The sequence below is a fragment of the Dactylosporangium sucinum genome (assembly GCF_014647515.1).
In the GTDB taxonomy this organism is placed as follows: domain Bacteria; phylum Actinomycetota; class Actinomycetes; order Mycobacteriales; family Micromonosporaceae; genus Dactylosporangium; species Dactylosporangium sucinum.
This window is the reverse complement of record NZ_BMPI01000009.1, coordinates 169,707-226,989: the sequence shown is the minus strand read 5'-3', so window position 1 is coordinate 226,989 and position 57,283 is coordinate 169,707. Positions and strand designations below refer to the sequence as shown.

Sequence of the window (57,283 nt, the reverse complement as noted above, 5' to 3'; positions counted from 1 at the left end):
TACGACACCTCGCCGAACGACGTGAACATCGGCTCGCCGAGCGCGCGGATCGGGGCGAGCGCCTCCTCCGCCTCCTTCGGCGGCCCGACGTACATGCCGTACACCGCGACCACCGGCTCGCCCTCCGGGTAGGGCTCGGTGGTGAGCAGCAGGCACAGCGCGAGCCGGTCGTCCTCGCGGTCCTGGTAGAGGTCGCGGTACGCGCGGAAGACGTCGAGCGCCCGGTCGAGCGGCCAGGCGGCGATCCCGCCCACGACGGTCTTCGGCAGCGGGTTGAGCCGGTAGGTCAGGGAGGTGACGACGCCGAACCCGGCCCCGCCGGCGCCGCGCAGCGCCCAGAACAGGTCGGGGTGCTCGGTCTCCGAGGCGCGCAGCAGCCGCCCGTCGGCGTCCACCATCGACACCTCGAGGAGGTGGTCGCAGCCGAGGCCGTAGGTGCGCCCGAGCGGGCCGTAGCCGCCGCCCAGGCTGTAGCCGGCGTTGCTCACCGTGGGGCACTCGCCGCCGGGGCCGGCCAGCCCGTACTCCAGGCCGTCGGGCCCGGTGAACGTGTGCTCGACGTACGTGACGCGATCGACGTCCCGCCAGCCCGCGCCGGGGCCGACCGTGACCGTGCGCGCGGCCGGGTCGAAGTCGATCGACCGCATCCCGCCGACGTCGACCACCACGCCCTGCTCCACAAGGGACAGCCCGCTCGCGTGGTGCCCGCCGCCGCGCACCGCCAACGGCAGCCCGTGCTCGCGCGCGTAGCGGATCGCCGCCGCCACGTCGTCGGCGTCGGCGCACCGGGCCAGCAGGGCCGGGCGGGTCCGCACCCGGGTGTTGAACAGCACCCGCGCGCCCTCGTAGCCGGGGTCGTAGGGGGTGGTCAGCGTGCCGCGGAAGGAGGCGAGGCCGGAGAGATCGAGACGCACCCGCGAATCTTGTCACCGAGGCTGGGGGACGGCAAGCGCCGCCTCACCGCGGTTGCGGGACCGCAAGCTCCATGAACTCGCCGACCAGCCGGCGCAGGCGGGCCACCACCGGCCGGTCGCCGAGCCGCGCGGCGAGCAGGCCGAGCACCTCGCGGTAGTTCCACAGCAGCTCGTCGGCGGTGCGGGTGCTCGTCGCGAACAGCACCGGCCCGAACCGGTGCAGGTCGTCCACAAGGGACTGCAGGCTGCACACCTTGTCGGCCGCGATCACCAGCAGCGACTCGTCGGACGCCCCGCCCATCCGCCCCAGGTGCGCCCGCTTGCGCTCCCACCAGGTCAGCCGCGTCCGCTCGTCGGCGTCGGCGTCGGTGCAGTCGTGGACGATGCGGTACACGTCGTCGCCGAACGCGTCCCGCAGCTCCTCCCGCGACGTCGGCTGGTCCTCCAGCACGTCGTGCAGGAGCGCCCCGATCGCGGCGGTCTCGTCGCCGCCCTCCTCCAGGACGATCGCGCAGGTCGCGAGCAGGTGGGAGACGTACGGCGTGCCCGTGTTGTGGCGGACCTGCCCGGTGTGCCGGCGGGTGGCGAAGGCCAGGGCCTGCTCGAACCGGGCGGACAGCATCAGCCCACCATGGCCGCCACGTCGGCGAGCTGCCGGAGCACCTCGCCGCGCTCCAGCCGCCGCCCGAACTGCAGCCCGCCGCGCGGCGGCGGCTCCCCGGGCCGGTAGTACACCTGGGAGCGCACCTTCTCCCGGGGCCCGCGCAGCACGAGCGTCGCGCACGGCTCCTGCCGGTCGGTCACGGCCTGGTGGATCACGGTGGACGTGGTCCCGTAGGTCCCGGCGAGCGGCCGCCGCCGCACCACCCGCACCTCGACCAGCCGGGTGTCGCCGGTCCGGGCGACGAGCGCGACCCGCCCGCCGAGGTAGGGCCGGTAGGTGAACCGCGTCCACGCCTCGCCGCCGGCCGGGCACTCCTCCAGCTCGACGAAGTGCTGCCGCCCGCCGAGGAGCACGGACGTGAACGGGAAGCGGTGGTCGTGCGGCCGCGACACGTCGGGCGCCTCGCCCCGCGCGGCGGGCCAGTAGTGCAGCGTCAGCCGCGATCCGTCCGGATACCGCGCGGCGACGATCTTCGTGAACCCGTTCACGTGCCGGTACGGCGCGCCGTGCGGCCAGCTCCCCCCGCGCACGGTCGCGAGCAGCCGGTCGACCACCCCGGCCGCGTCGTGGCGCGAGGTCGTCAGAAGGAGAGGGTCAGCCATGGGAACCGCTCCGCATACCTGCAGCGTGTCACGCTCGTTCCCCGTATACATAGCAGGTCGCGGACGCGGAAGGTGTTACCACCGGATGAATCCCGCGGGCGGCTAGCGGCGGGTGAAGCGCTCGGCGGCGTCGACGACGCGCTTGACGGCCTCGCCGGTGGCCTCGCGGAGCAGCCGGGCGGGGGAGCGGCCGGCCACCCCGGCGGCGCCGACCTCGCGCAGCCAGCCGGCGGCGGCGCCGAGCCGGTTGGCCCGGGCGAACGTCTCGGCCACGTCGGCGGCGCCGCGGAGCCGCTCGTCGATCTCGCGGCGGTGCCGTCGGTCGGCCCGCCACCGCTGGAACTCGCTGACGCTCGCCGCGCCCGCGATGTATGCGGTCAGTTCCTCACCCAGCAGCGTCAGGCAGCGGTCGACCCCACCGCCGGCCCGTAACGCCTGCACCGTCATGCCAATCACGCTACCCGCCGCCCGCCCCCTTGGCACGCGGCGCGAGGCCGCCTCAGGCGGGCGGCAGGTAGAAGGCCGAGACGTCCGCCGCCAGCAGGTCGAGCACCGGCGCGCCCTTGTCCAGCGCCGCCGCGAACGCCACCCACGAGTCCAGGCGGTAGCCGCCCAGCTCCGGGAACTCGGTCCGGGTCAGGTAGCGCGGCAGCAGGAACGCGTTCTGGACCAGCCAGTGCACGTAGCCGCCCTCCTCGCCCCAGCCCGGCAGCTCCCGGGTCGAGCCGAGATACTCCCGCAGCTCCGCCGGGCTCGACCAGCGCACCATCCGCGACTCGTTCGTGAGGTGGCGGATGTACGGGTTGTACAGCAATGTGCCGCCCAGCCCGAAATGTTCCCGGAACTGCTCCCACAGCAGCCGCTCGTCGCTGCCCGCATACGCCATCACCTCGGCCGCCGGCTCCGTCTCCAGCAGGTGGTGCAGGTAGGCCCAGGTGGTCAGGGGCGTCAGCAGGCGGTTCGCGTCCTTGCTCAGCAGCGTCTGCACGATCGCCGCCGCGTTCTGCTCCAGGTCGTGCAGGGCCAGGTGGGGGACCACCTTGATCGCGGCCAGGACGCTGTAGAGCGACGGGTTGCGCTCGCCGTAGAAGATGCGGGCCACCGACCACGGGTCAGTCGGGCGCAGCAGGCTCGGCTCGCGGCGCGCGTCCTCGATGTAGTCGTGCAGCGACACCACCGCCGGGTCGGCCCGCGGGTCGACGCGGCGCATCCAGCGGCGCAGGTCGGCCGCGAAGGCGGCGCCCAGCCCGGCCCGGTCCGGCACGCCGAAGTCGTCGAGGCAGACCACGACCCGCACGCCCCGGGCGCTCAGGGCGGCGGCGGTGAGGGCCTGCACGGCGTTGATGAGCGACGCCCGGGCCCGCAGCCGGACCGGCCAGAACAGCAGGCGGGGCGGCTGGGGGTCGCCGGCCCAGTCGACGCCCCAGCCGTACCGGCGCTCCAGCTGGCGCAGCAGCGGCAGCACGCCGTCGGGGGCGATGTTGCCCGGCTGGGAGAACAGCTCGCGCTCCCAGTCGAGGTGCCGGACCCGCCGCCGCGGGTCGGGGCGCGGGACCGTCGCGGGCACCTGCAGCCGGTCGGCGAGGCCGGTGAACAGCTCGTCGGCGTCGACGCCGGGAAAGAACGTGACCAGGTCGCCGAGGCGCGCGGCCAGGTCCGGCGGCGCCGAGGGCTCCTGCAGGGCCCACAGCACCCGGACCGGCCGGACCGCGCGGACGGCCCGCAGCGCGCCGGTGACGACGTCGTCCCAGCCGCTGTAGCCGACCACGACCACCCGGTCGCCGGTGATCAGCTCGGCGATCGCGCGGGACGCCTCCGAGATCGAGGAGGACACGACGGTCGGCACCGGGTCGTGCAGCAGCGGCGAGCGGTCGGTCTCGTTCACCGGCCGCCAGAACCCGTGCAGGTGGAAGACCTGGACGGTGCCGTCGCCCTCGGGGCGCCGGTCGGGGCGGCCGGCCGCGTCGACCGGGACGCTCACCGCCTGCCGGCCGGTGAGCCGGACGGCGACCTCGACGAGCGGGTCGAAGTTCGTGGTGAGCACGACCCCGTTGCCGAACTCGTCGGGGCGCCAGGCCAGCAGCCGGCCGATGGCCCGCACGCCCGGCGGCAGCTCCCACCAGTCGAGACTGTTCTCGACCCGTTCGCCGAGGCGCAGGTCGACCCGCTGCCAGATGCCGTGCGTGGCCAGCGGCGTGGCGGCCAGGTCCGGCGCCCGGTAGCCGGCCAGCACCGCCTGCTGGGCGACCACGTCGAACTCGCCGGGGGAGCGGCGGGCGGTGAAGACCCGCCGGTACGCGAGGTACACCTCGATCGGCGCGGCCTGCGGGCCCAGCTCCTCGCGTGCCTGGTGCAGCGCCTGGGTCAGCTCGCCGTCGTCGCCGAGCCCGGCCGCATACCGGTCGGCGAGCTCGACGATCCCGGTCAGGCCGGGCACCGCGGGCTGGGTCAGGCCGGCGCCCAGGACCAGCGTGATCTGCGCGCCGCGGCCGATCGCCCCGGCGATCTCGTCGAGCAGCGTCATCCGGCGTCCCCTCGTGCGCGTGCGTGCAGGGTGGTCCACAGCTCCCGGGGCCGGCTCGACAGCACCTCCCGCACGTCGGCGTCGCTGAGCAGCAGCAGCCCGCCGTCGATGTCGGCCTCGAGCTGCTCGGGGCCCCAGCCGAGGTAGCCGGAGAACAGCCGCAGCCCGGCGATCACCGGGGTCAGCGGCTCCGGCTCGGCCGACAGCGCGACGACCCCGAGCCGTTCCCGCACCGGCCGATACCCCAGGGGCGGCTCGACGTCCGGCCGCAGCCGGCCGACCGCGATGAACCCCTCGGCGCGGCTGAGCGGCCCGGCGTCGAAGACCACCGCCGGCGGGGTGAGCAGCCGCCGCCACCCGCTCGGGATCTCGGCCGGCAGCGGGGCGCTGGACGGGGCGTTGATCCGCACGCCGACCGCGCCCCGGGCCCGGTCGTGGCGCAGGATGAGCACGACCGCCTGGCGCAGGTCGCGGTCGTCGACGGCGGCGGTCGCCACCACGATCCGGCCGACCAGGTCGCGGTGGTGACGGGCCGCGTTGCGCACCAGCACCAGCTCGTCGCCGGCGTTGCCGGCCCGCAGCTCGGGCAGCTCGAAGCCGCGCTCGCGCAGCCGCGCCGTCACCTCCCGCCAGACGGTGCGCACGTCGAGCAGGGCCGGCCGGTCGGGCAGGCCGCCGCGCAGCACCCGCAGCAGCTCGCCGGTGAACGCCGTGTAGGGCTCGCCGGGCGGCGCCTGGGCGGTGCGGTTGCGCGGCGCGGAGACGAGCAGGCAGGTCTCGTCGGTGCCGGCCTGGTCGGCGACGACCTGGGTGCCGGACTCGCCGGCGGCCATGTGGCCGGCCGCCCGGCCGGCGTAGCAGCAGTCGAGGATCACCAGGCGCCGCCGGGCCCGGCTGCCGGCCACCGCGCGCCGCAGGTGTTCGAACGGGAGGCCGGCCTCGTGCGGTACCGCCGGATCCGTGTCCCGCAGGGCCAGCACCAGGCTGCCGTCGATCGGGTCGACCAGGCCGTGGCCGGCGTAGTACACGACGAGCATGCCCTCCGGCTGCGCCTCGTCCGCCGCCCGGCGCAGCTCCCGGCCGACCAGCCGCGGATCGTCGTGGTCGGCGAGCACCGTGCAGTGCTCGGACGCCAGGCCCCACAGGTCGGCGTCGGCGAGCACCCCGCTCAGCCCGGCGAGGTTGCGCGTCACGGCCGGCACCTCGGGCAGCGACCCGTAGCGGCCGCCGCCGATCAGCACGGCCCGCGAGGCCCGCGGATCAGCCAGATCCGACATCAGCCGTCGAGCGCCCGGGCCGCGGCCGCGACCGCCTCGGGGTCGGAGGACTCGATGCGCACCGAGACGCCGTCGGGGTCGGTGCGGGTCAGCACGACGGCCGGCGCCTTGGGGCGGGCGCGGCGCCAGTTCGAGACCGCGAGCAGCAGCTGCCCGACCGAGAGGCCGGTGCCCAGCACCAGGCTGATGATCTCCACCGCGGCGCCGAGGTCGCCCGGCCGCCCGCCGGTCGTCAGCCCGATCTCGGACTGGACGATCCCGGGCTCGCCGACCAGCCACTGCTGCAGCGAGAGGAGTGTGTCGATGTCCGGCTCGGCGCTGCCGCCGGATGCTTCGAGGTGGAGCTGCAGCTGCACTGGGTCAACCCGTTGTCGTGAGGGGGCGGGAACTTCGAACAGTATCGAACCCATGCACGACTTGTCATGTGCGCGGCGGGTCGGCCACCCGCAGGTCCACATAGGATGATCGGGCGACCGCCGGAGAATCTCAGTACAGCTTCCGGGCCGCCTTCGCCGCCCGGCGGCGGGCCTTCGGCAGGTCGTTCAGCGCGAGCAGGCCGTGCTCGTGCTGCCGGGCGTGCAGCAGCCCGTACGTGAACGCGTTCTCGCCGGCGGCGTACGCCTGCAGGGCCAGCTCGCGCAGCAGGTCGCCGGTCACGATCGAGTCCTGGTGGGCGCCGAGCACGTCCTGCAGGTCGGTGAGCCGGTCGGCGAGCTTCGTGGCCCTGCCGCCGGCGATGGGCGCGACGAGCTCGGCCGCATACCGGGCCCGCTTGTACGCCTTCCGCGACTCGTGCAAGCGCTCGTCGCGGCGCTCGTGGCCGAGGTGCGTGGGGGCCTCCTCCGGGGTGTGCTCGGCCGCGGCCAGCCGGCGGTCGGCGCGGCGCAGCGCCTGGCCGGCCCGGCGCATGAGCTCCTTGCGGGAGGTGCGCGGCCCCGCGGCGGTGGCGTCGACGAAGGCGTCGAGCTCGACGAGCAGGTCGGTGTACCGCCGGCTGTCCAGCCCGGCGACGAGCCGCTCGCGGGCCGCCGCGACCCGGCCGGCGAGCAGCTGCTGGATCCGCGCCGCGACCGGTCCGAGCACCAGCTCCGGCGGCTCGGCCGCGACCGCGCCGGCCAGCCGCTCGCCCATGACGTCGCCGTCGCGGACCTCGCCGAGGATGCCGGTCAGCCACTTGATCTCGTCGTGCAGCCGGTTGAGGTCGGTGCCCGCCGGCAGCAGCGGCGCGAACGACCGGATCGTCGAGCGCAGCCGCCGGGTGGCGACGCGCATCTTGTGCACCGACTCGGCGTCGCCGTCGCGCACGCCGGGGTCGTGCTCGACGATCGCGTCGCGCTGGTCGCGCAGGTACGCGGCGAGGGCCGAGACCTTCCCCGGGCCCGGCGGCGCGGCGGGGTAGTCGTCGCCGAGGGCCTGGGCCAGCTTCGACGGGCTCTGCGCCGGCCGGGCCCCGGCGGCGCGCAGCGCGGCGTCGAGGTCGTCGAGGGCCGACCGGGACCCGTCGACCAGCTCGATCTCCAGCTCGCGCCACTGCCGCTCGGGCCGGCTGCCGTGCAGCGACTCGGTGTTCACGCTGTCGTCGGCGACCAGCGCGACGGTGCTGCCGTCGGCGGCGCGCAGCGCCCGCTCCACCCGGTGCGTGCGGATCCGGGCGACCGGCTGCAGCGCCTCGCCGCGCGACAGCGCGCGGACCTGGGCGGTGACGGCGGTCGGGGGCTTGGTCTGCCGGCCGGACGCGGGCACCTGCAGCTCGCTGCGGTCGCCGCCGGAGGGTCGCTTGAGGTGCCATCCGGCGTCGTTGCCACCGGTGCGCCGGCGCAGCGTCACCCGACCCCGGGCCAGCCGCAGCGTCGGAGTGTCGTAGTAGGTGGCGTCCAGGCGCTGGTCGTCGGCGTCGCCGACGGACGCGACCCCGCCGATGCCCGTGAGGGGCGGCAGCGCGAAGTCGACGGGCACCTCGTACTTGCGTTCCACTTCGAGTTTTCCGGCCATGTAGTCCAGTTTCGCAGTGAACGCGGCCTGGCGAAACCGTGAACGGGAGATAAACACATGGCTACCGTGGAGCGGGGAAAGGAGGCTTCCATGGCGAAGAAGTCCAAGAAGGGCAAGAAGAAGAACAAGAAGAAGTAGCAGTCGATGTCCGCCCTCGCGCACGCGGCGCGGGGGCGGTCTCCATCCTCTCCCGCGATCCTCTCCCGCGATCCAGGCCCGCGCCCCACCGCCGTCCCGTTCAGCCCGGAGGCCGCACCATGCACCACGACATCATCCTGCTGCTCGACACGCACCTCGCCGAGATGCACACCCTCCGGATGCGGCTCGCCGCGCCCCGGCCGGTCCGGCCCGGAGAGCGCTGGGCGGCCGCGGTCGAGACCGCCCGCTCCGCCGAGCGGTACGCGGCGGCCGTCGACGACCTGCTGGGCCTCGCGGCCGCCGTGCTGCCCCCGCCCGCGGAGCCCGCCGCCGCCCTGGACGCCGAGCTCAGCGCCGTCTGATCACCCCGTTCGTGCGACCCGGGTCACCCTCGCCGGTTATCAGGTGATCCGGCCCGATGGACGTAATGTTGGGCGGTGAGCCCCACGGTGAGCCCCAAGCTGCTGCGCGCCCTGGCGGCCACCGTCGTGGTGCGGCGCATCCGCTTCGGGGTGCGCCTGCTGCGTGACTGGCGGCTCACCGTCGCCTGGGGGAAGTCCCTCCTGCGCAGCGGCGTCACCAGCTTCGCCGTCCTCGCCGTCACCTTCTGGCTGCTGCCCGGCGTCCGGGCCAGCGGCGGCCCCGCGGCGCTCCTCGAGCTCACCGTCCTGCTCGCCGTCATCGGCACGCTCATGCGGCTGGTGCTGCTCGGGGTGGCGGTGGTCGTCGGGGGGCTGGGGGTGCTGCTGCTCGGCGTGGTCATCCAGGCCGTCGTGATGTTCACCGCCCTGCAGATCACCGAGGGGGTGAGCGTCGGCAGCTTCGTCGACGCCTGGGTCGCCAGCTGGCTCGCCGCCGTCCTCACCGCGCTCGTCAACTGGCTCGCCGACGCGGGGAGCGAGGACGTCTTCCTCGGCCAGGCGCTGCGCCAGATGGCCCGCCGCCACGACGGGCGCCCGCCGACCGCGCCGGGCGTGCTGTTCGTGCAGGTCGACGGGTTGTCGGCGCCGCTGCTGAGCTGGGCGGTCAAGGCCGGCAACCTGCCCAACCTCGGCAAGTGGCTGCGCACCGGCACGCACTCGCTCGTGCCCTGGCACACCGGGATGCCGGCGACCACGCCCGCCAGCCAGGCCGGGATCCTCCATGGGTCGGAGGGGCAGATCCCGGCCTTCCGGTGGTACGAGAAGGACCAGGCACGGCTGGTCGTCACCAACCGCCCCCGGGACGCCGCCGACGTGGAGGCCCGCATCTCGACCGGCCGGGGCCTGCTCGCCGACGGCGGGGCCAGCATCAGCAACGTGTTCAGCGGCGATGCGCCCACCAGCCTCCTCACGTTCAGCAACGCCGCGCTGCCCGGCCGGTCGGCGCGCGGCTACCTGGCCTTCGTCGCCAGCCCGTACGGCTTCGCCCGCGCGCTCGTGCTGTCCGTCGGCGAGATGCTCAAGGAGATCCAGCAGGCGCGCCGGCAGCGGTTCCGCAACGTGTACCCCAGGGTGCCGCGCACGGCGGCCTACGTCGCCCTGCGCGCGGTCACCAACGTGCTGCTCCGCGACCTCAACGTGTCGCTGATCGCGGAGCAGATGAGCAAGGGCACGCCGGTGATCTTCTGCGACTTCGTCGACTACGACGAGGTCGCGCACCACGCCGGGCCGCTGCGCCCGGAGGCGATGCAGACGCTCGAAGGGCTCGACCGGGTGCTCGGGACGCTGCACCGGCTGGCGGAGGTGGCCGGGCGGCGGTACGAGATCGTCGTGCTCTCCGACCACGGGCAGAGCCAGGGGGCGACCTTCTCCCAGCGGTACGGCGTGACCCTCGAACGCCTCGTCGACGACCTCGCCGGCGGGGTCACCGCCACGGTCGAGGGCGGCACCAACGACGAGAACTGGGGGCGGGCCAACGCGCTGCTCGCCGGCGTGTCCAACCAGACCCGCTCGTGCGGCCCGGTGACCGCCGGCCCGCGCGGCGAGGTGGTGACCGTGGTGTCGGGGAACCTCGCGATGCTGTACCTCACCGGCGTCCCCGGCCGCGCCGACCTCGACCAGATCGAGGAGCGGCGGCCCGGGCTGGTCGACGGCCTGGCCAAGCACCCCGGCATCGGGCTGGTCGTCGCCCACTGCGCCACCGACGGGCCGGTCGCGATCGGCGCCGGCGGCCGGCACCGGCTGCGCGACGGCACGGTGGAGGGGATCGACCCGCTGCTGCCGTTCGGGCCGCACGCCGCCGCCGACCTGCTCGCCCACCAGCGCACCGCCCACGTCGGCGACCTGGTGCTGGTCAGCCGGGTCGACGGCGGCACCGAGGAGGTCGCCGCGTTCGAGGAGCTCGTCGGCTCGCACGGCGGGATCGGCGGCTGGCAGACCGAGGCCGTGCTCGTCCACCCGGCCGACTGGCCGGTCGACGACCGCGCGCCGGTCGGCCCGGCCGCGGTCCACCGGCAACTCGTGCGGTGGCTCGACGATCTCGGTCTGCGCGGCCCCGCCGAGCCGAGCCAACCGTCCCTTGTGGATCAACATTCGACGTGGTTGGATGCTTTCTCCACGTCGCGAAGGGATGGGCCGTCATGATCGCCGATCGCCCCTGGAACTGGGAGGATCCGCAGGAGCTTGCGGCCACCGTCGACCTCTTCACCGAGGACCTCGCGAAGGTGGAGAAGATCTCCGCGGTACTGTCGGAGCCCCGGCTCACCCGGGACCACCTGGCCGGCCTCGGGGTCACCGGCATCGAGTTCGCCGCCTTCAAGACCGCCCACCCGCAGGCCCTCGGCACCGACCTCGTGTCGCTCACCGACGCGAGCGGCAACCGCACCGAGCCCGGCCACGTGTACCGGGTCGACGACGCCGCGTACTTCGCCGAGATGGACATCGCCGGGCCGCTGCCGGTCGACGACGGCGCCGTCGACTGGGTGTTCGCCGAGCACCTGGTGGAGCACGTGTCGCTCGCGGTCGGCATCGCCTGGCTGACCGAGGTGCGGCGGATCCTCCGCCCGGGCGGCCTGCTGCGCCTCACCACGCCGGATCTCAAGGTGTACTGCGAGAGCTACGTGAACGGCGACGGCTTCTTCGGCAAGCACCGCCGCCGGATGAACCGCGCGCTCACCGGTGTCGCCCCCGCCATGCCGGCGCGCGGCGCGTTCATGTTCAACCAGCTGTTCTACGTCTACGGGCACCGCTGGCTCTACGACGAGGCGGAGCTGCGTCACGCCCTGACGGCGGCGGGCTTCGCCGACGAGTCGATCACCGTGCGCGCCTACCGCGAGGGCGCCCGCCAGGACGTCGCCGACCTCGACCAGGTGCTCCGCAACGACGAGTCGATCTACGTCGAGGCCCTCGCTTAGCCGGGTGGCGTCGCGGCGAGCCGGGCCTCGCGGCGGCTGCGGATCCAGCCCGCCACCTGCGTGACGACCAGCACGATCACGATCGCCGCCACCACGCCCTGCCACGGCTGCGGGAACACGCTGCGGCCGAGCAGCCCGATCGCCGCGTACGTCGCCGACCACAGGGCGCACGCGGCGACGTTGGAGACGACGAAGGTACGCCAGGACAGCCCGACGATCGCCGCCGTCAGCAGCACCGGGATCCGCCCGCCGGGGACGAGCCGCGACACGAGCAGCGCCGTCACCGGCCGGCGGTGCAGCCGCTCGCGGATCGACTCGGTGAGCCGCACCGGATGGCGCAGCATCCGCAGCCGGCGGGTCAGCGCCTCGCCGCCGGCCCGGCAGATGGCGAACGTGACGGCGTCGCCGCAGTACGCCCCGATCCCGCCGACCGCGACCACGGCGAGCAGCGCCAGCGGGCTACGGTGCGCGGCCACGACGGCGGTGGCGCTCACCGCCGCCCCGGTCGGCAGCACCGGCACGGTCGACCCGGCGGCTACGATCCCGAACAGCACGGCGAGCCCCGCGACCAGCCCCTCGAACGTGGTCACGCCAGGCTCATGCTTCCGCCGGGGGCGAGCACGTCGACGGCGGTCCGCGGCGCCGCGGTCGCGGTGAACGCGGCGAACTCGTCGCCGGGCCGCACGAACCGGTCCGGCCGCACCCGCCCGCACCCGACCGGCCAGAGCGTGCCCCAGTGGATCGGCACCGCCCGCGCCGGCCCGACGAGCCGCATCGCCTCGGCCGCCCCGGCGGGGTCGAGGTGCCCGGGCCCGAGCGTCCAGCCCCACCCCCACACCGGCACGAGCGCCAGGTCGACCGGCCCGATGTCCTTCATCTCGTCGAACAGTCCGGTGTCCCCGCCGAACCAGGCCGACCGGCTGCCGCTGATCACGTACCCGACCGCGATCGCCCGCACGCGCGACTTCGGCGTCCGCCCGCCGTCGTGGCTGGCCGGGACGGCCCGGACGGTGAGTTCCCCGACGCTGGTCTCGTCCCCGGGCGCGAGCTCGACGACCCGCCGGCCGCCACCGGTCCGCGCTCCGACGAACCCGCCGGCCCCCTTGGGCACGATCAGCGTGGTGGTCACGGGGAGCATGCGCAGCGAGGGAAGATCACAGTGGTCGCCGTGCAGGTGCGAGATGACCACGGCGTCCGGCGCCTCGGCGAGGACGGGCCGCGGCCCGCGCCGCCGATGCAGATGCGCGAGCCGGTTGCGCAGCACGGGATCGGTGAGAATGGTGGTCCCCCGGTCCCGGACGGCGCAGGTAGCGTGCCCCCACCACGTGACGTCCATGCAGCCATCTTGCCCGCTCCCGATCACCTGCTCCACGTGACTTGGTATTAGGGCCACATGGCCTCTAGTTTAGCGCCATGACATTGCTACCGGCTTGCATCCCATCTCGGTACCATGCAGGTATGACGACGCAGATCGCCGTTCGCCTTCCCGACGAGATCGTCGAGTATGTCGACGCCCTGGTTGCCGCGGGTGCGGCCCGGAGCCGGGCGGCCGTCGTTCTCCGTGCGTTGGAACGTGACCGCCAGGAGCACATGGCCGAGCGGGACGCACGCATCTACGCCGCGCTCCAGGGTGACGATCGGGACGACTTCGACGGCATGGCGTCTTGGTCCGTGCGGCAATCCATGGATATTGACTGATGCGGCCAATCCATCTCGTGCACATGGACAAGCTCAGGCCGGCGCTCGTGCTGACCCGACCGCAGATCCTGCCGCATCTGCGCCGGGTCACGGTAGCGCCGATCACGACGAGCATCCGGGGATTGTCGACCGAGGTCGTCCTCGGCGCTCGCAATGGCGTCGATCGCCCTTCCGTCGTGTCTTGCGACAACGTGGCGACCGTGCCGCAGGCGGATGTGGGGCGCCTGATCGGGTATCTCCATGCGGACCAGGAGCCCGACCTGGCCCGCGCGATCGTTGCCGCATACGGGCTGCGGCGCTGATTCAGGAGACCGGCTGGCTGGCCGCCTCCACGGTGAAGGTCTCCATCTCCTTCAGCAGGGCGTGCAGGCCCTCGATCGGGAGCGACCACGTGTCGATCTCCGTGGTGATCTGGACGGTGTCCGGGACGTCGTCGACGTTCAGCATCAGCTCCTCGTTGAAGAACGGGAGCGCCTGCTCGTCGATCACCCGGGACTCCTCCGGGTGCTCGTCGGAGGCGGCCGACCGCGGTACGTTGCCGCGGCGGTCGTTCCAGAGCACGCCCAGCGCGACCGGTTCGCCGCGCTCGCGGGACACCCGTTCGATGAGCTCCGCGCGCGGGCCGGGGGCGTAGTACGCGTACTTCGAGGCGCTCATCGACGCCTGCCGGGCCCGCTCGACCGCCTCGGCGGGGGTGGCGCCCGCGACGTCGATCACCACCAGGCCGTTCTGGGCCAGCGGGCTCACCAGGTCGGCCAGGCCCGAGCGGAAGCGGTTGCCGACGATCACCTGGGTGACGAACGGGTGCGAGCCCGTCACCCGGCCGAACGCCACCGCGTACGCCGCCAGCAGGACCGCGCCCGGGTCGGTGCCGAGCGCGGCGGCCAAGCGGTCGGCGGCCAGGTGCAGCGCGCGCGACTGCCACACCACCCGCCGGAAGCGCGGGCCCGGGCGCTCGCCGTGGGAGGTGAAGCGGCGGGTGGGGACGGTGCGCAGGTGGCCCTCCCAGTACCGCAGCGCGTTGTCCGACTGCCGCTGCGCGGCCCGCGACGCCTGCGTGGCGACCAGGTCGAGCGGCTGCATCGCGCTGTACGGGCGGGCGGGCTGCCCGGTCGCCGGGTCGCGCTCGCCCAGTTCGCGGATCATCGTCGCCAGGCCGGCGCCGTCGGTCGCCAGGTGGCACACGAGCACCACCACGTGCGTCACGGCGCCCGCGGCGCGGACGACGGCCATCCGGATCGGCCACTCGTTCGCGTAGTCGAAGAGGCGGGCCCGCCACTCGGCCAGCAGCGCGGCGGCGACCGCGGCCGGGTCCTCGGCGGGCGCGGCGTCGTGGACCTCCAGGGTCGCCTCGCCGGTGCCGAAGACCTCAAGGGTGACGTCCGCCGGACCGCCCGGGCCGAAGCGCAACAGCGAGCGCATCGCCCCGTACCGGCTCATGAAGAACCGCAGCTCCTCGGCGAAGTCGCCGGCCGTGCGCCCGTCCTGCACCGGCACCACGCCGCCCATGGCCATCGACGAGCCGAGCTCGATCATCGCCTGCCAGACCTGCTGCTGCCCCCACGCGAGGCCGCCGGTGCCGGCGCCGTCACCCTCGAACCGGACGCGTATCCGCTCCACCAACGCCGGCCTCCCGACCCTCGCGGCGTGCCCCGCGCACGCTCATCGACGTGGATCGTATCGATGATCACGCCACGCGCGCGGTGGCCGGGCGGACGAGGGCGGCTAGGTCGTCCGGCGGCGGCGGGCGCGAGTTGAGGTACCCCCGACCGAACACGTAGCCGAGGTGCCGCAGCATGTGGGCCCGGCTTGCGTCCGATAGCGTGGCCGCGTGGTGCACGTTCTGGTCGTCGACGACGACGAGCCGATCGCCGCGTCCGTCGGCCGGGCGCTGCGGTACGAGGGGTACCGCGTGACGCTCGCCCACGACGGCCCGGCCGCCCTCGACGCCGCGGCCGCCGGCGGCGTCGACCTGGTCGTCCTCGACCGCATGCTGCCCGGCCTCGACGGCCTGGCCGTCTGCCGCCGCCTCCGCGCGTCGGGCGGCGGCCCGCTGGTGCTCATGCTCACCGCGCGCGACGCCCCGGCCGACCGGGTGGCCGGCCTGGACACCGGCGCCGACGACTACCTCGTCAAGCCGTTCGACTACGACGAGCTGCTGGCCCGGGTGCGGGCCCTGCTGCGCCGCGCGCCCGCGTCCGACGTGCTCTCCTTCGCCGACCTGGTCCTCGACCGGGCCGCGCACGAGTGCCGCCGGGGCACCCGCCCGGTCGAGCTGACCGCCCAGGAGTTCGCGCTGCTGGAGCACTTCCTGTGCCACCCGCGCCGGGTCCTCGGCCGGTCCGTCCTGCTGGCCGCGGTGTGGGGCCTGCCGGCCCGCACGGCGAGCAACGTGGTCGACGTCTACGTCGGCTACCTGCGCGCGAAGCTGGAGTCGGGCGGCGAGCCGCGCCTGCTGCACACGGTCCGCGGCGTCGGATACGTCCTGCGGTGACCATCCGGCTGCGCGTCACGCTGTTCGGCCTGGCGATCGTGGGCCTGGTCCTGGGCGCGTTCTGCACGGCGGTGTTCCTGCTGCTGGCGGCGGGCACGACCGCGACGCAGGACAAGGCGCTGGCCGCGCGGGCCGAGTCCGCCGCGGCCACCTTCGCGCACGATACGCCCGCTCCGCTGCCGGCGCCGCCCGCTGCCGGCGCGCCCGGCCCGGCGGCGCTCGACCTGCGCACGGCGACCGACGTCGTCATCGCGGTCTACGACGCCGGCGGGCGCCCGCTGTACAGCACGGGCCACATCGACGGCAGCATCCCCCGGATCGCCCGGTCCGCCGACCGCACCACCGTCGCCGTCGCGTCCGGGGTGCCGGTGCGGGTGGCGGTGCGGCCCGTGGACGGCGGGTACGTCGCGGCCATGCAGACCACCCAGCGCGTCCGCGACGACCGCCGGGGGCTGTTCGTGCTCGTGTGCGTGGTCGCCGTGCTCGCCTTCCTCGCCGCCGCGGGCGCGACCTGGCTGGTCACCGGCCGCGCGCTGCGCCCGCTGGGGCAGCTCACGACCCTCGTCGCCGAGGTCGGCGCCGACCCGTCCCGGCGGCTGCCCCCGGCGCCGGCCCACGACGAGGTCGGCCGCCTGACGGGCGCCTTCAACGCGATGATGGACCGGCTGCAGGGGAGCCTGGCCGCGCAGCGCCGGTTCGTCGCGGACGCGTCGCACGAGCTGCGCACCCCGCTCACCACGGTCCGCAACAACGCCGGCTTCCTGCTGCGGCACCCGGACGCGGCCCCGGCCGACCGGGACGCGGCGCTGCGCGACATCGAGGGCGAGAGCGCCCGGATGAGCCGGCTGGTCGAGCAGCTGCTCACCCTGGCCCGCGCCGATGCCGGCCAGCAACCCGCGATGGCCGCCGTCGATCTCGGCGAGATCGTCGACGACGTGTGCCGGCAGGCGCGCACGCTCCACCCGGCGCGGCAGGTCCACTGCGCGCTCACCCCGGCCCCGCCGGTGCGCGGCGCCGCCGACGCCCTCGCGCAGCTGGTCTGGATTCTCGTCGACAACGCCGTGAAGTACTCCCCGGACGGCGGCAACGTCTGGGTCACCGTGACCCAGCGCGGCCCGTCGACCCAGCTCAACGTGGCCGACGACGGCCCCGGCATCCCGCCGGGCGCCGAGCGGCACATCTTCGAGCGCTTCCACCGCGCCGACGAGTCGCGCAGCGGCGCGGGCGCCGGCCTGGGGCTGGCCATCGCCCTGTCGATCGTGCGGGCCCACGGCGGCACCATCCTGGCGGCGAACAACGCCCGCGGCGGCGCGTCGTTCGTCGTCGACCTCCCCGCGGCCCCGCTCTCATCGTCCTCTTAACCCGGCCTCACGCTGGCCTCATCGGCGCCGTCCAGGCTGGTCCGCATGGCAGCCGTCCTGCGCGCCCTCCTGGTCCTGCAAGCGGCGTTCGCCCTCACCGCGACGCTCGGCATGGTCGCCCTGATGGCGTTCGACCCGGCGTACGCCGTGGTGCCGGCCCTGGCCGCCACGGCCCTGTTCGCCCTGGCCGCGCTCCTGCCCCGCCGCTGGGCCCTGTGGACCGTGCTCGGCCTGGAGGGGGTCGCCCTCTGCGGCGTCTGGCTCCAGCAGGTCGCGGCCCTGCTGCCCCAGCTCGGCTCGACGGTCAACCTGACCGCGCTGCTGACCACGATCGCCCTCCCGGCGGTGGTCCTGGCCCTGACGCTCCGCCTGCTGGCGGCCCGATGAGCGACTTCTGGCTCGGCATCGCCCCCGGGCACCGCGTGGCCCTGGCCGCGCTGCTGGTGGCGCCCGTGCTCACCGGCCAGGCCGCGCGCATCGTCGCCGGCCACGCGGGCCTGGGCCAGGCGTGGGCGCTGCGCCTGCGGGACGGCTGGCGATCGGCCGACCCCCTGACCCGCACGGCGGCGGCCCTGCTGGGCGCGGTCGCGACGCTCCACCTCTCGATGTCCCCGTGGTTCGCGGTCGCGGGGCTGGCGGAGGCGTGGCTGGCGCTGCGGGCCGTCCGCGGGCGCGCCTGGCGTCGGTGGCTGTGGAGCTCGACGCCGATCCTGCTCATCGTGTACCTCTGGTGGTCCGCTCGCGGACCCGTGGGCCCCGACCAGGTCGGCATGCTCGCCGCGATCCTGCAGCTGACCCTCCTCTCGCTGGCGGCCCGCCGGTTCGCCGCCCGGGCCGCGACCGTGCTCGTCGTCGTGCTCTTCGGCACGGCGATGTGGCTCGTCGGCTTCGCCCGGCACGACCACGACGGCGTCGACCGGCTCCAGGCCGGCGTCGTCCAGCGCGGCGCGGGCCCGCCGCCGACCGCCGCCCAGCTGGCCGCCGCCCGCGACCTGGCCGACCGGACCCGTGCGGCGACCGTGCGCTACCGCGAACCGGCCGCGGCGGTCGCCGCCGGGTACCGCCCGGCCGGCCCCGCCGAGGGCCTGCAGGTCCACTTCGACCACAAGGCGAACCAGGCCGACGGCCGCACGCTCGACCCCGAGGCGCCGGAGCAGCTTGTCTACGCCGTGCGCGGCGGCCGCACCCTGCTGCTGGGCGTGGTCTACCAGGTGCCGGTCGCGGGGGCGCGCGGCCCGGCGATCGGCGGCGCGACCACCCGCTGGCACGCGCACGACGTCTGCGTCGGCCTGCTGCCCCCGGGTTTCGGGGTGGTCTCGCCGTACGGCGGGTGCCCGCCCCTCACCATCTCCGTCACCGCCGCCGAGATGATGCACGTCTGGGTCGTCGACCCACCCGGCGGCCCGTACGCCGAGCACCTCGACGACGCCTGGGTCGAGGCGAAACTCGCCGGCGGCCGATAGCACGCCCCGGTCGGCCGGGCGCGGGTGGCGCTCACCGGGCCGCGGCCGGCTCCTGCGCGGGCTCGTCCGCCCGCACCGCGTGCGGGGCCGGTGCTGGGCGGCGGAGGAACAGCAGGACCAGCGCCGCCGCCGCGAGGGCGGTCAGGCCGGCCACCGTGACGGTCGTGTTCACCGCGTCCGCGGCCGCCGCCCTCGGGTCGGCCGCGCCCGTCAGGCGGTCGCTGAAGACGGCGCCGAAGACCGCCACGCCGAGGGCGAACCCGAGCTGGCGGAAGGTGTTCACCGCGCCGCCAGCCATGCCGCTACGCTCGTGCGGGACCGTGGACAGGGTCGCCGAGGCGAGCGTCGGCAGTACCCCCGCGACCCCCAGGCCCACGAGGACCAGGCCGGGGATGAGGGCCGTGCCGCCGCTCGCCGCGTCGAGGCGGGACTGCAGCAGGTCGCCGGCCGCGATGAGGAGCAGGCCGGCGCCGATGGTCCAGCGAGGGGCGACGCGCTGGAGGAAGCGGCCCGCGAACGCGCCCGCGACGAAGGACGCGGCGCTCATCGGCAGGGCGCCCAGCAGGCCGGCGTCGACCGGGCCGTTGCCGAGGAACTGCTGCAGCCACACCGTCGTGAAGGGCAGGTACGCGAAGGCGGCGGCCTGTGCCAGTACCGCTGCCACCATCAGGATCGCGAACGAGCGCTGCGTGAAGAGGCGCAGGTCCAGCATCGGGTGGTCGCTCGCGCGCTCGACGGCGACGAAGACCGCGAGGGCCACGGCGCTCACGGCGAACGCGGTCAGGGTCAGCGGCGCGGTCCAGCCGGCCTCGCCGCCGCGGATCAGGCCGAACGTCACCGCGCCCGCGGCCAGCGTGAACGCCAGCGTGCCCGGCAGGTCGAAGCGGGCGCCGGCGCGGCCGCGCGACTCGGTGACGCCGCGGACCGTGAACCAGACCGCGAGCAGGCTCACGGGAAGGTTGACGAGGAAGATCCAGTGCCAGCTCAGGTGCTCGGTGAGGAGGCCGCCGGCGATCGGCCCGGCCGCCGCGGCGGCGCCGTTGACCGCGCCCCACACGCCGAACGCGACGCCGCGGTCACGGCCGTGGTACGCGACGCTGAGGATCGCGACGGTCGTCGCGAACATGGCCGCACCGCCGACGCCCTGCACGAACCGCGCCGCGACCAGCAGCCCGGCGTTCGGGGCGAGCGCGCACAGCAGCGACGCGACGGCGAAGAGGCCGGTGCCGGCGAGGTACAACCGCCGGCGCCCGTGCCGGTCGGCGAGCGCCCCGGCCCCGAGCACGAGCGCGGCCAGCGCGAGGGCGTAGCCGTCGAGCACCCACTGCAGCCCCTGCGGGGTGGCCTTGAGGTCGGCGGCGAGCGCCGGCAGCGCGACCGTCACGATCGTGACGTCGACGAGCAGCATGAACGTTCCGATCGACACGGCGATCAGGGGAAACCATTTCCGCATGCCGTCGAAGCTGCCTGCTCCGGTGCTCTGGCCCTAGTCTTTTGGCTCCGCGCGGCGGATTCCGACATTGGCTAACGTGACCTGGTGGAACTCGACACGCTCGACCACCGCATCGCCGACGCCCTGCGCATCGACGGCCGCGTCCCGTTCAGCACGCTCGCCACCGTGCTCGGGGTCTCCGACCAGACGGTGGCGCGCCGGTATCGCCGCCTGCGCGCCGACGCCGGCCTGCGCGTGGCCGGCCTGCCGGACGGGGTGCGCCTCGGCTACGACATGTGGATGATCCGCCTGCAGGCGACGCCCGACAGCGCCGCCGCCATCGCGGACGCGCTGGCCCGCCGCCCGGACACGTCGTGGGTCACGCTCGCATCGGGCGGCACCGAGGTGACGTGCCACATCCAGAACCCCGACCCGGCCGACCGCGAGCAGCTCCTGCTCCAGAAGCTCCCCCGCACCCCACGCGTGGTCGCGGTGCGCGCCCACTGCCTGATCCACCACTTCGCCGGCGGCCCGGTGGGCGGCGAGGCCCGCGACTCGTCCCTGACACCGGAAGAGGCCGCCGCGCTGCGCACGGGCGGCACACCGGAGGGCCGCCCCGAACTCCTCCCGGCCGACCGCCCCCTGCTGGCGGCGCTGAACCGCGACGGCCGCCTGGGCTACCCGGAACTGGCAAGGGCAACGGGCTGGTCCGAGTCCACGGTCCGCCGCCGCCTGGACCAGCTGCGCCGGACGGGCGCCCTGTTCTTCGACGTGGAGCTGGAGCCGTCGCTGTTCGGCTACCCGGTCCGGGTGATGCTGTGGCTCACGGTGGCCCCGGCCCACCTGGCGACGGTGGGCCAGGCGCTGGCCGGCCACCCGGAGGTAGTGTTCGTGGTGGCCACGACGGGCGAGACGAACCTGTTCGCAACGGTGATCTGCCCCGACATGCAGGCGCTCTACGAATACCTGACGAGGCGAGTGGGCCCACTGCGGGGCGTGGAGCGCGTGGAGACCGCCCCAACCCTCCGCCACGTGAAGCAGGTAGGCGCCCTACAGCTACCGACTCCCCGCCCTTCATGATCACGGCACTCCGTGCGTCGGCACAGCGCCGAACCCAATCATGCCCACGCCGTCGTGCCGCGCGCGGACCGGGCGCTCTCATGATCGTGGGAACGATCTGGCTGCCATGGCAACCAAAACTCGCCATCGATCATGGCCCGGCGACCGCACCGCCCCACGCCGGCCAATCCCAGCGCCAACCTGGGCTAGGCCGGGCGATACCAAACCGGGCTAAACCGGAATAAATCTGGCAGGATCAAACCGAGCCGAGCCGGGCCGAGCCGGGTGGCGCCGAGCCGAGCCGGGCGGGCCGAGCCGGGCGGGGCCGGGCCGGGCCAGGCCGGGTGGGGACGGTGGCCGAGCCGGGCCGGGTTGGCGCGGCTGAGCGGAGCGTGTGCCGGCGCCCCCGGACAGCCTCGGCCGATCGCGTCAGCCTGTTCAGGCGCAGCGCCCGGGTGGAGGCAGGCCGGGCGCCGTTCGGAGCCGTGCTACCTGTTCGGGCGGAAGACCTCCACCGTGCTGGTGCCGTGGAGGTTTTGGGGGGTGTTGTAGCCGCCGATGGCGTACACCGCGCCGCCCGAGGTGGCCAGTGCGATGCCCGAGCGGGGCATCGCCAGCTTCGGTAGGAGCGGGGTCTTCGAGGGGTCCTGGCACCACCAGTCGAAGAACTCGGTGTTGCCGTTGTTGCCGCCCAGGACGCACAGGCCGATGCCCTGGATGTTCACGCCCGCCGGGCCCTCGCGGGGGTGGTCGAGCTTGAGGTCGGTGCCCTTGGGCTTGCGGTTGGAGAGCACCTCGACGTCGTTGTAGACGAGTTCCTGCTTCTTGTAGATGCCGCCGATGAACAGGACGTTGCCGGCGCCGTCGCTCACCGCGGCCAGCTTCTCCCGCGGATGCTGGAGGCTGCCGATGGAGTCCCAGCCGTCGCCGGTCTTGTTCAGGGCGAAGATCGTGTCGGTGGCGTTGCCGTCCTTCGAGGTGCCGCCGGCGTAGATGATGCCCGAGCCGTCGAACACGGCGGCGCCCGTCTGGCGCGGCTCCGGCAGCGGCGCCTTCTGGTCCCAGGAGAGGCCGTCGGAACTGAGCTGCATCACCTGGTTGGTGGCGCCGTCGTTGGCCCAGCCGCCGAGCACCCACAGCGTGTCGTTGCGGTCGACCACGACCCCCATGTGGCTGAGCGGCTTCGGCAGGTCCGGGCCCTGCTTCCACTCGCCCGCGTCGCCCTGACCCAGGTCGTAGACCCAGACCGAGTCGATCTGCTTGCGCGGGTCCTGCGCGGTGAAGCCGCCGATCACATACAGCTTGTTCTTCACGACCGCCGCGCCGGCGCCCTCGACGCCGGTCTTGTTGCCGTTGAGCGCGGTCGGCACGTCGGGGAGCTTCGACCAGGCGCCGATCGGGTCCGGGGTCTGCTCGCCGCCGCTGTCGCCGCCGTCGTCGCGCAGCGCCGTCCAGGCCCAGGCGCCGCCGCCGATGAGCACCACCAGGGCCACGAGGGCGGCGATGAGCGCGCCGCGGCGCTTGCCGCCGCCGGGGTCGACCACGGGCGGCTTCGGCGGGGCGACGACCGGGTCGTCGGGGGAGGTCGGGGGCTTCGGCGAGGCGATGGGCGAGGCCGAGTAACCGGCGGCCGGGGCGATCCCCGGCGACACCGGGGCCGCGGCCGGCGAGACGGGGGACACCGGGGCGCCGGTCACCGGATAGGTGGGCGCCGCCGGGCCGCTGACGGGCACGCCCGACACGGGCGTGTTGATGGACGGCATCGACGACACCGGCGCGGTGCCCGACCCGTAGACGACGCCGGAACGCCCGGAGGACGGCACGCCGGACACGGGCGGGGCGGAGAACGGCACGCCCGAGACCGGCGGGGCCGAGGTGGGCGCGGCCGAGGCCGCCGGGCCGTAGCCGGTCTGGACCGGAATGCCGCCCGACGGCGTCGGCTGGGGCGGCACGTGGAACTGCTGGACCGACTCGGCGCCCGGGGGCGGCGACGGCACGTAGCCGGACGGGGCGCCGCCGCCGGTGGGGTCGGTGAACGGCTGCTCGACGGGGGCGGGCCGGTATTCCTGCTCGCCCCAGAGCGGCTGACCGGTGGCCAGCTCGGCGTCGGCCGGCGCCGACTGCGCAGGCACGCTGTAGGCGGTCTGCCCGGCCGGCGACGCCTGCCCGCCCGGCCCTCCGTAACCAGGTCCGGCCGGCGATGCCGGCCCGGCGGGCCCTCCATAAGCGTGCCCGGGCGGCGGTCCGTAGCCCTGCCCGGTCTGCCCGGCCGGCGCGCCGTAAGCCGGCGCGTTCTGCCCGTAGCCCCCGGTGGTCTGCCCCGGCGGCGGCCCGTAGGCGGCCGGCGACGCCTGACCCGCCGGCAGGCCGTAGCCGGTGCCGGGCGGCGGCGCCCCGAACCCGGCGGCCGCGGGCCCGCCGACCGAGGCGGACCCGGTCGCCACCCCGAAGCGGCCGTCCGTGGTCAGCTCGGCCGGGTGGACCACGGCGCCCTCGGCGACCGGGAGCTCCGGCTGCTCGAGCACCGTCGGGGCGACCTGCAGCTCGCGGTGCAGCATGCGGGCCACGAGCGGCACGCGGGAGGAGCCGCCGACGAGCATGATGCCGGCGAGCTGCTCGGGCTTGAGCTGGCACTGCTGGACGACCCGGGCGGTCTCGGCGACCGTGCGCCGGATCATCGGGCCGATCTTGCGCTCCAGCTCCTCGCGGGTCAGGTGGAGCGCGGCCTCGACGCCGGGGACGGAGACCGGGGCGACCGTGGTGCGCGACAGCATCTCCTTGGCGCCGCGGATGTCCTCCCAGAAGAGCCGCCGGTCGCGGCGGTCCTGCGAGGTCAGCGGCTGCTCCAGCCGGCGCCACACGTCGGGCTGGGAGGTGCGCAGCACCTCGCCGAGCAGCTCCACGAGGGCCGCGTCGATGTCGAGGCCGCCGACGTCCTCCAGGCCGCCGGAGCCGATCACGACGAAGCCCTGCTCGTCGTTGCGGACCACGGCGATGTCGATCGTGCCGCCGCCGAAGTCGTAGACGACCATGGCCGAGCCGCGGGGGAGCGGATGGTTGAGCGCACTGATGAAATACCGCGCGGCGGCCACCGGCTCGGGCACCAGCGTGACCTGCGGGAAGCCGGCCGCCACGGCCGCGTCGTGCAGCAGCGAGCGGCGCATCTGGCCCCACGACGCCGGGTAGGTCAGCACGGCGGGCGGGGGGAACCGGGTGATCTCGCTGATGCCGTTGCCGACCGCGCGCAGGACGGCGGCGAGCACCTGCACGGTCGGGATCTCCACCGAGCCGAGCAGCACCGACGCCTCGTCGATGCGCCGCTTCGGGTTGGGCTCATAGCGGCCCGGGTCGAGCTGGGCCAGCCGCTGCGCGTCGCGGCCCACCGCGAGCTGCCCGTTGTCCTGCAGGAACACGGCCGACGGCATGAGCGGGGCACCGTCGAAGAGCACGGGACGGCGGCGCCCGTCGGGGGACCGGATGACGGCCACGGTGTTGGACGTGCCCAGGTCGATGCCGACGACGAACCCGCCGGGCGCCATGTTCACCACGACGGCCTACCCAACATCGAGATCTCCTAGGACGATTGACCGGTGCGCGCCATGCTAGCGGCGAGGTACGACAACAAGCACTATCTCGATCGGGAGGCCGACGGTGTCGGCGAGGCCGAGGTCCGCGAGGCGGACGGCGCCGGCGACGCCGCCACCGCGGGCAGCGTCCGGCGGGGCACCGTGTCGGGCGCCCAGGTCGCCGAGAAGTACGGCGTGGCGACCCCGGCGGCGAACGCGGCCGAAGCCGCCGGAGAGGCCGCGATCCGCCAGTCGGTCTCCTTGACCGACTCGTACCACATGAAGCCGATGATCTCCGGATGCTTCGGCAGCGTCTTGAGCAGGTCGGTGATCCACTCCGCCTTGCGCCCCGCGGCGTCGGTGGCCGCGACCTCGGTGACGACGATCGGCCGCTTCGACACCGACTTCAGCTCGCTGAGCGTGTTCCGGTAGATCTGCTCGAAGGTCTGGTAGGTCTCCATGCCGGCCGTGCCGTAGTAGCCCGACAGGCCGACCCAGTCGACGTAGTCGTCCCCGGGGTACAGCTGGGAAAGCGGCGTCGAGTTCTCGTAGACGACGTTGGGGCTCCACACCCAGATGACGTTGCGCACCCCGGCGTCGTCGAACAGGTCGTGGACGTGCCGCCACGCCGCCACGTAGTCGCCGCGCTTGTTGCCGTTGGCGGACTCGCACCAGGGGTACCAGTAACCGTTCATCTCGTGCGCGAACCGGAGCGCCACCGGGTAGCCGAGCGCCTTGATCCCCTCCGCGTACGAGCGGATGTAGGCGTCGTAGGAGCCGTCGGTGATCTTCGATAGGCGGTACGCGGGCTGGGTGCCGCGCTCGGTGTCCACCTTGGACTCCACGCGGTAGTCCCACGGCTCCCAGCCCAGCATCGGCAGCATGCCGCGGTTGACGATCCGGTCGAACGGCTGCCGGTCGAACTTCTTGTGCGTGGCCCAGCCCTGGGCGAACATCATGACCTGCGGCGCCTTGCCGGCGGCCCGCACGAACCCGTTGTAGTCGGTCAGGTCGCCCGGCCCGCGCTCGGTGAAGATGCCGAAGAACGCCTTGCCCGCCGGCGGGAACTGGGACGGGTCCTTCGCCGCCGGCGAGGGGGTGAAGGTCGGCGTCGGCTCGGCCACCTTCGTCTCCCACCGCGCCACGGGCGAGGTCTCGACGCGCGGCGCGACGACGAAGACGTAGCCGCCGACGAGCAGCAGGGTGAGGAACATGATCCGGGGAAGCGTGATCATGCGCTGTCCCCCAGGGGCACCCGGGGCGCCGGCACGCCGGCGTGCGGTACCGCCGGAATCCCAGCGACGGTGGGCAGGTCGGACACGTCGAGGGACGCGTGCGCCGACGCCGTCGCCTTGATCGTCATGATGAGCGTCGGGGGCAGCTCCTCCTCCTCGGGCTCCTCGAGCCGCCGGTCGCGCAGCCACGTGCAGAACGCGATGAGCGGCGGGAACAGCCCGACGCCGACCGACAGCCCGGCCCAGAAGCGCAGGGCGATCGAGTCGTACCCGAAGTAGAAGCTCGATCCGATCAGCGCGGCACCGACGAACGCCCACACGAAGTGGGTCCGGAAGGTCCGCGGCCCGTCGACGCTGCGCAGCCGCCCCTTGGCGGTCACCGCGTACGCGAGCGGGCGGCGCAGCAGCGCGGCCGTGCCCGCGGCGACGTAGACCGGCACCGCGAACAGCGCCAGGAACATGCCGTGGACGCCGATCTCCTTGCGCTCGTGACGGGCCAGGTTGAACCGGCGCAGCCAGAGCCACAGCACCGCCCAGGTGCCCATGCTGGCGCCCCACAGGCCGAGCCAGAGCTTCCATTCGATCTGTGCCGCGTTGACGCCCAGGCCCAGGTAGGCGGCGGTGGCGGCGACGCCGGAGACCGCCGACAGGGCGACGCTGGGGTAGTAGGACTGCACGAGGCCGTAGCAGATCCGCTGGGCGGCGGACAGGCGCCGCAGGTGCGGGCGGCTGCGCCGGAGCAGGATCTCCCAGACGCCGTAGGCCCAGCGCTTCTGCTGGTTGAAGTAGTCGGTCCAGCTGGTCGGGCCCTCGCCGATCGCGAGCACGTCGGGCGTGTAGACGCCCTTCCACCGGCGGTCGGTGAGCGGGTTCTTCGCGCCCATCACGACCATGCTGGTGAGATGGTCCTCGATGATCGAGTCCTGGTAGCCGTCGATGAGGGCCCAGGCGAGCGGCCGGTAGAGGTGGTTGGTGCCGATGAGCAGGGGCGCGTCGAGGCCGTTGCCGCCGCGCTCGATGAGGCCGCTGAAGAGGTACTGCTGGACCGAGGCCCCGTGCACGACCCACCCGTTGTACATGTTGCCGTACACCTGCGGCGCCACGACGAAGGCCACGTCGGGGTCGCGGAAGTAGCCGACGGTCCGCTCCAGGAAGCTCGGCAGCGGCACATGGTCCGGGTCCATCTGCGCCACGACGTCGTAGACGTGCTCGTGGGTGGCCCGCCAGGCGTTGTGGTTGCCCGACTTGGTCTTCGCGCGGAACGCCCCGTGCTCCTGGTTGAACTCCGGCCGGCCCTTGCGGCTGAAGTGGTGCACGCCCAGCCGCTTCGCCATCGCCTTCACCCGCGGGTCGTCGCCCTCGTCCAGGATCCAGATGTCGACCTGTCCCGGGTACCGCACCTTCTGCATCGCCATGAGCGAGCGCTCGACGACGTCGATCGGCTCCTTCGACGGCACGATCGTGGTGAGCATCGCGATCCGCAGGCCGCGCTCCGGCACCATCGGCACCGGGTCGCGGGCCTTCCACGCGAACACCCACACCGCGATGTTCTGCAGCAGCCGCACGGCCTCGACGAGCACGACGAAGCAGAACGCCACCCGCGCGACGATCACGTGCCAGTCGCCCGCCCCGACGTGCAGCAGGCGCGGGCCGGGGATGTGCTGCGGCAGCACCAGCCAGCCGAGGAAGACCAGGCCGGTGAGCAAGTTGGCGGCGATGAGCAGGGTGAGCATGACCCGCTGCCACGGGCGCGCCGTGTGCCGGAAGACGACCGGCTGGTGCGGCGCGCCGGGCGTGGTCAGCGGACCGGCGAGCTCGTTGCAGGCCTCGTAGGACCGGTGCGTCTCGGCGAGCTTGCGCTGCCGCCGCGCGGCCCTTCGCTCGGCGCGCGTCAGTCGCTTCCGAGGTGGTTTCGGCCGCTTTGCGGGGACCGTTTCCGGTGTCGCCGATCGAGGCGCGGCAGTGTCCAGCAACGACCCGGCCTCCGATCCTTTTCCCGGCAACCATTCACCCCCTCGGGCAAGGCTGATCGTAGGCGCAACGGGCCATCGCGCAGAGTCGGTTAAACGGTCGGTGGGGGGTGCCGGCGACAATTCTTGATCACGGCTCTGAGCTGGGGTTACGCTCGATGGGAGCGGTTCCACAAAGATCGCGTCAGGCCCGTTTCCGGCGGAATGTAGGAGATCCGACAGGACATATCCGTGCATCTTGTTGGAACCGTTCCAAGAAACCTGGCTCACGTTGGTAGGAGCGCGCAACCGTTGACCGTGATCCTGTCAATTTCCCGACTGTTTCTAGAGTGAAAGGATGGCCCTGCTGCGCTGCGACTTCTTTTCCGACGTCCTCTGCTTCGGCACCTCGATGACGGTGCTGCTGCCCGAGACGGGCACCGACTTCCCGACCCTCTACCTCCTGCACGGACTCACCGACGACGACACGGCCTGGACCCGCTACACGTCCGTCGAGCGCTATGCCGCCGACCGCGGCGTCGCGGTGGTCATGCCCCAGGTGCACCGCAGCTTCTACACCGACGAGGTGTGGGGCCGGCCGTACTGGACGTTCGTCGCCGAGGAGCTGCCGCACACGGCCCGCCGCCTCTTCCGGCTGTCCGGGCGCCGCGAGGACACCTTCGTCGCCGGCCTGTCCATGGGCGGCTACGGCGCGCTGAAGCTCGCCCTGCGCCACCCCGAGCGGTTCGCCGCCGCAGCGGCCCTGTCCGGCGTGCTCGACCTCGCCACCCGCATCCCCACCCTGGACCGCCCGGTCGACCCGCGCATGTGGCAGCGGATCTTCGGCGACCCGGCGGCCGTGCCCGGCAGCGACGACGACCTCTTCCACCTGCTCGGATCGGTCGCCGAGCCCCCGGCCCTCTACGTCGCCTGCGGGACGGAGGATCCGCTGTACCCCGGGAACGTCGCCTTCCGCGACGCGTGCGCGGCGCGCGGGGTACCGCTGACGGACGACTTCGGCCCCGGCGCGCACGACTGGGCCTACTGGGACGCGCGAATCCGGGATGTCCTGGCTTGGCTGCCATTGCCGGGCCGCTGAGCGGACATCTGTCCGCCAGGCGTTGACACTGTTGGTTAGCGGGATGAGAATTCCGTCACTGACCAGTCTGACCGCCTGGCGGACTTACGTCCGAGATTGGAGACTGCGATGAGCGCGGTGCTCTTCCGCAACGGCCTGGTCCTCACGATGGACGACACCCACACGGTTCACCCCGCCGCCGACGTCCTGGTCGTCGACGACCGCATCGCCGAGATCGGGCCCGGCCTCACCGCCCCGGAGGGCGCCACCGAGATCGACGCCTCCGGCGGCATCGTCATGCCGGGCATGATCGACACCCACCGGCACATGTGGCAGACGGCGATGCGCGGCTACGGCGCCGACTGGACGCTCACGCAGTACTTCGTCTGGTACTACCTGGAGTCCGGCAAGCACTTCCGCCCCGAGGACGTCCACGCCGGCAACGTGCTCGCCGCACTGGAGGCGCTCGACGCCGGCGTCACCACCACCGTCGACTGGTCCCACGGTCTGCAGACCACGCAGCACGCCGACGCGGCCGTCGACGCCCTGCAGTCCGTCCCCGGCCGCTTCGTGCTCGCCTACGGCAACATCCAGCAGGGGCCGTGGGAGTGGTCGGCCAGCCCCGAGTTCCGCGACTTCGTCAGCCGGCGCATCCGGCCCGGCGACGACATGCTCGGCTTCCAGATGGCCTTCGACGTCACCGGCGACCCGGCGTTCCCGGAGAAGGCGGCGTTCGAGGTGGCCCGCGAGCTCGGCGTGCCGGTGACCACCCACGCCGGGGTGTGGGGCGCGACCAACGACGACGGCATCCGGCTCATGCACGAGCACGGGTTCATGACCCCGTCGACGATCTACGTGCACGCGGCGACGCTGACGCACGACTCGTACCACCGCATCGCCGCCACCGGCGGCTCCGTCTCGGTCTCGACCGAGAGCGAGCAGAGCGCCGGGCAGGGGTACCCGCCCACCTGGCAGCTGCGCGACCACGACATCCCCGTCTCGCTGTCGATGGACACGAGCGTCTGGTGGAGCGGCGACCTGTTCTCGGCCATGCGCTCGACCCTCGGCGCCGACCGCTCCCGCGAGCACATGGAGGCCCACGGCCGCGCCGACACGGTCACCCACGTGCACCTGCGCGCCGAGCAGGTCGTCGACTGGGCGACCCGGGGCGGCGCGAAGGCGCTCGGCCTCGACGGCAAGGTCGGCAGCCTGGAGGTGGGCAAGAAGGCCGACGTGGTGCTGCTGAAGAACGACCACTCGCCGGTGATGTTCCCGATCCTCAACCCCTACGGCCACGTGGCCTTCCAGGCCCAGCGCGCCGACGTGCACACCGTGCTCGTCGACGGCCGGGTCGTGAAGCGCGACGGCCGGCTCGTGGACGTGGACCTGGCCGGGGCCCGCGCCGCCGTGGAGCGCACGGTCGAGCACCTCGTCGGGGTCATGGGCGACGAGGCCTGGCGGCGGGGCATGAACCCCGACATCCCGGAAACGAAGGTGCTGGACAATCCCTACACGTACACCGAGTGGGACGCCGGCTCCGCCCAGTGGAAGCATGGCGGGAACGACTGAAGGAGCAGCCGATGGCGCGCGACGCGGGACCGGACTTCATCGAGGCTCTCGCCCGCGGCCTTGACGTGCTGCGCTGCTTCAAGCCGGGCCGCCCGGTCATGACGCTCAGCGAGGTCGCGAGCGAGACCGGGCTGGCCCGGCCCACCGTCCGGCGCATCCTGCTCACGCTGGAGGAGCTGGGCTACGTCCGCTCCGACCGCGGCTTCGCGCTGACCCCCCGGGTGCTCGAGCTCGGCATGGCGTACGTCAACGCGCTCAGCGTCTGGGACGTCGCCCGCCCGCACATGGAGCGGCTCGTCGCGCAGACCGGCGAGTCGACCTCGATGGCGCAGCTCGACGGCTCCGACATCGTCTACGTCTCCCGGGTGGCCGTGCCGAAGATCGTCACCCTGGCGGTGCAGATCGGCACGCGCTTCCCGGCTCCCGCGACCTCCATGGGCAAGGTACTGCTGGCCGCCCTGACCCCCGACGAGCTGACCGCCGTGCTCGACGAGCCCAGCCGGGCCGGCATCGAGCCGCACTGGCACCCGGACCGGGCGGCCCTGGACGCGGCCCTGCGCGAGGTCCGCGCGAAGGGCTGGGCGCTGGCCGACCAGGACCTGGCGCCGGGCATCCGCTCGGTGGCCACGGGCGTGCGCAACGGCGACGGCCGGGTGGTCGCCGCCATCAACGTGACGGTCCACGCCGCCGAGACCTCGGTGGAGCACCTCACCGAGCACCACCTGCCGAAGCTGCTGCGGGTGGCGGCCGACATCAGCCACGACTGGGCGCTGCTGGACGCCGTGCCGGCTACGGTCGCCTGACCTCGACGCCGTGCCCCGCTAGGGCGGCCGTGAACGCGTCCGTCCCGCCGGCGTAGAGCGCCGGCCAGACCGGATAGCCACGCCGGCCGCCGCGCACCCGCAGCATCGGCAGCCGCCCCTTCGCCTCCTGCAGCGCGACCGGCGCGTCCGGCCGCGGCACGATGTCCACGGTGGTGAAGATCCAGCGGTCGCGGCGCACCGCCGTCTCGACGTCGGGCAACGCGATCAGGACCGAGCGCGGAGAGCCGATCTCCACGCCCACCGCCGACACCCGGGTCCAGGCCCGGGTCGGCGAGGCGATCCAGAAGCCCAGTCCGATGCCGATCGCGAGGGGAACGAGCAGCCGCAGCGAGAACGCGTACTCCAGGCCGCGCTCGAGGCTTCCGGCCGCGGCGGCGATGATCGTGTCGGCGGTGGCCACGGCGGCCCAGGTGGCCAGCGCGGAGACGGCGAAGTAGCCCGCCGTCCGCCAGGGCATGGTGCGGAACAGCACGGCGTCGGGCGCGGGGGCCGGCGGCAACATGACTTCATTGTGCAGCCGTCAGTCCACTCGCGGTGACCCGTTGCGGGCCCGTTTGAGCTCCGCGAAGCCCGGCGTCGCCGCCACCGCGAGGACGCCGTCGAACAGGCGGCCCGCGGCTTCTCCCCGCGGTACCGGCGAAACCACGGGACCGAAGAAGGCGGTGTCCCCGACGTGGATCGCGGGCGTGCCGAGATCCTCGCCGACCGGGTCCAGGCCGGCGTGGTGGCTGCGCCGCAGCGCCTCGTCGTATGTGTCCTCGTCGGCCGCCCCGGCCAGCGCCTGGTCCAGGCCCAGGGCGTCGAGGGCACCCTTGTAGAGGGCGGGGCCGATCGGCTCGCGGTCGTGGTGGATGCGGGTGCCGACGGCCGTGTACAGGTCGCGCAGCACCGGCTCGCCGTAGCGCTCGGCGGCCGCCACCAGCACGCGCACGGGGCCGAGCGTGTCGCGCAGCCACTCGGCGTACCAGGCCTCGAGCCCGTCCCGGTCGCGGTTGAGCAGCCAGAGGCTCATCACGTGGAAGCGGGCCGTCACCGGCCGGACGCGCTCCACCTCCAGCAGCCAGCGCGAGGCGTTCCAGGCCCACGGACATTTCGGGTCGAACCACAGGTCAACGTTCGTCACCCCTCGATCAGACGACGCCGGCTTGGTCCGGAGAAGCGCCAATTCGCGGCGCGGTTCACTGGGCCAAGTTCAGCCCGCGGTGCGCACGACCCGGAACGTCAGGCGGTGCCGCAGCCGGAAGCCGAGCGCCTCGTACAGCCGGATCGCCGTCGTGTTCGACGCCGAGGCGTGCAGGAACGGCTGCTCGCCGCGCGCGCGGATGCCGGCCGCGACCGCTCTGACGAGGCGGGTCGCGAGACCCTGGCCGCGGTACGCCGGGTCGGTGCACACCGCGCTGATCTCGGTCCAGCCGGGCGGGTGCATGCGCTCGCCGGCCATCGCCACGAGCTTCCCCCGGTCGCGCAGGCCGAGGTACGTGCCGAGCTGGATCGTCCGCGCCCGGAACGGGCCAGGCTGGGTACGCTCGACCAGGTCGATCATCTCGGGCACGTCCGTCTCATCGAGCCGTACCGCCTCGGGGTCCGCCGCGGCGTCGAGCTCGACGTCGACGAGCTGCACGCCGGGGATCTCCAGCACGACCTCCCACCCGGCGGGCGGCGGGGGAGCGGCGCCGACGACGGTGACCACCTGGCCGGGCCCGGCCAGCTTGGCGAGGTCGTCCCAGACGTCGTCGCCGGCGTCGGGGGCCACGGCGGCGAACGGCGCGACGTCCGGGTGGTAGCGCACCGCCCGCCCGCTCACCTCCGCGAACCGCCGGTGCGGCCCCGCGAGCGCCGCCCACGCCGGACTGTCCAGCACACCGTCCGTCACACCCCCGCCAGGACTCACGACCCCAACGCTAGATCCACGCGGCTGTGCTGTCGATATCCCATTCAAATAATAGGACTTCGCGCCGTCGCTCTCCTCGCGGATGCTCTGGCGGCGCGCGGGCGCCCGCCTGGCCCGTCGGCTGTGGCTGAGACGTTGGTCGATCTACCCTCGCTTTTCGGTCCCGATGTGAGGGTAGATCGACCAACGTCTCACGTTTGTGCCTGCTGCGCCGACGATGCTGGGGTCGCGCGCCAGGCCGCGGTCGCACGCGGCCTCGGGTTGCCTGCCGGGTGGGAGTCGCGCGCGGGGCTCGGGCTGCTCACTGGGCGGGGGCGCCGCGGGATCGGGTCGCTCGCGGGGCCGGGTCGCCCGCTGGGCGGGGCTGGCGCGGGTTCGATCGTGGTGTCACTGTCCGCTGGTCAGCGGGTCTGTCCGTGTGGGTGTCCTGGTGGTGTGTGCGGGTCCCTGTCTGGTTGGCCTGCTGGGGTTGAGACGTTGGTCGATCTACCCTCGCTTTCCGACCCGAACGTGAGGGTAGATCGACCAACGTCGAAAAAATGGGTCCCCCGGCCGCGCCGACGCGGAGGCCGCCCGCAGGGCCGGTGTGGGCTCGATCGTCGCGTCTCTGTCCGTTGGTCAACGGGTGTTGCCGTGTGCCGGCCCGACGCCGCGCTCCGCGATGTCCTGGCGGTGCTTGTGGGTCCTCGCCTGGTCGCCCTGCTTGGGTTGAGACGTTGGTCGATCCACCCTCGCTTTCCGACCCCGACGTGAGGGTAGATCGACCAACGTCGAATAATGAGTCCCCCGGCCGCGGCGACGCGGAGGTCGCCCGCAGAGCCGCCGCAGGCTCGACCCGCGGCGCCACCCGCCGGGGTCAATGGGACTCGCCCCGATGGCACTCCTGTCAGGAACAACAGGAATACCGCTCAAGCACGGTGCGCCCCGGCCAGAGGTTGCCGCGACGGCGTCAAGAACGGGCGGCCTCCAGCGTGGGTAGCGCCGCGAGCAGCTCGCGCGTGTACCCGTGAGCCGGGTCCGTGAACACCGACGTCACCGGGCCCTCCTCGACCACCCGCCCCTCGTGCATCACCAGCACGCGGTCCGCCAAGTGGTGCACCACCCCCAGGTCGTGCGAGATGAACAGCAGCGCCGTGCCGTCGGCGGCCTGCAGGTCGGCCAGCAGGTCCAGGACCTGGGCCTGGATCGACACGTCCAGGGCCGACACCGGCTCGTCGCACACCAGCACGTCCGGGCGCGGGCCCACCGCCCGCGCGATCGCCACCCGCTGCCGCTGCCCGCCCGACATCCGCCGCGGATGCCGGCGCAGGTCAGCCGCGCCCAACCCGACCCGCTCCAGCAGTTCTACCACCCGGTCACGCCGCGCCCGGCCCCGCAACAGCAGCGGCTCGCCGACCAGCTGCTCGACCGTGTACCGCGGATCGAACGAGCTCAACGGATCCTGCGACACCACCTGCAGCCGCCGCCGGTGCGGGCGGCGGCGGCGCTCGGGCACGCCGGTCCACGGTACGTCGCCGAGGCGGACCGTGCCGGACGACGGCTCGACCAGGCCGAGCGCGATCCGGGCCAGCGTCGTCTTCCCCGAGCCGGACTCGCCGACCACGCCGAGGGTCTCGCCGCGCGCCAGGGCGAAGGATACGTCGTTCACCGCGTGCCGGGCGCCGTAGTGCTTGTGGACGCCCGTGGCCGACAGCACGATCCGCTCCGGCGAGACCGCGCGGGGCGGCAGCGGCGTGCGCTCGACCACGCTGAGCCGCTGCCCGCGCGACGCCGCGGTGGGGACGGCGGCGAGGAGCAGCCGGGTGTACGGGTGCGACGGCGCCGACAACAGCGTAGCGGCCGGGCCCTGCTCGACGATCTCGCCGGCGCGCATCACGAGCACCCGGTCGGCGATCCCCGCCACCACGGCGAGGTCGTGGCTCACGAGCAGCAGGGCGGAGCCGGCCGCGCGCCGCTCGGCCAGCAGCCGCAGCAGCTGCGCCTGGACGGTGACGTCGAGGGCGGTGGTCGGCTCGTCGGCGATGAGCAGCGGCGGGTCGGCCGCGATCGCCGACGCGATGAGCGCGCGCTGGCGCAGGCCGCCGGAGAGCTGGTGCGGGTACTGGCGGGCGCGCAGCGCCGGTTCGGGCACGTGGACCGACGACAACAGCGCCGTCACCCGGGACGCGCGGTCGGCCGCGGTGCCGATGCGGTGCGTGCGCAGCACCTCGCCGATCTCCTGGCCCACGGTGTTGAGCGGGTCGAGCGACACGAGCGCGTCCTGCAGCACCAGGCCGGTCGCGCGGCCGCGCAGCCGGCGCCAGTCGCGGTCGGTGAAGCCGGCCGTGTCGCGGCCGTCGACGACCAGCCGATCCGCCCGTACCGTCGCCGAGTCGCCGGCCAGCCCGACGAGCGTCCGGGCGGTCACGCTCTTGCCCGAGCCGCTCTCGCCGACGATCGCCACGCACTCGCCGCGCTCGACCTCGAAGCTGATCCCGCGCACCGCCTCGATCGGGCCGGGGAACGTCACGCGCAGGTTCTCCACGGACACCAGCGGCGCCATCAGTGCCTCCCCTCGAACCGCGCCTGCAGTCGGCGGCCGACCGCGGTGAGCGCGATGACGGTCAGGGTGAGCGTGGCGCCCGGCAGGATCGCCGCCCACCAGGCGACGCGCAGGTAGTTGCGGCTCTCCGAGAGCATCGCGCCCCACTCGGGCGACGGCGGCTGCGGCCCCATGCCGAGGAACGACAGCGCGGCGGCGTTCACGACCGCGGCGCCGAGGCCGATGGTGGCCAGGATCGGCAGCGGGCCGAGCACGTTGGGCAGCACGTGCCGCCAGACGAGCCGCACGCGCGACAGTCCGAACGTCACCGCCTGCTCGACGTAGCCGGACCGCCGCACGAGCAGCGTCTGCGCCCGGACCATCCGGCCGTACCGCGGCGCGAACGCGAGCGCGATCGCCAGCACCAGGCTGCCCGTGCCGGGTTCGGTGAACGCGATGAACAGCAGCGCCAGCAGTACCTCGGGAAACGCCGACAGCACGTCGAGCGCCCGGCTGAGCACCTCGTCGACGGCGCGCGGCGCGAGCCCGGCGACCAGCCCGACGAGCCCGCCGACGACGACCGACAGCAGGGTCGAGGCGACCCCGATGCTCAGCGAGTACCGCGCGCCGTGCACGACCCGGGTGAAGACGTCACGGCCCAGCTGGTCGGTGCCGAACCAGTGCGCAGCGCTCGGCGCCTCCAGCGCGCGCATCGGGTCGGCGGCGAGCGGGTCGGCGCCGGCGACGAGACCGGGCGCGGCGACGGCGACGAGCACCACCGCCAGGAACGCCACGGCGGCGACGAGACCCGGGGCCGGGAGCCGCCGGCGGCGAGGTTCCAGAACGAGGACGGTGGGTGCCTCAAGCGTGATCGCCATCGTGCTCAGCCCTTCCGCAGTCGCGGGTCGATCAGCAGGTACGCGAGGTCGGCCAGCAGGCTGAGCGCGACGTAGATGGCGGCGGCCAGCATCACCACGGCCAGCACCACCGGGATGTCCTTGCTGCCGACGGCCTCGGTGGCGACCTCGCCGAGGCCGGGCCGGCCGAACACCCGCTCGACCACGACGGCCGCGCTCAGCATGAAGCCGATGAGCGTGCCGGCGAGCGTCACCGCGGGCAGCAGCGCGTGGCGCAGGGCGTGCCGCCAGACCAGGGCCAGCCGGGTCAGGCCGCGGGCCCGGGCGGTCACCGCGAACGGCTCGTCCAGCGCCCGCTCCAGGCCCTCCCGGATGACCTGGCTGAGCACCCCGCCGATCGGCAGGGCGAGCGCGAGCGCCGGCAGGACCAGCGCGGACGCGTCGCGGTCGCCGGAGACCGGGAACCAGCCGAGCCGGAACGAGAAGACGCTCAGCAGCAGGATGCCGATGAGGAAGCCGGGCGCCGACACGACGGTCAGCTCGACGCCGGACACCAGGCCGCGCAGCCAGCGCGCCCGGCCGGCGGTGAGCACCGCCAGGCCGACCGCGATGACCACGCTGAACGCCGAGGCCACCAGGGTCAGCTTCACGGTCGGCCAGACCTGGCTGCCGATGATGTCGACCACCGGCCGCTGCAGCACGTAGGAGCGGCCGAAGTCGCCGTGCAGCAGTCGCCAGAGGTAGTCCACGTACTGCACGACGGCCGGCCGGTCGAGGCCGAGGTCCCGGGCGATCTGGGCGCGGATCACCGGCGTGTCGGGCCCGTCGCCCACGAGGGTGTCGATGGTGTCGCCGGGGGCGAGCCGCAGCGCGAGGTACGCCGCGGAGGCGGCGGCCCAGAGGACCACCGCCCCGCTGCCCAGCCGTTTCAGGATCGCGGCGAGCATGGTGCTACTTGCCGATCCAGACGCTGTAGGCGCTGCCCGGCACCCCGGCGGTCGGCTCGAACCGCAGCCCGCCCACCTGCTTCTGCGCCGCGATCTGGTCCTGCGGCGCGTACAGCGGGAGCAGCGTCGCGTTGTCGGCGACCACCGCCTGCTGCAGCTTGAGGTACAGCTCCCTGCGCTTGGCGGTGTCCTGCGTGGCCTGGGCCTGGGCGACCTGGGCGTCGAGTTCCGGCGAGCTGAAGCCGTGCCGGTTGATCGGCGCGCCCTTGGGCAGGATCAGCGTGAGCGCGGCGCCGGCGTCGGTGTCGGCGCGGGAGTTGTCGAAGACCTCGAAGTCGCCCTTGGTGAGCGCGTCGTTCGCGGTGCCCTGGTCGACGACCTTGACCTGCAGGTCGATGCCGGCGGACTGCTTGACCGCAGCCTGCACGGCCTGGGCGAGGATGTCGCGCTTGTCCCGCACGAACGGGGCGGAGAGGAAGATGCGCGCGGTCAGCCGCTTGCCGTCCTTGGTGCGGAAGCCCTCGGCGTCCTTCGTGGCCCACCCGGCCTCGTCGAGGAGCTTGTTGGCGTTCGCCGGGTTGTTGCCGTAGGTCTTCTCCAGCGAGGCGTCGTAGAACTGGCTCGACGGGCTGACGACGCTCCACGCGCGGGTCGCCGTGCCGCGGTACACACCCTGCAGGACGGCGTCGACGTCGACCGCGTCGCGGAAGGCCTTGCGCACCCGGATGTCGTCGAAGGGCGCCCGGGTCTGGTTGAAGTAGTAGTTGTACGCGGTACCGCTGTTGAGGTGCTGGCTGAAGCTGAGGTTCGGGTCGCCCTTGATCAGCTCCTGCTCGGTCGCGGGCACGCCCTCGACCACGTCGACCTGGCCGGAGGTCAGCGCGCCGACGCGCACCGACGACTCCTTGAGGAAGCGGTAGGTGACCTCGTCGAGGTAGGCCGGGCCCTGGTGGCCGGCGTTCTCCGGCGCCCACTGGTAGGCCGGGTTCCGCTTGTAGTGGACCTCCTGGCCCTTCGAGTAGCGGTCCAGGATGAACGGCCCGGTGCCGACCACGTCGGGGCCGCCGGCCTTGAGGTTGGGGCTCTTGAGCGACTTCGGTGAGACCTGCGCGCCCTGCGGCGAGGAGAAGAAGTCGAGGATCAGCACGTCGGGCTGCTTGAGGTGCACCTCGATCGTGCCCGCGTCGACGACCTTGGCATCCTGGTAGTTCTTGAGCTGGGTCGAGGCCACCCCCGGGGCGTAGCCGGGCACCAGCAGCTGGTCGAGGTTGGCCTTGACCGCGGCGGCGTCGAACTGCTCGCCGTCGTGGAAGGTGACGCCCTCGCGGAGCTTGAAGGTGTACGTCAGGCCGTCGGCCGACACGTCCCAGGACTTGGCGAGCCAGGGCAGGTAGCCGCCCTTGTCGTCGTGGGTGAGCAGCGCCTCGAAGCTGTTCCAGACCAGCAGGCGGGCCTTGGCCTGCGCGTACTGGTGCGGGTTGAAGGTGATCGGCTCGGTCTCGACGGCCCAGGTGAGCGAGCCGCCCTGGACCGGGGCGCCGGCGTCGGCGTCGGGCTCCGCGGCGGCGCCGTTGCAACCCGACAGGAGTAAGCCGACGGCGGCGAGCACGGCAAGGTATCTACGCATAGAAGATCCTCAATGTACGTGGCGAAAGTTCGAACGTGCGGCGTGGGTGTGTGTGGGTCGGAGCCGGGCTCACGGCGTCACGTCCCGTCAGTGCAGCAGCGCGCATCGGCGCAAGTCAACGAACCGAGGTCCGCGTCACGAACCCCTGGCCAAATCCATATCTTCCACGTAGGATTAGTCGGCTATCGCTTCGGAGGTGCACCATGCCGAGACTGCCGCGCTCCAGCCGGCTCGCCAGCCCAGTCGACACCGCCGCGTACGGGGAGTACCGGGTCGTCCGCGACCCCGGCGACCCCCGGCCGCTCTACCGTTTCGCCGGCCGGATCACCGAGGCCGAGGCCGGCCGCTACCACGTCTACGCGGGCTGGTTCTGCCCGTGGGCCCAGCGGATCACCATCACCATCGAGCTCGCGGGCCTCCGCGACGTCGTCGGCGTCTCGTACGTCGACAACGCCCGCGACGGCCGCGGCTGGGCCTTCCGCGAGCGGTACGGGCCCGACCCCGTGAACGGCTTCACCCTGCTGCGGCAGGCGTACGAGGCCACCGAGCCCGGGTTCGACGGGCACGTCTCGGTCCCGACGCTGTGGGACCGGGCGACCGGCCGGGTGCTCAGCAACGAGTACAAGACGCTGGGCATCGACCTCGCCACGAGGTTCCGGTCGATCGCCGCGCCGGCCGTCGACACCTATCCGGAGGCGCTGCGCGACGAGATCGAGGCGCTCGACGAGTGGCTGAACCCGGCGGTGAACCACGGCGCGCACAAGGCCGCGACCGACCCGGAGGCCCGCACCGCGCTGCTCGACGCCTTCGCGACGCTGGACGAGCGCCTCTCCACCCGGCGGTACCTCACCGGCCCGGGGATCACCCAGGCCGACGTGCGGCTGTGGGTGACGCTCGCGCGGTACGGCGAGGGGCTGGCCGACTATCCGCACCTGTGGGCCTACGCCCGGGATCTCTACACCGTGCCGGCCTTCCGCGACACCACCGACTTCAGCACGTTCGGCACGCCGAACGTTCTTGACTGGACCACGCCGGCCGAGCGCCCGGAAGGAATCCCCGCATGACCCAGGAGCTGCACCTCGCCGTCGCCCTCGACGGCGCCGGCTGGCACCCCGCGGCCTGGCGCGCCGCCGGCGCCCGGCCGGCCGACCTGTTCACCACGGCGTACTGGCTGCAACTGGTCCGCGAGGCCGAGCGCGGCACGCTCGACCTCGTCACCATCGAGGACTCGCTCGGCCTGCAGTCCGGCGACTTCATGGCGCTCGACGGCCGCGCCGACCGGGTCAAGGGCCGGCTCGACGCGCTGCTCATCGCGGCGCGGATCGCCCCGGTCACCCGGCACATCGGCCTGGTACCGACGGTCACCACCACCTACACCGAGCCGTTCCACGTCTCCACCCAGCTCGCCACGCTCGACTACCTCAGCCGCGGCCGAGCCGGCTGGCGGGTCCAGGTCTCCGGCCGCCCGAACGAGTCCCGGCACTTCTTCGGCAACCGTACGACCGGCATGGAGGCGATCGACGAGCTGTTCGCCGAGGCGGCCGACCACGTCGAGGCCGTGCGGCGGCTGTGGGACAGCTGGGAGGACGACGCCGAGATCCGCGACGTCGCCACCGGCCGGTTCGTCGACCGCGACAAGCTGCACTACACCGACTTCAGCGGGGAGTACTTCAGCGTCAAGGGCCCCTCGATCACGCCGCGCCCGCCGCAGGGCCAGCCGGTCGTCACCGCCCTCGCGCACCAGCGGGTGCCCTACGAGTTCGCCGCGGCCAACGCCGACGTCGTCTTCGTGACCCCGGCCGACGCCGGGCAGGCGGCCGCGATCGCCGCCGAGGTGCGCTCGCTCACCGACCGGCCGATCCAGGTCTGGGCCGACGTCGTGGTCTTCTTCGACGCCGCCGTGAAGGCACGCCTGGACTCGCTCGACCAGGTTTCGAGCGACGCGTTCAGCTTCACCGGTACCCCGGAGCAGCTCGCAGATCTCCTCGTCGAGTGGCAGGCGGCCGGCCTCGACGGCTTCCGCCTGCGGCCCGGGGTGCTCCCGGCCGACCTGACCGCCATCGTCGACGGGCTGGTGCCGCAACTGCGCACCCGCGGGGCCTTCCGCAGCGCGTACCAGGAGACCACGCTGCGCGGCCACCTGGGCCTGCCCGCCGCACCGAACCGCTACGCCGCCGGAGTGACCGCATGACGAAGCAGGTGATCCTGGCCGCCCACTTCCCGGGCGTCAACAACACCACCGTGTGGAGCGACCCCGCCTCCGGCAGCCAGATCGCGTTCGAGTCGTTCGAGCGCTTCGCCCGTACCGCGGAACGCGGCCGGTTCGACTTCTTCTTCCTCGCCGAGGGCCTGCGCCTGCGCGAGCAGCGCGGCCGCATCCACGACCTCGACGTCGTCGGGCGCCCCGACGCCCTCACCGTGCTGGCCGGCCTCGCCGCCGTCACCACCCGGCTCGGGCTCACCGGCACCGTCAACGCCACCTTCAACGAGCCCTATGAGCTGGCCCGCAAGCTGGCCAGCCTCGACCACCTCTCCGGCGGCCGGGCCGGCTGGAACATCGTGACCTCGTCCGACGCGTTCACCGGCGAGAACTTCCGCCGGGGCGGCTACCTCGACCGCGCGGACCGCTACACGCGCGCGGCCGAGGTGCTGCAGACGGCCCGCGAGCTGTGGGCGACCTGGCCGGCGGACGAGGTCGTCGCCGACCCGGCCGGCGGGGTGTTCGTGCGGCACGGGTCGCCGGGCCCGTTCGTCCACAAGGGACAGCACGTCGACATCGAGGGGAACTTCACCGTGCCGCGCAGCCCGCAGGGCCGCCCGCTCATCATCCAGGCCGGCGACTCGGGACCGGGCCGCGACTTCGCCGCCCGGGACGCCGACGCCATCTTCTCCCGGCACGGGACGTTCGACGACGCGAAGGCGTTCTACGCCGACGTGAAGGGCCGCATGGCCCGGTTCGGCCGGCGGCCCGACGAGCTGAAGATCCTGCCGGCCAGCACGTTCGTCCTCGGCGACACCGAGGAGGAGGCGCAGGAGCGGGCCCACCAGGTCCGGCGCCAGCAGGTCAGCCCGCAGACCGCGATCCTGCTGCTGGAACAGCTGTGGAACAAGGACCTCAGCGACTTCGACCCGGAGGGGCCGCTGCCCGCCTTCGACCCGGTCCTCGACGACGACTCCATCATCAAGGGCCGCGCCCGGATGTTCGACGACCGGATCGCCACCGCCAACGAGTGGCGCGCCCTGGCGGCGTCGAAGCGCCTCGGCATCCGCGATCTCGTCATCGAGGTCTTCGGCCGGCAGACGTTCATCGGCACGCCGGCGTCGGTGGCCGAGACGCTGAACCGGTTCGTCCAGGAGGACGCGGCCGACGGCTTCATCCTGGTGCCGCACATCGTGCCCGGCGGGCTCGACGAGTTCGTCGACCGGGTCGTGCCGCTGCTGCAGGAGCGCGGGGTCCTGCGCGCCGACTACACCACGACGACCCTGCGCGGCCACCTCGGACTGGCGCATGAGTGAGCCGGTGTACCACTGGTTCCTGCCGACCGGCGGCGACGACCACGCCGTCGGCGCCGGCACCCACGGCGGGATCATCGGCGCGCAGGACGCCGGGCCGCTGCCCCGCTCGGCGACCCACCGGGCGCCGACCCTCGACTACCTCACCCAGCTCGCCCGCGCCGCCGACCAGCTCGGCTACGCCGGCGTGCTGACCCCGACCGGCGTGCACTGCGAGGACGCCTGGCTGACGACGGCCGCGCTCATCGCCGCCACCCGCCGGCTGCGGTTCCTCGTCGCGTTCCGGCCCGGGCTCGTCGCACCGGCGCTCGCCGCCCAGATGGCGGCGACGTTCCAGCGGCTGTCCGGCGGCCGGCTGCTGCTCAACGTCGTCATCGGCAGCAGCGCCGCCGAGCAGCGCGGCTACGGCGACTTCCTGGACCACGACGCCCGGTACGAGCGGGCGGGCGAGTTCCTCGACGTGGTGCGCAAGGCGTGGACCGGCGAGCGGTTCGACCATCAGGGCCCGCACTACCCGATCGAGGGCGGGCTGCTGCGCGAGCCGCCGCAGACCAGGCCGGCCGTCTACCTCGGCGGTTCGTCGCCGGCCGCGGTCCGGCTCGCCGCGCGGCACGCCGACGTGTACCTCACCTGGGGCGAGCCGGTCGAGCAGGTCGCCGAGAAGGTGGCCAAGGTGCGGGCCGAGGCCGCGCGCCCGATCCGCTTCGGGATCCGGTTGCACGTCATCACCCGCGCCACCGCCGACCGGGCGTGGGACGACGCCGAGCGGCTCATCGCCGGCCTCGACGACGAGACGATCCGGCAGCGGCAGGCCAGCCTGCGCGGCCTCGACTCGGTCGGCCAGCGCCGGATGCTCGACCTGCACGGCGGCGACCGGGACCGGCTCGTCGTCGCGCCCAACCTGTGGGCCGGGATCGGGCTGGTGCGCGGCGGCGCCGGCACCGCGCTCGTCGGCAGCCACGCCGAGGTCGCCGCCCGCATCGCCGAGTACCGCGCCGCCGGCATCGACGAGTTCATCCTCTCCGGCTACCCGCACCTGGAAGAGGCCTACGCGTTCGCGGAAGGTGTGTTGTGAAGTTCCTGGCCATCACCCTCATCGTCCACGACGGCAAGAAGTCGCCCCGGGACCGGCTGCGCGAGGTCGTCGACAACGCGGTGCTCGCCGAGCAACTCGGCTTCGACGGCTTCGGCGTCGGCGAGCGGCACGAGCGGCCGTTCATCTCCTCGTCGCCGCCGGTCGTGCTGAGCCACATCGCCGCGCGGACCGGCACCATCCGGCTGTTCACCGCGGTCACCACGCTGAGCCTGCTCGACCCGGTGCGCGCCTTCGAGGACTACGCCACCCTGGACAACCTCTCCGACGGGCGGCTGGAGCTCATCGTCGGCAAGGGCAACGGCGCCGCCCAGGCCAAGCTGTTCCACGTCACCGCCGACGACCAGTGGGACCGCAACCGCGAGGGCTACGAGCTCTTCACCAAGCTGTGGCGGGAGGATCGGGTCACCTGGTCGGGCCGGTTCCGCCCGCCACTCGACGACGCGGAGGCGCTGCCGCGGCCGCTGCAGCAGCCGATCCGCATCTGGCACGGCAGCGCGACGAGCAAGGCCTCGGTCGAGCTCGCCGCGCTGCACGGCGACCCGCTGTTCTCGGCCAACGTCACCAACCCGGTCGAGCCCTACGAGGAGCTGGTCAACCACTACCGGGAGCGCCTCGCGCACCACGGCTGGCCGGCCGAACGGGCGCTGGTCGGCGCCGGGAGCGCGGGCTTCTACGCGGCGCGCACGTCGCAGGAGGCGATCGAGACGTACCGCCCGATCTTCGACGCCCGCCTGGAGACCTTCAAGCGCTACGGCGTCGCGCCGGTGTTCCCGACGCTGGAGGACGCGATCGAGCGCAGCTCCATCCTGGTCGGCAGCCCGCAGCAGATCATCGACAAGGTCCACCGCTACCACGCCCGCCTCGGCCACGAGGTGATGCACGTGCAGGCCGACGCCGACGGCCTGACCGACAAGCAGCACCGCGCGTCGCTGGAGCTCTTCCAGAGCGAGATCGCCCCGGTGCTGCGCAAGGAGCTCCCCAGCCGCCCGTTCCCATCGTCGTTGTCGGAGGCCGCGCGATGACCGTCCCCCTGTCCATCCTGGACCTCGCGCCGATCAGCTCCGGCAGCGACGCCGGCCAGGCCCTGCGCAACACCGTGGACCTCGCCCGGCGGGCCGAGCGGTTCGGCTACCACCGCTACTGGGTCGCCGAGCACCACTTCGCCGACGGCGTCGCCAGCGCCGCCCCGGCCGTGCTCATCGGCCTCATCCTGGCGGGCACCGACCGCATCCGGGTCGGCTCGGGCGCGGTCCAGGTCGGCCACCAGACGGCACTGTCGATCGTCGAGTCGTTCGGCCTCCTCGACGCCGTGCACCCGGGCCGGCTCGACCTCGGCCTGGGCCGCTCCGGCCAGCGCCGCGCCGAGGCGGTCGCCGCCCTCGCCGCGCCCCGCCCGGCGCCGCGCACCGGGTCGCAGGTGGTCGACGGCCTGCTCATCCCGCCGCCGTTCGACTTCTCGAAGCTCGTCGCGTCGCCGCGCTGGGGCGCCTACGCCGCCCTGCTCCAGCAGCCCGAGGCGGTGTCCCCGGACTTCGCCGAGGTGGTCGACGACATCCGCGCGCTGATCGCCGGCACGTACGCCCGCGACGGCGTGGACGTGCACGCCACCCCGGGCGAGGGCGCGAAGGTGGAGCTGTGGATCCTGGGCAGCAGCGCCGGCCAGAGCGCGACGGTGGCGGGGGAGCGCGGCCTGCCGTTCGCGGCCAACTACCACGTGAGCCCGGCGACGGTCCTGGAGGCGGTGGAGGCGTACCGCGCCGCGTTCCGCCCGTCGGAGGTCCTCGACCACCCGTACGTCCTGGTCTCGGCCGACGTCGTGGTCGCTCCGACGACGGCGGAGGCCCGGCACCTGGCGTCGGGCTACGGCCTGTGGGTGCACAGCATCCGCACCGGCCGCGGCGCGATCCCGTTCCCGACGCCGGCCGAGGCCGCCGCGGCCCCCTGGACGGCCGAGGACCAGGCCCTGGTCCAGGACCGCCTGGACACCCAGTTCGTGGGCACCCCCGCCGAGGTGGCCGCCCAGCTGCACACCCTGCAGCGCGCGACGTCGGCCGACGAGCTCCTGGTCACGACGATCACCCACGACCACACGGACCGCGTCCGCTCCTTCGCCCTGCTCGCCGAGGAGTGGCACGCCTGACCCCCCTTCGCGTCGATCTTGCACTCGTGGTGCCAGGACGCGCCCAGGATGTCCGGGTTTGTCAGGCACCACAAGTGCAAGATCGACGCAGTAGGGTCGGGCGGGTGGAGTTCGAACAGTGCGTCGCGCCGCTGCGGGGGGAGCTGCTCGCCCACTGCTACCGGATGCTCGGGTCGCTGCACGACGCCGAGGACGCGCTGCAGGAGACCATGCTGCGGGCCTGGCGGGCGATCGGCACGTTCGAGGACCGCGGGCCAGGGTCGGCGCGGCCGTGGCTGTACCGGATCGCCACCAACCGGTGCCTCACCATGATCGAGCAGCGGGGGCGGCGGGAGCTGCCGGCCGACCCGTCGCCGAGCGCCGAGCCGCTGTGGCTGGAGCCGTTCCCCGCCGGGCCGGAGGACGGCGTGCTCGCCCGCGAGCACCTGGAGCTCGCGTTCGTCGCCGCCCTGCAGCGCCTCGCGCCGCTGCCCCGGGCCGTCCTGCTGCTGCGCGAGGTGCTCGGCTTCTCCGCGAAGGAGGTCGCCGGCCTGCTGGACTCCTCCGTGCCGGCGGTGAACAGCGCCATGCAGCGGGCCCGCAAGGCGGTCGGGCCGCCCGTCCCCCCGACCGACACGGATACCCGCCGGGCCGCCGCGGCGTGGGCCGACGCCTGGGAGGCCGGCGACGTCGACGCGATCGTGCGCCGGCTGACCGAGGACGCGCGTTACTCGATGCCGCCGCTCGTCCAGTCGTATCGCGGGCGCGCGGCGATCCGCGGGTTCCTCCTCGACGGCCCGCTGCGCCACCGCTGGCGGTTCGTGCCGGCCCACGCCAACGGTCAGCCGGCCTTCGGCACCTACCGCTGGGACGGCACCCGGTTCGTGCCCGGCGGCCTCGACGTCCTCACCCTGCGGGACGGCCGGGTCGCCGAGGTCGTGTCGTTCCTGGCGGCCGACCTGACGAGGTTCGGCCTGCCGGACGCGATGGATTTCGCGCCGCCCGCGGGTAGTACCGGGTGACATTCCCGATTCTGGAGGTAACCCGGTGCTGCTCAACGGCAAGAACGCCATCGTCTACGGCGGCGGCGGCGCGATCGGCGGCGCGATCGCCCGCTCCTTCGCCGCCGCCGGCGCCACGGTGCACCTGGCGGGCCGCACGGCCGCGACGCTGGAGGCCACCGCGGGGCCGATCCGCGCCGAGGGCGGCACGGCCTTCGTCGCCGAGGTCGACGCGCTGGACGAGGCCGCCGTCGACGCCCACGCCGACGCGGTCGCCGCGACCGCCGGCTCGGTCGACGTCTCGGTCAACGTCATCGCGGACTACGACGTGCAGGGCACGCCGATGGTCGAGATGGCGGCCGACGACTACCTGAGCCCGATCCTGACCAACGTCCGCTCGAAGTTCCTCACCACCCGGGCCGCGGCCCGGCACATGCTCCGCCAGGGCTCGGGCGTGCTGCTGTTCTTCGGCGGCGCGTCCGACCCGGCCCCGCTGCGCGACTACAGCATCGGCGGCCTGCAGACCGCGTTCGAGGCGGTCGAGCAGCTGCGCCGCCAGCTGGCGACCGAGCTGTCCCCGCACGGCGTCCGGGTGGTGACCCTGCGCACCGGCGGCATCCCGGAGGCGATCCCGGCGGACTCCCCGGCCCGCAAGGAGGTCGAGGCGATGATCACCGCCAGGACCCTGACCGGCCGGCCCGCCACCCTGGAGGACGTGGGGCGGGTCGCCGTCTTCGCCGCCTCGGACTGGGCCCGCACCCTGACCGGCACGGCGATCAACATGAGCTGCGGCGCCATGCTGGACTGATTCCCGCACCTTTCCTACACCGCCGCCGGTCGGTGCCGATCGGGCCGGTATGAGACTCGGTGCGTCGTTCGACAACCTGTCGCTGCGGACGAAGATCACGGCGGCCGTGCTGGTCGCGGTGGCCGGTGGCCTGATCGTCGGGGCGATCGCCGTGCGGAACGTGCGCGGCCTGAACCAGGACGCGGCCGCGGCCCAGCGCACGAGCATCGCCTCCCTGACGGCCGCCGGGTCCCTCGCCAAGAACATCGAGGGGTTCGGCGGCAACGTCTCGGCGCTGCGGCTGTACCCGTCGCTGGCGGACCGGATCCAGCAGAACCTGGCGAACAACCGCGCCGCCGTCGAGCAGGCGCTGGACGACCTGGACGCCAGCCTGGCCTCGGCCCCCGGCGGGCCGGCGCTGGTCGCGAAGGCCCGCAAGGACTGGACCGCCTACACCGACTTCATCGCCGTCGACCGCTCGAAGTTCACGCCGGAGCAGCTGGCGGGGGTCACCCAGGAGTACGACACCCGCTACGGCGCGCTCGGCGCGGACCAGGCCGCCGTGCAGGCCGCCGCCCAGGCGCAGGCCGACGCCAGCATCAAGGCCGCCGGGGACCGGGCCGCCAGCGCCACCCGGAACGTGAGCATCGTGCTCGCCGCCGGCGTCGTGCTCAGCCTGCTGCTCGGGATGCTGGTCGTCGCGCGGGTGCGCCGGGCCGTCGGCGGGGTGCTGCACGTGGCCGACGGGCTGGCCGAGGGCGACCTCACCCGCTCGTCCGGCGTGACCGCGACCGACGAGGTGGGCCGGATGGCCGCGTCGCTCGACCGGGCCATCTCCCGGCTGCGCGCCGACGTCACCCAGCTGGCCGGCAACGCGGGCACGCTGCAGGACGCGGCCGGCCGGCTGACCTCGGTCTCGCAGGCCGTCGACACCACCGCCGGCGAGGCGTCGCGGCAGGCCGGGACGGTCGCGGTGGCGGCCGGCGAGGTCTCCGGCGACCTGCAGGTCGTCTCGGCCGGCTCGGCCGAGATGGGCGCGTCGATCCGGGAGATCAGCCGCTCGACCTCGGAGGCGACCACGGTCGCCGCGCAGGCCGTCGAGGTGGCCGACGCGACGAGCTCCACCGTGGCCCGGCTGGGCGAGTCGTCGACCGAGATCGCCACCGTCGTCAAGGTCATCACCGCGATCGCCGAGCAGACCAACCTCCTCGCGCTGAACGCGACCATCGAGGCGGCCCGGGCCGGCGAGGCGGGCAAGGGCTTCGCCGTGGTGGCGAGCGAGGTCAAGGACCTGGCCCAGGAGACCGCGAAGGCGACCGAGGACATCGTCGCCCGCGTCGGCACCATCCAGTCCGACACCAACAGCGCGGTCGGCGCGATCGGCGAGATCTCGGCGATCATCGAGCGGATCAACAACATCCAGCTCACGATCGCCTCGGCCGTCGAGGAGCAGTCGGCGACGACCGAGGAGATGAGCCGGACCCTGGCCCGCGCGGCGAGCGGGGCCGGCGGGATCGCCTCGACGATCTCCGGCGTGTCCGACGCGACGCGCCGGACGACGGACACGGTGGCCGACACCCGCCAGGCCGCGGACGAGCTGGCCGGCATGTCCGCGCAGCTCCAGGCGCTGGTGTCGCGCTTCCGGTACTGACAGTGATCTCCGACTTTTTCGTAAACAACCCTTCCCATTAATTAGTTCGGGACGCAGAATAAGCCGGACGCATCGATCGCCGACCATCGATTCGGAGGTACCCCCCATGCGTCCTATCCGAAGGCTCGTCGCGGCCGCCGCCCTGGCCGTGACGCTCACCGGAGCGCTCGCCGCCATCGAGCGCCCGCAGGCCGCCAACGCCGCCATCGGCGGCATCACCTGGCAGGACGAGTTCAACGCCCCGGCCGGCACGCCCGTCGACACGTCGAAGTGGGCCTTCGACATCGGCGGCAGCGGCTGGGGCAACAACGAGCAGCAGTACTACACCAGCAGCACGTCGAACATCGTCCAGAACGGCCAGGGTCAGCTCGTCATCACGGCGCGCAAGGAGAACCCGGGCAACTACCAGTGCCACTACGGGTACTGCCAGTACACCTCGGCGCGCATCCGCACCTCGGGCAAGTTCACCCAGCGGTACGGCCGCTTCGAGGCCCGGATCAAGATCCCCAAGGGGCAGGGCATCTGGCCCGCGTTCTGGATGCTCGGCGACGGCACCGCCGGCTGGCCCACCCAGGGCGAGATCGACATCATGGAGAACATCGGCCGCGAGCCGAACACGGTCCACGGCACGGTCCACGGGCCCGGCTACTCCGGCGCCGAGGGCATCGGCGGCGGGCGCACCATCGGCGCGCCGCTCGGCGACGGCTTCCACACCTACTCGGTCGACTGGTCGCCGAACCTCATCCAGTGGTTCCTCGACGGCTCGGAGTACTTCCGGATCACCCCGGCCAACCTCGGCGGCGACCGCTGGGTCTTCGACCACCCGTTCTACATGATCATGAACGTCGCCGTCGGCGGCTACTGGCCGGGCTACCCGGACGCCTCGACCGTCTTCCCGCAGCAGATGCTGGTCGACTACGTGCGCGTCTCGGCGTACACCGACGGCGGCGGCGGTGGGGGCACCAGCGCCCTGCGCTCGAACTTCAGCAACCGCTGCATCGACATCCCGGCGGCGAACCCGGTCGACGGGGCGCGGCTGCAGATGTACGACTGCAACGGCACGGCCGCCCAGCAGTGGACCTTCAACGCCGACGGCACGCTGCGCGCCATGGGCAAGTGCATGGACCCGGCCGGGGCCGGCAGCGCCGACGGCACCCCCATCCAGCTGGTGACCTGCAACGGCAACCCGGTCCAGCGCTTCACCCTGTCCGCCGCCGGTGACCTGGTCAACGTGTCGGCGAACAAGTGCGTCGACATCAAGGACTGGAACAGCGCCAACGGGGCGCAGCTGCAACTCTGGACGTGCGGCGGCGGATCCAACCAGAAGTGGAGTCGTGTCTGATCGTTCCCTTCCCTTACGCTGATCGACTGGTGGCGGTGGGGGAGCGAAAGGATCGTGCGCCGATGACGGGCTACGTGCCGGGCGACTGGCTGGCGTTCGCGGGCAAGAGCGTGTGGGCCCTGGCCAACGTGGCGCCCGGCGATCCGGAGACCGAGGAGTGCTGGAAGCTCGTCCAGGCCGGCGCGACGGCGGCGGAGATCGCGGGCGTGCTGTCCGGTGGCTCGTTCGGCACCGCGAGCTTCGTCGTCGTCCGCGCGGACATGTACGGCGCCCGGGCCCTGGTCCGCGGCGACGCCCAGGCCGAGGTGCTCGACGTCGACGGCTACACCGTCAAGGTCCGCGCCGCGGACGGGGCCGGCCGGGACGTGTTCCGGCCGGTGGCGACGATCCGCCTGACCGGCACGTACGAGCCGAAGCCGGCCCCGCCCGAGCTGCCCCTCGACCGCGGCGTCGTCCTGGCGTCGTCGCTGCTGGTCCGCCTGACCGGGCAGGCCCAGGAGGCCGAGCCGGAGCCGTCGCCGGACGATGCGGCGGCGGCCCCGGCCGGCTCGGCTCAGGCCGCGGCCGGCCCGGCCGCGGGGGCTCCGGCGATCCCGCGTCAGCCCACCGCGGAGGCCCCGCTGGTCTCCGCGGTGGCTGCCGATCCGGGCGGTTCGTCCGCCTTCAGGGCCGGGATGGTGCCCGTCGCCGGCTCGGCCGACGTCCCGCTCACGACCGACCTGCGCGGCGCGGCCGAGGCCGCGGGTGCGCCGTTCGCGGCCGGTTCGGGTGGTTCGGGCGGTTCGCCCGCGGTGTCCGAGACGCGCGGGTCCGCCGTCTCGGGCTGGTCCGCGCCGGCCGCCCCGGCGCCCGCCCCGGCCCCGGCCACCAGGAAGGCCCGCTCCTCGATCTCCGCGGTGCGGTGCGTGGTCGGCCACCTCAACCCGCCCGGCTCGGTGCTCTGCCGGGTCTGCCGGGTGCCCGTGCCGCCGCAGACCCCGGTCGACGTGGCCCTGCCGCTGCCCGGCCACCTCCGGCTGCCCAGCGGCGACACGGTCCCGCTCGACCGCGCGGTCATCCTCGGCCGCGCACCCGGGCTGCCCGACCCGGAGGAGCCCGTCCTGCGCCGCCACGTGACCGTGACCAGCGCCAACAACGGCATCTCCCGCCGCCACGTCGAGATCCGCGTCGACGGCTGGGACGTCGTCGCGGTCGACCTCGGCTCGCGCAACGGCACCGTGATCCAGCAGCCGGGCGAGCGCCCCGTGCCGCTCCCCGCCGGCGGCAGCCAGACCCTCCGGCCCGGCGCCGCCGTCGTCCTCACCGACGAGGTCTCGGTGCGCTACGAGGTCACCGGCTAGCCCTCAGGGTGCGACCGCGTACGATCCGACGGATGTCTGGACGGTTCCGGTTCGCGGTGGACCTCGGCACGTCGAACACGGTCGCCGTGGTGGACCGCGGGGACGGGCGGCCCCGGCCGCTGCTGTTCGACGGCAACCCGTTGCTGCCCTCGGCCGTGTTCGCCGACGTGTCCGGCACCCTCTTCGTCGGCCGCGACGCCGAGCGGCACATGATGACCGACGCGTCCCGGTTCGAGCCCAACCCCAAGGGCCGCGTCGACGACGGGACGCTGCTGCTCGGTGACCGTGAGGTGCCGGTCGCGGACCTGTTCGCGGCGATCCTGCGCCGGGCGGCGGCCGAGGCGGCGCAGACGGGCGTGCCGGTGGCCGGCGCGACGGTGCTGACCTGCCCGGTCGACTGGGGCGCCAACCGCCGCCGGGTCCTGCTGGCGGCGGCCGAGCGGGCCGGCCTGGGCGCCGTGACGCTGCTCGACGAGCCGGTGTCCGCCGCCACGTACTGCGCGAGCGCCCTCGACGGCCGCATCGCCCCCGGCCGGTGCGTCGTCGTGTTCGACTTCGGCGGCGGCACGCTCGACGTCACCGTGGTCGAGGCCGGCACGCCCGGTGGCCGGCCGAGCCTGCGCGTGCTGGCCACGGGCGGCCTCGACGACCTGGGCGGCACCGACGTCGACGACGCGCTCGTCGGGCACCTCGGCCAGCTGGTCGCCGCCGCCGACCCGCAGCTGTGGCGGCGGCTCGCCGAGCCCCGCACGGTGGCCGAGTTCCGCGACCGGCGGATGTTCTGGTCCGAGGTCCGCGCCGCGAAGGAGATGCTGGCCCGCGCCTCCACCGCCCCGATCCACGTCCCCGGCCGCGACCAGGCGACCCACCTCACCCGCGAGGAGCTGGACCGCATCGCCGGCCCGCTGGTCGACCGCGCGGTGGACGAGACCCGCCGCGTCCTGCAGCGCTCGGGCGCCGCCGACCGGCTCGACGCCATCGTCCTGGTGGGCGGCTCCAGCCGGCTGCCGCTGGTGGCGAGCCGCCTGCACGCGCGGTTCGGGCTCGCCCCGGTCGTGCCCGAGCAGCCCGAGCTCCCCGTCGCCTTCGGCGCCCTCCTGCTCGCCAACGGCGCCGCCGAGCCGTCGACCCCACCGCCGGCTCCGGTTGCCGCCCCACCTCCGACCGCAGCCCAACCTCCGGCCTCCGCCACCCCGCCGCCGTACGCCGCCCCACCGCTGCACGCCGCCCCGCCGCCGTACGCCGCCCCGCCGCCGGTCGCCGCTCCCGCGATGCCGGCCACGGCTCCGGTGAGCCCCTATCCGACCACCGGCTACGCGGCGCCACAGTCCGGCGCCTATCCATCCGCGCCCACCAGCGGCGGATTCCCGGCGGCCGCCGGCGCCTACCCGGTCGCCCCGGTGAGCGCCCACCCGGCCGCGTACCAGCCGCCGCCCCCGCCCCAGGAACCTCCCCGGCGGCCGTCCGTGGTCATCGGGCCAGGGGTCACGATCCAGGGCAACGTCGCGGTGTACGGCGACTCGGACCTCATGCCCGCGTACGCCCGCGACGACGATGACGACGACCAGCCCGCCGCCGCACCCGAGCCGCGCCGCCGGGCCGAGCGCGCGCCCCGAGCCGGCGGCGGAGGGCTGCGGCGGCTGCGGTTCCTCGCGCTCCCGGTCCTCCCGTGGATCCTCATCATGACCCTCACCCCCTGGGGCCGAGGGCTGTTCAACGACGGCAAGGCCAAGGTCGAGGAGCTGCTCGGCAGCGGCCCCGCGCCGTCCGCCTCGGCGTCGGTGCCCGCGTCGCCCCAGGCGTCCTCGGTGCCGCCGAGCCCGGCCGGGCCCACCGTCCGCCTCGATCCGTCCAGCGGCAGGGCCGGCACGCAGGTGAAGGTCACGGCCACCCACTTCGCACCGCGCGAGAAGGTCGAGATCCGGGCCGGGACCGCACTCCTGTTCACCGCCACCGCGGGCGCCGACGGCGCGTTCACGGCCACCGTCACGCCCGCGAAGAGCGGCGCGAAGGCCGGGCCGCTGACCCTCAAGCTGACCGGAAAGACCAGCAAGCACGAGATCACGGCCGAGTTCGCCGTCACGACCGCCTGACCGAAGTGGTCCGGCGCGCCCGGGCGCGGGTGGACCTTCCCGGCGGGCGCGCGGCGGCGGAGGATGGCCGGCGTGGAGTTCCGGCACGCTGACGCGATCTGGCGCGATCATCCAGCTCTGGTACCGGCGGTGCTGTCCCTCGGCGGCGTGACGCCGGACGCCGGCGTCGCCGCGGCGGTGGCGGCGTTCACCGACGTCGCGCGGGCGCGGCTGGCGGACGGGCCCGAGAGCGGCTTCCCCGAGATCCAGGCCTGGCGCCGGGCGTTCACGGCGCAGGGGCTCAAGCCCACGCAGTACCGCTGCGCCTCGGAATCGCTCCTGCGACGCCTGCGGCGCGAGGGCGACCTGCCCGCGCTGCACCCGCTCGTCGACCTCTGCAACGCCGTGTCGGCCGCGTTCGCGGTGCCCGTCGCCGCGCTCGACCTCGACCGGATCGACGGCGACCTGGCGGTGCGGTACGCGGACGGCACCGAGGAGTACGAGACGTTCGGCGGCGAGCTGGAGCACCCCGACCCGCGCGAGGTGGTCTTCGCCGACGCCGCCGACCGCGCGCACGCCCGCCGCTGGACCAACCGCCAGAGCGGCCGCTCGGCGATCCGGCCGTCGACCACCCGCGTGCTCGTCGTCGCCGAGGCGCTGCACGCGAGCGCCGCGGCGGACGTGCCGAAGCTGCTCGACGCCCTGGCCGGCGCGATCGCCGACGCCTGGCACGTCGTGCCGCGCACGGCGATCCTGCGCCGCGAGGAGCCGGCGTTCCGGGTTAGAGGAGCGTCTCCTGCACCGGGAAGGTCAGGCGGGCCGTCGTGATGCCCTCCAGCACCTGGTCGTCGTTGAGGTCGCGGGCCATCACCTGGGCGTAGTTGCGGCCCCGGTGGTGGGTGTTGCGCATCCGCACGACGTTCGGGAAGCGGCCGACGGCGCGCATGTCGCCCAGGCCGGACAGGAACACCAGCTGGATGCCGTTCGCGGCGGCCACCCGCCGCTGCAGGTCGAGGAACGCGACGTAGTTGGCCGTGCCCAGCGGGTTGTCCATCGGCAGCACGCCGAGGCCGGGCACGTCGCCGCCCCGGTTCGCGGCCCGCAGCCGGGCGAGCATGCAGAACAGCAGCAGGCTGATCGTGACCTTCTCGCCGCCGGACCACTTGCTCATCAGCTCCACCGGCTGGCGGTCCTCGCCCAGCTCGGTCGACGGCTTGAGCACCCGGGCGACGAAGTTGCCCCGGCCGACCACCGCCGCCGTCGCCTCCCACACCAGCGCGAGGCCGTCGGGGATCGGGTCCTGCTTGGCGACGAGCCGGTCGACGAGCCGCTCGACCCGGCTGCGCAGCGTCGCGTCGGTGGTGTCCACATTGGACCGCGGACCGACGTCGAGGAACCGCCGGTTGCGCAGGTGGTCGGCGAGCCCCGCGGGCAGCTGGGCGTGGTGCTGGGCCCGCTGCAGGGTCTTCAGCCCTTCCCGCACCTCCGCGCAGAGCGCGGTCACCACGAGGTGCTTGTCCTTGTCGACGGCGGCGAGCTCGCCGGCGAGCGCGTGCCGGTACGTGGCCAGCTCGCCCGCCAGCCGCTCCGCCTCCGCGACGCTCAGCGCGGCGCTCTGCTCGCTGCGGAACCGGTCGCGCACCTCGGCGGTCACCGCGGCGAACCGCTCCTCGCCGGCCCACCGGTCCATCCGGTGCACCTCGCCGTGGAGCTGGCTGCGCGCGGCGGACCCGGCCCGCTCGGCGCCCTGCAGCGACCGCCGCGCCTGCCGGGCCGCCTCACGCGCCTCGTCGGCGTCCCCGGCGAAGGGCGCGATGCTGTCCACAGTGGACACCTCGTCGGCGAGGTCGGCCCGCAGGTCCGCGGCGAGCTCCCGCAGGTCGGCGGCCAGGCGGCGACCCGCCTCGGCCGCTCGCTCGGCGGCAGCGGCCCGCTCGCGGGCCTCCTGCTCCTCCCGCAGGGCGGCGTCCAGCCGTTCGCGATGGGCCTCGGCCCAGGCGGTCGCCTCGGCCGCGTCCCGGGGTTCGTCGGCCGGTTCGCCGGGGGCGGCCTCCAGCTCGGCCGGGGTCGGCCGGGCCGCCTCGTGCGCCGCCAGGGACTGCCGGGCGGCCTCGGCCTCCGTCTCGGCCCTGGTGGCGTCGGCGCGGGCCGCGAAGTGCGACTCCTCCGCCCGCTCGGTGCTGTGCCGGACGGCCTCGGCGTCCGCGGCGTCCACGGTGGCGGCCAGCGCGGCCGCGGCCGTGTGCTCGTCCGCGGTGAACTGGTTCACCTGGCGGTCCAGGCCCTCCAGGCGGCGGGTGATCTCGTTCGCGGTGGCCTCGATGGCCGAGCCCGAGGACTGCCGGGCGTACGCCTCGTCGGCCGCCTCGTACGCGCTCTGGGCCGCCGCCAGGCCCGGCAGCGGCGCCGGCACCGGGCCGTCGGCGAGGCGGTGCAGCTCCTCGACCCGGGCCAGGTACCCGCGCAGGGTCGCCCGGTGCCGGTCCGCGTCGGCCCGCGACGCGGCGACCACCGCGGCCGCCGACCGTTCGCGATCCTCGGCCAGCGCCAGGCGCTGCTCGCACGACGACCGCTCGGCCGGCAGGCCGTCGCGCTCGGTGCGCAGCGAGAACGCCTCCGCCGAGCGGCGGGCGAGGTCGGTGAGGACGCCGAGCCGGGTGGCCAGGATGCGCCGCCGCTCGGCCAGGGCGCGCAGCTGGCCGGCGTGCGCGGCGGCCCGCTCGTCGAGGTCGGCGCGCTCGCCGTCGAGCTCGGCCGCGCGGGCGTTGGCGCGGGCCAGCAGCTCGGTGAGCCGCGCGTGCTCGGCGTCGAGGTGCTCGCGGTGGCCCGGCGGGCAGCGCTCGGCGAGCAGCCGCAGCTGGTCGCGCAGGCGCAGGTCGTGGTCGCGGGCGTCGAGCAGCTCCTGCACGCGCACCCCGCGGCCGGCCCGCCCGGCGGCCCGCCGGTCGGCCTCGCGGGCGGCGGCGGTCCGGTCGTAGAGGGCCGGGGCGGGCGGCAGCACGAACCCGCCGGCGGCCGGCGCGGGCGCGTCGACGGCGGCGTGCAGCGCGGCGGCCGGGGCGACCTGGACGGCGCTCGTCGGGTACAGCTGCGCCGCCTCCAGCACGGCCCGGGCCCGGTCGAGGTCGGCCGGGTCGTGGACGAGCAGCCCGCCGACCAGGTGGGGCGCGGCCGTCACGGCGAGGGCCCAGCGGTCCGGCGGTACCGCGTCGGCGAGCAGGTGCCAGCCGGTCGTGGCCGGGATCCGCTCGGCGGCGAGCACGTCGGCCGCCCGGGCCAGGTCGAGCGACGCCGGCAGCAGCCCGCGGGCCGAGCCGAGCGCCTGCACGGCCCGGTCGTCCTCGGC

At 74.1% G+C, this 57,283-nt stretch carries 49 protein-coding genes (2 of these 49 only partly in view); 26 read left to right on the top strand and 23 right to left on the bottom strand.

The features are described from left to right. From IEZ31_RS11935 to IEZ31_RS11900, 8 genes are all read right to left on the bottom strand, one after another. Positions 1-914: the 5' portion of an FAD-binding oxidoreductase gene (locus IEZ31_RS11935; RefSeq protein ID WP_190249856.1), read on the bottom strand. The gene continues 484 nt to the left of window position 1, outside the view; the window shows 914 of its 1,398 coding nt (coding positions 1-914); its start codon is at positions 912-914; the stop codon falls past the left edge of the window. Positions 915-957: 43 nt separating this feature from the next. Next, on the bottom strand, positions 958-1,536 hold the full coding sequence (locus IEZ31_RS11930; protein ID WP_190249855.1) for an HD domain-containing protein: 579 nt from the start codon (positions 1,534-1,536) through the stop codon (positions 958-960). Beyond that, on the bottom strand, positions 1,536-2,180 hold the full coding sequence (locus IEZ31_RS11925; protein ID WP_190249854.1) for a hypothetical protein: 645 nt from the start codon (positions 2,178-2,180) through the stop codon (positions 1,536-1,538). Before IEZ31_RS11925 ends, IEZ31_RS11930 begins: the two co-directional genes overlap by 1 nt. Positions 2,181-2,282: 102 nt before the next feature. Beyond that, positions 2,283-2,627 carry a hypothetical protein gene (locus tag IEZ31_RS11920; RefSeq protein ID WP_190249853.1) on the bottom strand — a complete coding sequence of 115 codons (345 nt, stop codon included), beginning with the start codon at positions 2,625-2,627 and terminating at the stop codon, positions 2,283-2,285. A gap of 52 nt (positions 2,628-2,679) precedes the next feature. Beyond that, complete coding sequence (locus IEZ31_RS11915) at positions 2,680-4,704, bottom strand: SIR2 family protein (protein WP_190249852.1); 2,025 nt, start codon at positions 4,702-4,704, stop codon at positions 2,680-2,682. After that, a complete protein-coding gene (locus tag IEZ31_RS11910) occupies positions 4,701-5,981 on the bottom strand; it encodes a YqgE/AlgH family protein (RefSeq protein WP_190249851.1) in 1,281 nt (426 codons plus the stop codon). The genes IEZ31_RS11915 and IEZ31_RS11910 overlap by 4 nt, the downstream gene beginning before the upstream one ends. Beyond that, entirely contained in the window at positions 5,981-6,337 is a 357-nt protein-coding gene (locus IEZ31_RS11905) for an effector-associated constant component EACC1 (RefSeq protein WP_190249850.1), read from the bottom strand. Before IEZ31_RS11905 ends, IEZ31_RS11910 begins: the two co-directional genes overlap by 1 nt. 130 nt (positions 6,338-6,467) lie before the next feature. Next, entirely contained in the window at positions 6,468-7,973 is a 1,506-nt protein-coding gene (locus IEZ31_RS11900; RefSeq protein ID WP_190249849.1) for a CYTH and CHAD domain-containing protein, read from the bottom strand. Between the two features lie 257 nt (positions 7,974-8,230). Here IEZ31_RS11900 and IEZ31_RS11895 point away from each other — a divergent pair, with 257 nt between their 5' ends. The 3 genes from IEZ31_RS11895 to IEZ31_RS11885 all read left to right on the top strand — a co-directional run bounded on the left by IEZ31_RS11895 (position 8,231) and on the right by IEZ31_RS11885 (position 11,445). Continuing rightward, positions 8,231-8,473, top strand: a complete 243-nt coding sequence (locus IEZ31_RS11895) for a hypothetical protein (RefSeq protein ID WP_190249848.1) — start codon at positions 8,231-8,233, stop codon at positions 8,471-8,473. A gap of 75 nt (positions 8,474-8,548) precedes the next feature. After that, on the top strand, positions 8,549-10,675 hold the full coding sequence (locus IEZ31_RS11890; RefSeq protein WP_229834744.1) for an alkaline phosphatase family protein: 2,127 nt from the start codon (positions 8,549-8,551) through the stop codon (positions 10,673-10,675). Next, the gene (locus tag IEZ31_RS11885; protein WP_190249847.1) at positions 10,672-11,445 is read left to right on the top strand and encodes a class I SAM-dependent methyltransferase; all 774 of its coding nucleotides are present in this window, start codon (positions 10,672-10,674) and stop codon (positions 11,443-11,445) included. Before IEZ31_RS11890 ends, IEZ31_RS11885 begins: the two co-directional genes overlap by 4 nt. On the opposite strand, the gene IEZ31_RS11880 is transcribed toward IEZ31_RS11885, so the two are convergent. Beyond that, positions 11,442-12,035: a DedA family protein gene (locus IEZ31_RS11880; RefSeq protein WP_229834740.1), complete on the bottom strand. Its 594-nt coding sequence runs from the start codon at positions 12,033-12,035 to the stop codon at positions 11,442-11,444. The genes IEZ31_RS11885 and IEZ31_RS11880 overlap by 4 nt on opposite strands. Continuing rightward, positions 12,032-12,781, bottom strand: a complete 750-nt coding sequence (locus IEZ31_RS11875; protein WP_190249846.1) for an MBL fold metallo-hydrolase — start codon at positions 12,779-12,781, stop codon at positions 12,032-12,034. Before IEZ31_RS11875 ends, IEZ31_RS11880 begins: the two co-directional genes overlap by 4 nt. 122 nt (positions 12,782-12,903) lie before the next feature. Between IEZ31_RS11875 and IEZ31_RS11870 the strand changes: the two genes are divergently transcribed. Beyond that, positions 12,904-13,143 carry an antitoxin gene (locus IEZ31_RS11870; protein ID WP_190249845.1) on the top strand — a complete coding sequence of 80 codons (240 nt, stop codon included), beginning with the start codon at positions 12,904-12,906 and terminating at the stop codon, positions 13,141-13,143. Positions 13,144-13,166: 23 nt separating this feature from the next. Continuing rightward, positions 13,167-13,445, top strand: coding sequence for a type II toxin-antitoxin system PemK/MazF family toxin (locus IEZ31_RS11865; RefSeq protein ID WP_308429377.1), 279 nt, complete (start codon positions 13,167-13,169; stop codon positions 13,443-13,445). Position 13,446: 1 nt separating this feature from the next. On the opposite strand, the gene IEZ31_RS11860 is transcribed toward IEZ31_RS11865, so the two are convergent. Then, positions 13,447-14,763: a condensation domain-containing protein gene (locus IEZ31_RS11860; RefSeq protein ID WP_190249843.1), complete on the bottom strand. Its 1,317-nt coding sequence runs from the start codon at positions 14,761-14,763 to the stop codon at positions 13,447-13,449. Positions 14,764-14,974: 211 nt separating this feature from the next. Here IEZ31_RS11860 and IEZ31_RS11855 point away from each other — a divergent pair, with 211 nt between their 5' ends. From IEZ31_RS11855 to IEZ31_RS11840, 4 genes are read left to right on the top strand one after another with little or no spacing between them, the layout of a single operon-like run. Then, positions 14,975-15,637 carry a response regulator transcription factor gene (locus IEZ31_RS11855; protein WP_229834737.1) on the top strand — a complete coding sequence of 221 codons (663 nt, stop codon included), beginning with the start codon at positions 14,975-14,977 and terminating at the stop codon, positions 15,635-15,637. Next, positions 15,634-16,998: a HAMP domain-containing sensor histidine kinase gene (locus IEZ31_RS11850; RefSeq protein WP_190249842.1), complete on the top strand. Its 1,365-nt coding sequence runs from the start codon at positions 15,634-15,636 to the stop codon at positions 16,996-16,998. The genes IEZ31_RS11855 and IEZ31_RS11850 overlap by 4 nt, the downstream gene beginning before the upstream one ends. Before the next feature lie 45 nt (positions 16,999-17,043). After that, positions 17,044-17,385: a hypothetical protein gene (locus IEZ31_RS11845; protein WP_190249841.1), complete on the top strand. Its 342-nt coding sequence runs from the start codon at positions 17,044-17,046 to the stop codon at positions 17,383-17,385. After that, positions 17,382-18,461 (top strand): hypothetical protein, encoded by a 1,080-nt coding sequence (locus tag IEZ31_RS11840; protein WP_190249840.1) that lies wholly within the window; start codon positions 17,382-17,384, stop codon positions 18,459-18,461. The genes IEZ31_RS11845 and IEZ31_RS11840 overlap by 4 nt, the downstream gene beginning before the upstream one ends. Positions 18,462-18,492: 31 nt before the next feature. On the opposite strand, the gene IEZ31_RS11835 is transcribed toward IEZ31_RS11840, so the two are convergent. Beyond that, positions 18,493-19,914 (bottom strand): MFS transporter, encoded by a 1,422-nt coding sequence (locus tag IEZ31_RS11835; RefSeq protein WP_190249839.1) that lies wholly within the window; start codon positions 19,912-19,914, stop codon positions 18,493-18,495. Positions 19,915-19,998: 84 nt separating this feature from the next. Between IEZ31_RS11835 and IEZ31_RS11830 the strand changes: the two genes are divergently transcribed. Continuing rightward, positions 19,999-20,973, top strand: coding sequence for an Lrp/AsnC family transcriptional regulator (locus tag IEZ31_RS11830; RefSeq protein ID WP_190249838.1), 975 nt, complete (start codon positions 19,999-20,001; stop codon positions 20,971-20,973). A gap of 467 nt (positions 20,974-21,440) precedes the next feature. Here IEZ31_RS11830 and IEZ31_RS11825 read toward each other — a convergent pair whose 3' ends face one another. The 3 genes from IEZ31_RS11825 to IEZ31_RS11815 form a co-directional block, all read right to left on the bottom strand. Further along, on the bottom strand, positions 21,441-24,491 hold the full coding sequence (locus IEZ31_RS11825) for an Hsp70 family protein (RefSeq protein WP_229834771.1): 3,051 nt from the start codon (positions 24,489-24,491) through the stop codon (positions 21,441-21,443). A gap of 89 nt (positions 24,492-24,580) precedes the next feature. Next, positions 24,581-25,753, bottom strand: a complete 1,173-nt coding sequence (locus tag IEZ31_RS11820) for a glycoside hydrolase family 26 protein (RefSeq protein WP_190249836.1) — start codon at positions 25,751-25,753, stop codon at positions 24,581-24,583. Beyond that, positions 25,750-27,486, bottom strand: a complete 1,737-nt coding sequence (locus IEZ31_RS11815) for a glycosyltransferase family 2 protein (protein WP_190249835.1) — start codon at positions 27,484-27,486, stop codon at positions 25,750-25,752. Before IEZ31_RS11815 ends, IEZ31_RS11820 begins: the two co-directional genes overlap by 4 nt. Before the next feature lie 574 nt (positions 27,487-28,060). Between IEZ31_RS11815 and IEZ31_RS11810 the strand changes: the two genes are divergently transcribed. The 3 genes from IEZ31_RS11810 (at position 28,061) to IEZ31_RS11800 (ending at position 31,152) form a co-directional block, all read left to right on the top strand. Next, positions 28,061-28,801, top strand: a complete 741-nt coding sequence (locus tag IEZ31_RS11810; RefSeq protein WP_190249834.1) for an alpha/beta hydrolase — start codon at positions 28,061-28,063, stop codon at positions 28,799-28,801. A 108-nt stretch (positions 28,802-28,909) separates the two neighbouring features. Continuing rightward, positions 28,910-30,349 carry an amidohydrolase family protein gene (locus tag IEZ31_RS11805; RefSeq protein WP_190249833.1) on the top strand — a complete coding sequence of 480 codons (1,440 nt, stop codon included), beginning with the start codon at positions 28,910-28,912 and terminating at the stop codon, positions 30,347-30,349. Positions 30,350-30,360: 11 nt separating this feature from the next. After that, the gene (locus IEZ31_RS11800; RefSeq protein ID WP_190249832.1) at positions 30,361-31,152 is read left to right on the top strand and encodes an IclR family transcriptional regulator domain-containing protein; all 792 of its coding nucleotides are present in this window, start codon (positions 30,361-30,363) and stop codon (positions 31,150-31,152) included. Here the strand turns inward: IEZ31_RS11800 and IEZ31_RS11795 are convergent. The 7 genes from IEZ31_RS11795 to IEZ31_RS11765 form a co-directional block, all read right to left on the bottom strand. Beyond that, a complete protein-coding gene (locus tag IEZ31_RS11795; RefSeq protein ID WP_190249831.1) occupies positions 31,139-31,675 on the bottom strand; it encodes a hypothetical protein in 537 nt (178 codons plus the stop codon). The two genes, IEZ31_RS11800 and IEZ31_RS11795, sit on opposite strands and share 14 nt — an antisense overlap. Positions 31,676-31,693: 18 nt before the next feature. Further along, positions 31,694-32,296: a mycothiol-dependent nitroreductase Rv2466c family protein gene (locus IEZ31_RS11790; protein WP_190249830.1), complete on the bottom strand. Its 603-nt coding sequence runs from the start codon at positions 32,294-32,296 to the stop codon at positions 31,694-31,696. Positions 32,297-32,365: 69 nt separating this feature from the next. After that, on the bottom strand, positions 32,366-33,064 hold the full coding sequence (locus tag IEZ31_RS11785; protein WP_229834735.1) for a GNAT family N-acetyltransferase: 699 nt from the start codon (positions 33,062-33,064) through the stop codon (positions 32,366-32,368). A 949-nt stretch (positions 33,065-34,013) separates the two neighbouring features. Continuing rightward, on the bottom strand, positions 34,014-35,606 hold the full coding sequence (locus tag IEZ31_RS11780; protein WP_190249829.1) for a dipeptide ABC transporter ATP-binding protein: 1,593 nt from the start codon (positions 35,604-35,606) through the stop codon (positions 34,014-34,016). Continuing rightward, a complete protein-coding gene (locus tag IEZ31_RS11775) occupies positions 35,606-36,463 on the bottom strand; it encodes an ABC transporter permease (protein ID WP_190249828.1) in 858 nt (285 codons plus the stop codon). The genes IEZ31_RS11780 and IEZ31_RS11775 overlap by 1 nt, the downstream gene beginning before the upstream one ends. A gap of 5 nt (positions 36,464-36,468) precedes the next feature. Beyond that, positions 36,469-37,389 carry an ABC transporter permease gene (locus IEZ31_RS11770; RefSeq protein ID WP_190249827.1) on the bottom strand — a complete coding sequence of 307 codons (921 nt, stop codon included), beginning with the start codon at positions 37,387-37,389 and terminating at the stop codon, positions 36,469-36,471. Between the two features lie 4 nt (positions 37,390-37,393). Beyond that, the gene (locus IEZ31_RS11765) at positions 37,394-39,016 is read right to left on the bottom strand and encodes an ABC transporter substrate-binding protein (RefSeq protein ID WP_190249826.1); all 1,623 of its coding nucleotides are present in this window, start codon (positions 39,014-39,016) and stop codon (positions 37,394-37,396) included. Between the two features lie 203 nt (positions 39,017-39,219). On the opposite strand from IEZ31_RS11765, the gene IEZ31_RS11760 reads away from it, so the two are divergent. The 13 genes from IEZ31_RS11760 (at position 39,220) to IEZ31_RS11700 (ending at position 54,765) form a co-directional block, all read left to right on the top strand. After that, positions 39,220-40,080: a glutathione S-transferase C-terminal domain-containing protein gene (locus tag IEZ31_RS11760; RefSeq protein WP_190249825.1), complete on the top strand. Its 861-nt coding sequence runs from the start codon at positions 39,220-39,222 to the stop codon at positions 40,078-40,080. After that, entirely contained in the window at positions 40,077-41,207 is a 1,131-nt protein-coding gene (locus tag IEZ31_RS11755; protein ID WP_190249824.1) for an LLM class flavin-dependent oxidoreductase, read from the top strand. Before IEZ31_RS11760 ends, IEZ31_RS11755 begins: the two co-directional genes overlap by 4 nt. Then, positions 41,204-42,532 carry an NtaA/DmoA family FMN-dependent monooxygenase gene (locus IEZ31_RS11750; protein ID WP_190249823.1) on the top strand — a complete coding sequence of 443 codons (1,329 nt, stop codon included), beginning with the start codon at positions 41,204-41,206 and terminating at the stop codon, positions 42,530-42,532. Before IEZ31_RS11755 ends, IEZ31_RS11750 begins: the two co-directional genes overlap by 4 nt. After that, complete coding sequence (locus tag IEZ31_RS11745; protein WP_190249822.1) at positions 42,525-43,604, top strand: LLM class flavin-dependent oxidoreductase; 1,080 nt, start codon at positions 42,525-42,527, stop codon at positions 43,602-43,604. The genes IEZ31_RS11750 and IEZ31_RS11745 overlap by 8 nt, the downstream gene beginning before the upstream one ends. Further along, entirely contained in the window at positions 43,601-44,647 is a 1,047-nt protein-coding gene (locus IEZ31_RS11740) for an LLM class flavin-dependent oxidoreductase (protein WP_190249821.1), read from the top strand. The genes IEZ31_RS11745 and IEZ31_RS11740 overlap by 4 nt, the downstream gene beginning before the upstream one ends. Continuing rightward, complete coding sequence (locus IEZ31_RS11735) at positions 44,644-45,765, top strand: MsnO8 family LLM class oxidoreductase (protein ID WP_190249820.1); 1,122 nt, start codon at positions 44,644-44,646, stop codon at positions 45,763-45,765. The genes IEZ31_RS11740 and IEZ31_RS11735 overlap by 4 nt, the downstream gene beginning before the upstream one ends. Before the next feature lie 74 nt (positions 45,766-45,839). After that, positions 45,840-46,766, top strand: coding sequence for an RNA polymerase subunit sigma-70 (locus tag IEZ31_RS11730; protein WP_190249819.1), 927 nt, complete (start codon positions 45,840-45,842; stop codon positions 46,764-46,766). A gap of 25 nt (positions 46,767-46,791) precedes the next feature. Next, positions 46,792-47,553: an SDR family NAD(P)-dependent oxidoreductase gene (locus tag IEZ31_RS11725; RefSeq protein WP_190249818.1), complete on the top strand. Its 762-nt coding sequence runs from the start codon at positions 46,792-46,794 to the stop codon at positions 47,551-47,553. A gap of 49 nt (positions 47,554-47,602) precedes the next feature. After that, the gene (locus tag IEZ31_RS11720) at positions 47,603-49,183 is read left to right on the top strand and encodes a methyl-accepting chemotaxis protein (protein WP_190249817.1); all 1,581 of its coding nucleotides are present in this window, start codon (positions 47,603-47,605) and stop codon (positions 49,181-49,183) included. A 106-nt stretch (positions 49,184-49,289) separates the two neighbouring features. Continuing rightward, entirely contained in the window at positions 49,290-50,525 is a 1,236-nt protein-coding gene (locus IEZ31_RS11715; protein ID WP_190249816.1) for a glycoside hydrolase family 16 protein, read from the top strand. Between the two features lie 62 nt (positions 50,526-50,587). Further along, positions 50,588-51,865, top strand: coding sequence for an FHA domain-containing protein (locus IEZ31_RS11710; protein WP_190249815.1), 1,278 nt, complete (start codon positions 50,588-50,590; stop codon positions 51,863-51,865). Between the two features lie 32 nt (positions 51,866-51,897). Next, positions 51,898-53,958, top strand: a complete 2,061-nt coding sequence (locus IEZ31_RS11705) for an Hsp70 family protein (RefSeq protein ID WP_190249814.1) — start codon at positions 51,898-51,900, stop codon at positions 53,956-53,958. Between the two features lie 72 nt (positions 53,959-54,030). Beyond that, entirely contained in the window at positions 54,031-54,765 is a 735-nt protein-coding gene (locus tag IEZ31_RS11700; protein WP_190249813.1) for a B3/B4 domain-containing protein, read from the top strand. Here the strand turns inward: IEZ31_RS11700 and IEZ31_RS11695 are convergent. Next, positions 54,719-57,283, bottom strand: partial view of a hypothetical protein gene (locus IEZ31_RS11695; protein ID WP_190249812.1) — the 3' portion only. The gene runs 1,848 nt beyond the window's last position; only the last 2,565 of its 4,413 coding nucleotides appear in the window; the start codon falls outside the window, past its right edge; it ends in the stop codon at positions 54,719-54,721. The two genes, IEZ31_RS11700 and IEZ31_RS11695, sit on opposite strands and share 47 nt — an antisense overlap.

Coding starts and splice junctions, on each gene's coding strand:
- IEZ31_RS11930 (WP_190249855.1), bottom strand. CDS start 1,536: ATGCTGTCCGCCCGGTTCGAGCAGGCCCTGGCCTTCGCCACCCGCCGG.
- IEZ31_RS11925 (WP_190249854.1), bottom strand. CDS start 2,180: ATGGCTGACCCTCTCCTTCTGACGACCTCGCGCCACGACGCGGCCGGG.
- IEZ31_RS11920 (WP_190249853.1), bottom strand. CDS start 2,627: ATGACGGTGCAGGCGTTACGGGCCGGCGGTGGGGTCGACCGCTGCCTG.
- IEZ31_RS11915 (WP_190249852.1), bottom strand. CDS start 4,704: ATGACGCTGCTCGACGAGATCGCCGGGGCGATCGGCCGCGGCGCGCAG.
- IEZ31_RS11910 (WP_190249851.1), bottom strand. CDS start 5,981: ATGTCGGATCTGGCTGATCCGCGGGCCTCGCGGGCCGTGCTGATCGGC.
- IEZ31_RS11900 (WP_190249849.1), bottom strand. CDS start 7,973: ATGGCCGGAAAACTCGAAGTGGAACGCAAGTACGAGGTGCCCGTCGAC.
- IEZ31_RS11895 (WP_190249848.1), top strand. CDS start 8,231: ATGCACCACGACATCATCCTGCTGCTCGACACGCACCTCGCCGAGATG.
- IEZ31_RS11885 (WP_190249847.1), top strand. CDS start 10,672: ATGATCGCCGATCGCCCCTGGAACTGGGAGGATCCGCAGGAGCTTGCG.
- IEZ31_RS11875 (WP_190249846.1), bottom strand. CDS start 12,781: ATGGACGTCACGTGGTGGGGGCACGCTACCTGCGCCGTCCGGGACCGG.
- IEZ31_RS11870 (WP_190249845.1), top strand. CDS start 12,904: ATGACGACGCAGATCGCCGTTCGCCTTCCCGACGAGATCGTCGAGTAT.
- IEZ31_RS11865 (WP_308429377.1), top strand. CDS start 13,167: ATGGACAAGCTCAGGCCGGCGCTCGTGCTGACCCGACCGCAGATCCTG.
- IEZ31_RS11845 (WP_190249841.1), top strand. CDS start 17,044: ATGGCAGCCGTCCTGCGCGCCCTCCTGGTCCTGCAAGCGGCGTTCGCC.
- IEZ31_RS11840 (WP_190249840.1), top strand. CDS start 17,382: ATGAGCGACTTCTGGCTCGGCATCGCCCCCGGGCACCGCGTGGCCCTG.
- IEZ31_RS11835 (WP_190249839.1), bottom strand. CDS start 19,914: ATGCGGAAATGGTTTCCCCTGATCGCCGTGTCGATCGGAACGTTCATG.
- IEZ31_RS11825 (WP_229834771.1), bottom strand. CDS start 24,491: ATGGCGCCCGGCGGGTTCGTCGTCGGCATCGACCTGGGCACGTCCAAC.
- IEZ31_RS11820 (WP_190249836.1), bottom strand. CDS start 25,753: ATGATCACGCTTCCCCGGATCATGTTCCTCACCCTGCTGCTCGTCGGC.
- IEZ31_RS11815 (WP_190249835.1), bottom strand. CDS start 27,486: ATGCTCACCCTGCTCATCGCCGCCAACTTGCTCACCGGCCTGGTCTTC.
- IEZ31_RS11810 (WP_190249834.1), top strand. CDS start 28,061: ATGGCCCTGCTGCGCTGCGACTTCTTTTCCGACGTCCTCTGCTTCGGC.
- IEZ31_RS11805 (WP_190249833.1), top strand. CDS start 28,910: ATGAGCGCGGTGCTCTTCCGCAACGGCCTGGTCCTCACGATGGACGAC.
- IEZ31_RS11800 (WP_190249832.1), top strand. CDS start 30,361: ATGGCGCGCGACGCGGGACCGGACTTCATCGAGGCTCTCGCCCGCGGC.
- IEZ31_RS11795 (WP_190249831.1), bottom strand. CDS start 31,675: ATGTTGCCGCCGGCCCCCGCGCCCGACGCCGTGCTGTTCCGCACCATG.
- IEZ31_RS11780 (WP_190249829.1), bottom strand. CDS start 35,606: ATGGCGCCGCTGGTGTCCGTGGAGAACCTGCGCGTGACGTTCCCCGGC.
- IEZ31_RS11775 (WP_190249828.1), bottom strand. CDS start 36,463: ATGGCGATCACGCTTGAGGCACCCACCGTCCTCGTTCTGGAACCTCGC.
- IEZ31_RS11770 (WP_190249827.1), bottom strand. CDS start 37,389: ATGCTCGCCGCGATCCTGAAACGGCTGGGCAGCGGGGCGGTGGTCCTC.
- IEZ31_RS11765 (WP_190249826.1), bottom strand. CDS start 39,016: ATGCGTAGATACCTTGCCGTGCTCGCCGCCGTCGGCTTACTCCTGTCG.
- IEZ31_RS11760 (WP_190249825.1), top strand. CDS start 39,220: ATGCCGAGACTGCCGCGCTCCAGCCGGCTCGCCAGCCCAGTCGACACC.
- IEZ31_RS11755 (WP_190249824.1), top strand. CDS start 40,077: ATGACCCAGGAGCTGCACCTCGCCGTCGCCCTCGACGGCGCCGGCTGG.
- IEZ31_RS11750 (WP_190249823.1), top strand. CDS start 41,204: ATGACGAAGCAGGTGATCCTGGCCGCCCACTTCCCGGGCGTCAACAAC.
- IEZ31_RS11745 (WP_190249822.1), top strand. CDS start 42,525: ATGAGTGAGCCGGTGTACCACTGGTTCCTGCCGACCGGCGGCGACGAC.
- IEZ31_RS11735 (WP_190249820.1), top strand. CDS start 44,644: ATGACCGTCCCCCTGTCCATCCTGGACCTCGCGCCGATCAGCTCCGGC.
- IEZ31_RS11720 (WP_190249817.1), top strand. CDS start 47,603: ATGAGACTCGGTGCGTCGTTCGACAACCTGTCGCTGCGGACGAAGATC.
- IEZ31_RS11715 (WP_190249816.1), top strand. CDS start 49,290: ATGCGTCCTATCCGAAGGCTCGTCGCGGCCGCCGCCCTGGCCGTGACG.
- IEZ31_RS11710 (WP_190249815.1), top strand. CDS start 50,588: ATGACGGGCTACGTGCCGGGCGACTGGCTGGCGTTCGCGGGCAAGAGC.
- IEZ31_RS11705 (WP_190249814.1), top strand. CDS start 51,898: ATGTCTGGACGGTTCCGGTTCGCGGTGGACCTCGGCACGTCGAACACG.